This window comes from Streptomyces sp. NPDC058284, from assembly GCF_042881135.1.
In the GTDB taxonomy this organism is placed as follows: Bacteria; Actinomycetota; Actinomycetes; order Streptomycetales; family Streptomycetaceae; genus Streptomyces.
Map to the genome: position 1 here is coordinate 1 of NZ_JBHVYE010000024.1, position 55,304 is coordinate 55,304.

The following is a 55,304-nucleotide window of genomic DNA, read 5'->3' on the forward strand; positions in this document are numbered from 1 at the left end:
TACTGCAGGGGGGACCCTGTGGGAGAGTAGGACGCCGCCGAACTAATTTTGAATGGGAAACCCCCGCACCTTATGGTGCGGGGGTTTTCTGCGTTTACGGGGTCTCTGCTGACGCAGCCCGACGCAGTCCCAGAATTTCCCATTCACGACGGGCTCACCAGTCTCGTGTCGTACGCGAGAATCACCGCCTGCACTCTGTCCCTCGCTCCCGTCTTCGCGAGGATGCGGCCCACGTGCGTCTTCACCGTGGACTCCGCGAGGTGCAGACGGGTGGAGATCTCCGCGTTCGTCCAGCCCTGGCCTATGACCGTGAGGATTTCGCGTTCCCGGTCCGTGAGTGAGGCCAGACGCGGGTGATCCGCCGGGTCCGCGAGAGCGGTGCCGACCGTGGGAAGACGGTCGGCGTAGGTGTCGAGGAGGCGGCGGGTGAGGCTGGGCGCCACCACGGCGTCGCCCGAGGCGACCGCGCGGATTCCGGAGAGGAGTTCCTCGGGCAGCGCGTCCTTGATGAGGAATCCGGAGGCGCCGGCGCGCAGCCCGTCGTACGCGTACTCGTCGAGGTCGAACGTCGTGAGGATCAGGACGCGGGTGCGGTCGCCCGACGCGGTGATGCGTCGCGTGGCCTCGATGCCGTCGAGGCCCGGCATGCGGATGTCCATGAGGACCACGTCGGGGTGCAGCTCGGCAGTCATGCGGATCGCCTCGCTGCCGTTGCCCGCCTCGCCTGTCACCGTCATGTCGTCCTGGCTTTCCAGGAGCATGCGGAAGCCGAAGCGCTGCATGGGCTGGTCGTCGACGATGAGAACGGTCGTCACGGTGTCTCGCTGTCCTTCGGGAGATGGAGGTGGACCCGCCAGCCGCCCGGCGGGCCCGGGCGCGGCCCGGCCTCAAGTGTGCCGTCGTACAGGGCAGTTCGCTCGCGCATGCCGGTGAGCCCGCGCCCGGCCCCGGAACTGGAGCCTGAACCAGGGCCCGGCCCCGGGACGCCGAGTGTGCCGCCCGTGCCGCCCGTGCCGGTGTCCATGACGTCCACGGTGACGCCGCCGTCGGTGTAGGCCACGTCGACGGTCGCGGTGGCGTTCGGCCCCGCGTGCTTGAGCGTGTTGGTGAGGGCCTCCTGGATGACGCGGTAGACGGTGAGCTGGCGTCCCGCGGGAACCGCGTCGGGGTGGCCGCGCACCGTGCTGCGTACGGGGAGACCCGCGGCACGTACGCCGTTGATGAGCTGGTCGAGGTCGGTCAGGGCGGGCTGCGGGGAGCGCGCGGCGGTGACGGCGGTGACGGCGGAGGCGGAGGTGGTAGCGGTGCCGGGGGCCTGCGGGGTGTCGTCGCGCAGGACGTCCAGGAGGCGGCGGAGTTCGGAGAGGGCCTGGCGGCTGGTCGTGCCGATGGCTTCGAGGGCCTGCGCGGCGCGCTCGGGGGACCTGGCGGCGGCGTACGCACCGCCGTCCGCGAGGCTGGTGATGACGGAGAGGTTGTGGCCGATGATGTCGTGCATCTCGCGGGCGATGCGGGTGCGTTCGGCGGCCGTGGCGAGCTGGGCCTGCTGGTCGCGTTCGACTTCGAGGCGGAGGGCGCGCTCGACGAGGGCCTGGGTGTGGTCCCGGCGGGAGCGGACGGCGATGCCCGCGAGCGCGACCACCACGAAGGACCAGATCTGGGGCACGATCAGCTGGTCCCAGCTGTCCTTCGGGTAGGCGAAGGCGCAGACGACCATGGGCAGCGCCGTCATCGCGGCTGCCCTGCCGAGGGTCTTCAGGGGCAGCCGCAGCGCGATGTTGAACACGACGATGAACTGGATCAGGGCGGCCTGAAGCCAGGCGCCGGTCCAGTTGCTGGCCACGGTCGTCGCCGCCATCACCGCGAGGGCGACCAGCGGGTGGCGGCGGCGCCACAGCAGTGGAGCGGAGAGGCCGACGCTCATCAGGACGATGGGGCCCTGCGCCACGGTCGGGTCGGCCGCGGTGTTGCGCCAGCCGCCGGCGCCGTCGGTGAGGGCGGCGACGATGAAGAAGCCCGTCACCAGGACGTCCCAGACCAGCGGGCGGCGCCGGTCGAAGGCGCGCACCCGCTGGGTGGAGCGTTGGAGGTACCGGGTGAGGGGGTGGGGCTCGGTCACGGCCCCATCCTCGTCCACGCTTTCGGCCGACGGCCCGGGGCTGGACCCGGGCCGCGCTTCGTCATACGTCCCGCCGCTTGAGCAGCACGGACGCGGCGGCGATGAGCGCCGCGGCCCAGAGGGCGAGCGTGAGCAGGGCGGTGCCGGGGGCGATGGTGTCCTCCACGCGGGCCACCGAGCCGAGCGAGCTCGCCGCCTGGGCGGGGAAGTAGCTGACGGCGGTCTCCACGGGGCCGAACGGCAGCATCGCGGCGACCTCGGGAAGGATCAGCACGCATCCGACGAACGCGCCGATGGCGCCGGGCACCGAGCGCAGCAGGGCGCCGAGGCCCAGGGCGATGAGGCTGAGCAGGGTGAGGGACGCGGCGCTGGTGGTGAGGGCGGCGAGAACGCCGTCGTCGGCGAGGGAGAGCTTCTTGTCGCTGTCGGAGAGCCAGATCTGGGCGGTCAGGAACGTGCCGACGTTGGTCACCAGGCACACGGTGAAGGCGACGCCCGTGAAGACCGCGGCCTTGGACCACAGGACGGGCAGGCGGTTCGGGACGGCGGTGAGGGAGGCGCGGATCATGCCTGTCGAGTACTCGCCCGCGATGACGAGGATGCCGAGGACGGCGAGGCAGATCTGGGAGAGCTGCGTGCCGAAGAGGGTGAAGACGACGGTGTCGATCTCGGCGTCGTCCCCGTCGTAGGTGATGCCCATCGTGATGCCGATGGCGAGGACCAGGGCGGCCGCCGTGATCAGCGTGATCCACGTCGAGCGGAGCGTCCACAGCTTGTGCCACTCGGAGCGGAGGATGCCCTTGGTGCTCAGGCGGTACGCGGCCCGGGTGGGCGCGGCGGGCTTCGCGGGCGAGGTGGTGAGGGTGCTCATGCCGCTGCTCCTTCGGGTCGCGGGGCGCCCGTCGGGGCGGCGTACTCGACGGAGTCCCGGGTGAGGTCCATGAACGCCTGCTCCAAGGAGGCGTGCTGCGGGGTGAGTTCGAGGAGGGGGATGCCGTGGCCCGCGGCGGTGCGGCCGATGTGCTCGGCGTCCGTGCCGCGCACGTCGAGGACGCCGTGGGCGAGGCCGGTGACCTGCACGCCGGGGGCGGCGAGCAGGTCGGTCAGGAGTCCGGCCTCCGGGGTGACGACCTTGACGGAGCCGGTGCCCGACTCGCGTATGAAGCGTTCGACGGTGGTGTCCGCGAGGAGCTTGCCGCGGCCGATGATCACCAGGTGGTCCGCGGTCAGCGCCATCTCGCTCATGAGGTGGGAGGAGACGAGGACGGTGCGGCCCTCGGCGGCGAGGGACTTGAGGAGGTTGCGGATCCACAGGACGCCCTCGGGATCGAGGCCGTTGACCGGTTCGTCGAGGATGACCGTGGCCGGGTCGCCGAGCAGGGCGGCGGCGATGCCCAGGCGCTGGCCCATGCCGAGGGAGAAGCCCTTGACGCGCTTGCGGGCGACCTCGTGGATGCCGGCCAGTTCGAGGACCGCGTGCACACGGCTCTTCGGGATGGAGTGCGTGTGGGCGAGCGCCATCAGGTGGTGGTACGCGGAACGGCCCGGGTGGATGGAGCGGGCCTCCAGGAGGGCGCCCACCTCGTGCAGGGGCGCCGGGTGAGTGGCGTAGGCGCGGTCGCCGATGGTGGCGCGGCCACGGGTGGGGGCGTCGAGGCCGAGGAGCATGCGCATGGTGGTGGACTTGCCCGCGCCGTTGGGGCCGAGGAAGCCGGTGACGGTGCCGGGGAGGACCTCGAAGCTGAGGTCGTCGACGGCCTTCTTCGCGGGCTTGCCGCCGTAGTGTTTGGTCAGTCCGTATGCCCTGATCATGTCTACGATGCTGGCGTTCGCGGTGGCGCGGATCGTCGGACCGGGGGCGGGTACGGGCGGACGCGGGTAGTACCCGGGTACGACGGCGACCCCGATATCGCGATGCGGATCGCGATGCGGATCGCGATGCGGATATCGCGTTGCGCGGGCGCGGGCCGTCGCTGAGGATCTCGCCATGGATCATCAGTACGCCGTACGTCCCGTCCGTCCCGACGAATGGCCGCGGGCCAGGGAGCTCCGCCTCGCCGCGCTGCGGGACCCCGCGGCGCCGGTCGCCTTCCTGGAGACGTACGAGGACGCCGCCGCGAGGCCGGACTCCTTCTGGCGCGAGCGGGTGTCGGGGACGTCGGGGCGGCTGCGGAGCCGGCAGTTCGTGGCGGAGGGGGAGCACGGGGTGTGGGCGGGTTCGGTGACCGTCCTGGTCGAGGAGGCCGGGACGGAGGACTTCTTCGGCGGGGAGATCGCACAGCGGCAGGGGCATCTCGTGGCGGTCTACGTGCGTCCGGAACACCGGGGCAGCGGGGGCGCGACGGCCGCGCTGTTCGAGGCGGCTGTCGGGTGGGCGTGGTCCCTGGAGGGCCTTGAGCGGGTGCGGTTGTTCGTTCATGAGGCCAATCCGCGGGCGCAGGCCTTCTACCGCCGGTTCGGGTTCGTACGCAGCGGGGTGACGGTGCCCGTGCCGGAGGATCCCTCCGCGCGGGAGTACGAGTTGGTGTTGAGGCGGCCTGAGCGGCAGTGAGGGGAGGGGCGGGGCGGGATGGTCGTGCCGATGGCTTCGAGGCCTGCCCGGCAGGGCGCCGGGACGCGCCGTCCGGGGACGAGCCCGGACGGCGCGTCCACGACGGCCCTGTCTCACAACCTGGTTGCCTGCCTCACAACCTGGTTGCCTGTCTCACGACCTGGTCGCCTGTCTCACGACCTAGTTGTAAGGGTGTGCCGTGCGGGCCGTGCGCAGGGCGTTCGCCCACCAGGCCAGCTGGTCCAGCATCACCTTGGCGGCGCCCGCCGCGCCGTCCTCGTCGTACGCCCGGCCGCCCTCGCCGAAGTGGTTCCAGGCGTTGTGGAAGCTGACGACCTCGCGGACCGTGACGCAGTGCAGCTCGGCGAAGACCAGGCGGAGCTGTTCGACGGCGCGCAGGCCCCCGCCGTGGCCGCCGTAGGAGACGAACGCGACCGGCTTGGCCTCCCACTCGGTGCGGTGCAGGTCGATGAAGTGCTTGAGGGCGCCGGGGAAGCTGTGGTTGTACTCCGGGGTGATGACCACGTACGCGTCGGCGGCGTCGATCCGCTCGGCGAGCGCGGTGAGGGCCGGTGTGCGATCGGTGCCCCAGTCCGGGTGGGCGGAGGGCAGCTCCAGGCCGGCGACGTCGATGACGTCCAGGGTGTAGCCGGTGTGCCGCTCGGCGAGGGTGGTGAACCAGTCGGCGACGGTGGGGCCGAAGCGGCCGTCGCGGGTGGAACCGATGATGACGGCGAGGCGGAGGGGGGTGGAGTTCGGGGTGGTGGACATGGTGATGCTCTCCTCAAAGGTGTGTGACGGAAGAGTAGTTCGGGGGTGGATCAGTGCGTCTGTGCTGCGGGCGCGGGCGCGGGTGCGGGTGCGGGCGCGGGCGCGGGTGCGGGTGCCTTTGCGGGGCCGGGTCCGAATTCGGCTGCGGGTGTCGGCGTAGGCACGGGTGACGGGGCCGGGGATTCCGCCGTACGTCCTCCCGTACGCACCCGCAGCAACCGGTGGACCACGAGTGCGAGCCCGCCGATGACGCCCGCCACCACCCAGAGGGTGATCCGCCACGCCTCGGTGAACTGATCGGCGTGGCCGCCCGCGCCGGCCGTGATGCGGCCCGCGAGCTCCGCCGAGCCGACCTGGGATTCCACCAGGGCGAGCAGCAGCGCGCCGAAGAGGGTGAGCACGACGGCGCCGGTGCCGCCGCGGACCGTGTTGAGGAAGCCCGATGCCATGCCGATCTGCGCCGGTTCGACCATGCCGAGCGCCTGGGCGTCGATGATGCCGAGGGACAGGCCCTGCCCGGCGCCGACGGTGAGCAGGGGCCCGGCGAGCGCGGCCGTGGAGATGCCCGGGTGCAGGGTAGTCAGCCAGATGTTGCCCGCGGCGATCAGGAGCAGTGAGAGGACGAGCAGGCCGCGGGCGGGGACGCCGCGGTTGACGAGGCGGGCGCCGAGCGGGGGCAGGGCGAGGACGGGCACGGTCATCAGGAGCAGGATCAGGCCTGCCGCACGGGCCGAGGTGCCGCTGGTGCCCTGGAGGTAGGTGGGCAGGAAGACGAGGACGCCGGTGGTGCCCGCGCCGAGCCCGAAGGCGCCGAGCGACCAGCCGAGGAAGGCGGGGTTGCGGGCCAGGGTGAGGTCGAGGATGGGCCGGCCGCCGGTGGTGGCGAGGCGCTTCTCCACGCGTACGAAGGCGGTGAGCAGCGCCGCGCCCACGGCCAGCGGCAGGAGTGTGGCCGCCGATGCCCAGCCGGACTTGGAGCCCTGCGTGACGGCGAACAGGGTCAGGGAGAGCCCGCCGATGAAGGTGGCGGCACCGGCCTTGTCGACGCGCGGCGGGGCGTCGGCGCGGGACTCGGCGAGGAAGCGAGTGCCGGTGAGGACGAGGGCTCCGGCGGCGGCGAAGACGAGGAACGTGGCGCGCCAGCCGAGGCCGTCCACCATCCATCCCGCGAAGGTGGGGCCGGTGGCGAGGCCGACGCCCGCCGTGGTGCCGAGGGCGGCGAACACCTTGGTCCGGGCGGCTCCGGTGAAGGTGGCGGCGAGCAGGGAGCCGCCGCTCGCCATGACGCCCGCGGCGCCCACGCCGGAGAGCAGGCGGGCGGCGTCCAGGAGCAGGATGTGGTGGGCGAAGGCGGAGCCCAGGGTGCCGGCCGAGTAGAGCGCGGCGCCCGCGGTGAGGACGCGGCGGCGGCCGAAGATGTCGCCGAGCGAGCCCGCGACGAGCATGAAGGAGGAGGCGGCGAGGAAGTAGCCGACGACCACCCACTGGAGGGCCGCGCCCGACGCGTCGAGGTCGGAGCCGATGCGGGGCAGGGCCACGGTGGTGCCGGACATCGCCATCGGCAGCGTGAGCATGCCGAGGAGGACGACGAGGAGGGTCAGGGCGGGGTGGCTCCTGCGGATGCCGGGCCGCGGGGCCTGTGGAGCGGTCTCGGTAGGCATGCGAGTAAAGTACAACGAGCGTTGTAACAATTACAACGGTCATTGTAATTTTTTCTGGGAGAGGTGAGATGGCGAGCAGGACCGAACAGGGCGGGGGCGAGCAGAAGCCCCTGCGCAAAGGGATGTTGGAGAAGCGCCGGGCCATCACGAGCGGCGCCCGCACCGTCTTCGGACGCGAGGGGTACACGCGGGCGAGCATCGATGCCATCGCGGCCGAGGCCGGCGTCTCCACGCGCACCATCTACAACCACTTCGGCGACAAGGAAGGCCTCTTCCGCGCCGTGCTGCTGGAGAGCGCGGCGTCGGTGACCGAGGCCGCGGAAGCCCTCTTCGAACGGCATCTGCGCAAGGTCCGCGACGTCGACGAGGACCTCCTCGACCTCGCCCGCGACTGGGTCGGGCAGGGCGCGGCGCACCCCGGGCACTTCTCCGTCGTACGCCAGATCATTCCGGAGGCCGGGCGGCTGCCCGCGGAGGTCATTGAGGAATGGCAGCGGATCGGGCCACGGGCGTCCCAGGAGGCGCTGGCGCGCTGGCTCCTGGAGCTGGGGCGGCAGGGCCTGCTCGCCGTCGACGAGGCGAACGCGCGCAAGGCGGCGCGGCACTTCGCGTTCCTGGTGGGCGGCAGCGTGACGGCCGAGTCGTACTTCGGGGCGCTGCGGCTGGAGGAGGAGGCGGTCGAAGAGCTGGTGCGGGACGGGGTGGGGATCTTCCTGCGGGTGTACGGGGTGCGAGGGGACCATACGTAAACGGGGCACCGTGCGTAAGCGGGGCACCGTGCGTAGGCGGGGCACCGTGCGTAGGCGGGGGACCGTGCGTAGGCGGGGCACGGTGCGTAAGCGGGGGACCGTGCGTAAGCGGGACTTCGCGTACGCGGTCCGGGGTCCCCGGCCGGGTCCGGAAGATCGGCCCTAGCCGGTCGGTAGTTCCGCGTCCGGCCAGCGGGCCCTGCCCTGTTCCCGTGAGCGGAGCAGGGCCAGGGTCGGCAGGCCGCGCTTCGCCCCTTCGGCGAGCAGCTCCGGCAGTTGCGGCAGCGGCGCCACGGCGGCGACGTCGTCGAGGACCAGCGTCATTGGTGGGTCGAGCCGACCGGAGGATGACCGTTCGGCCATGCGCCGGCCGTGCTCGACCACGCTGGAGGCGAGTGCCGTGAGGAGGGGCATGGCACCCGGGCCCTGGTGGGACTTGGGATCCTCGATCGCCTCACCCACCACAAAAAGCGTGCCCCCTTCATGCACAAAGGAATCCAGAGTGAGCGCATCAGTTCGGTTAGGTGTGCAGGATTCGCGTACGTGGACCGTGAAGAGCGCGGAGAGGGCGCGGGCCGTCAACTCCTGGGCGATGTCGCGCCGTTCCGGATACGCGGTGAGGGCGGCCTCCAGCTCACCCGCGGCGCCGGACGACGCCTTGGGGTGCGTACGGAGGATGCGTACCGCCTCTTGCACCTGGGTGCCCTGCGACCAGCGGTGCACGGCCTTCATGGGCTTGTCGCCCACCGCGGCCGCGTGCAGGAAACTGCGCATCAGGATCCGGGCCGTGTCCGCCACGGCGGCGTCCAGCTTCGCGGCCGGCCTTATCGGCGCGAGGAGCGCGACGGCACGCTGATCCGCCGTCTCCTTGTCCCGGCAACCGGCGGTGGGCGACCAGTGCAGGCGGGCCGGGGTGTCGCACAGGTGCGCCGGGTCGTAGAGCAGGACGGGGCCGAGCTTGGCCCTGGCGTCCTTCGTCTCGGCCCACAGAGTGGGGTCGGAGGTGAGGACGAGGGCCGCGCCCTCGGCGTCGCGGATGGCTTCGACGGCGTGGGGGCGTCTGGTCGCCGGGCTGCCGAGGAGCAGGGGGCCTCCCGGCGGGGGTGACGGGAAGGGGGTGCTGTTCTCCGCGCCTCCGGCGCGGGGGCCTCCGGCCGGGCGGGCCGGGGACGGGGCCCCGTTCTCCGCGCCTCCGGCGCGGTTCTCCCACCCGCCGACCCTTTCCACCTGCGACTCCATGCCTCCGGCATGGGTGGCTTGGGCGGGGACCTCAGTGTTCTCCGCACCTCCGGCACGGACGGGCCGGGCGGGGACTTCGGTCGGCTCCGTGCCTCCGGCACGAGGCTCCTGGGCCGGAACGGGGGTGTTCTCCGTGCCTCCGGCACGGGGTCTGTACATGTCACCCGACGCCCCTGCCCCCGCCACCGCTCCCGCCCCCGCTGCCGCTGCCGCCTCCCGGCGGACCCTCCGCACCGCGCGCCACCGCGCCACCGTGCCCATCACGAAGACGGTCAGCACGATCAGGATCATCAGCTGGCCGATGAACAGGCCCCAGAAGAGGCCGTATCCGGAGAGCTGGTCCGGTGGGGTCCGGGGCCAGGCGCCCGCCAGGTCATGGGGCTGTCCGGCCAGGTGGCGTACGGCCGGCGGCGTATGGCCGAAGGAGACGTTCTCCGGCCAGGAGCCGTGCGCGAAGCGGCCCGCGAGGTTCGTGGCCGTCCAGACGAGCACGGTCGCCCCGAGGAGGAACGCGAGGAAGCCGACCAACAGTCCGTCCGGGACTCCCCGTTGAGGGCCGCCCCGTTGAGTACCGCCCCGATCGTGGGAGTGGGGACCCCGCCCGCGCGGGGGCCCACCCCGTTCCCAGTCATCCCGCATGCTGCTCCATGTACGCCGCTGCCCGCTCCGCCGCCTCCAGCTCGGCCGCCCGCATCGCGTCGTCGGCCGGTACGTCGTCGGGGAGGTCCGCCGACGACTCGGTCATGGCGCGGTCGGTGAAGACCAGCGGGCGTTCCGTCTCCGTGATCAGGTGTTTGACCACCTGGACGTTGCCGTTCACGTCCCACACCGCGATGCCCGGGGTGAGCGTGGGAATGATCTCCACGGCCCACCTCGGGAGGCCGAGCACCCGGCCCGTCGCCCGCGCCTCGTCGGCCTTCTGGGCGTAGATGGTCCGGGTGGACGCCATCTTCAGGATCGCCGCCGCCTCCTTGGCCGCCGCTCCGTCCACCACGTCGCTGAGGTGGTGGACCACCGCCACGAACGACAGGCCGAGCCGTCGGCCGAACTTCAGCAGCCGCTGGAAGAGCTGCGCCACGAAGGGGGAGTTGATGATGTGCCAGGCCTCTTCCACCAGGAAGATGCGCTTCTTGCGGTCCGGCCGGATCCACGTGTGCTCCAGCCAGACGCCCACGATCGCCATCAGGATCGGCATCGCGATGGAGTTCCGGTCGATGTGGGACAGGTCGAAGACGATGAGCGGGGCGTCGAGGTCGATGCCGACCGTCGTCGGGCCGTCGAACATGCCCCGCAGGTCGCCGTCGACGAGGCGGTCGATGACCAGTGCCACGTCAAGGCCCCACGCCCGGACGTCGTCTATGGCCACGTTCATCGCCTCGGCCGACTCCGGCTCGGGGTGGCGCAGCTGCTCGACGATGTCGGTCAGGACGGGCTGGCGCTCCACGATGGTCTCGTTCACGTACGCGTGCGCGACCTTGAGGGCGAAGCCGGAGCGCTCGTCCAGGCCGTGGCCCATCGCGACCTCGATGATCGTGCGCAGCAGCGCCAGCTGGCCCGTCGTCGTGATCGCCGGGTCCAGCGGGTTGAGGCGGATGCCCATGTCCAGGGCCGCCGTCGGGTCGAGGCGGATGGGAGTTATCCCCAGCTCCTGGGCGATGAGGTTCCATTCGCCGACGCCGTCCTCGCCCTGGGCGTCGAGGACGACGACCTGGCGGTCCTTGAAGCGCAGCTGGCGCAGGACGTACGTCTTCTCCAGAGCCGACTTGCCGTTGCCGGACTCGCCGAGCACCAGCCAGTGCGGCGCGGGCAACTGCTGCCCGTACAACTGGAACGGGTCGTAGATGTACCCCTTGCCGGAGTACACCTCACGCCCGATGATCACACCCGAGTCGCCGAGGCCCGGCGCGGCCGTCGGGAGGTAGACCGCCTGGGCCTGCCCCGTCGACGTACGTACCGGGAGCCTGGTCGTCTCGATCTTCCCGAAGAGGAAAGCGGTGAAGGCGTCCGTGAGGACGGTCAGCGGATCCCGCATCTGGGCAGCCTGCCTCTACGTCTAGCGTCGGATGCCGGTCGCGAACGGCAGCGTGTTGACGAAGGCCCTGTGGTGCTCGCGGTCGCACCACTCCAGCTTCAGATACGACTTGCCGGCGGAGGCGCGGATGGTGCGCTTGTCGCGCGCGAGCGCCTCCGGGGAACGGGACGAGACGGTGATGTAGCCGACCAGGTTGACGCCGGCCGCGCCGCTCGCCAGATCCTCGCCGCGCTGGTCGAGGCGGGAGTGCGAGGCGACGTCGCGGGGGTCGATCGTGCGGTTCATCTTGGCCTGCCGACTGGCCTCGGCCTCGTCGTTCGTCTTCTCGGTCAGCATCCGCTCGATGGCGACCTCCGTGGGTTCGAGGTCCATCGTCACGGCGACCGTCCTGATGACGTCCGGGGTGTGGACGAGCAGGGGAGCGAGGAAGTTGACGCCGACGGGGGTCATCGGCCACTCCTTCACCCAGGCCGTGGCGTGGCACCAGGGGGCGCGGGTGGAGGACTCGCGGGTCTTGGCCTGGAGGTAGGTGGGCTCCATGGCGTCGAGCTCGGCCGGCCAGGCGTTGCGCTTCGTCATCGCCTGGATGTGGTCGATGGGGTGGTCGGGGTCGTACATGGAGTGGACCAGGGAGGCGAGGCGGCCCTGGCCGAGCGGCTGCCGTACGCGGATGTCCGCCTCCTGCAGCCGCGAGCAGATGTCGGTCAGCTCGCGCGCCATGACGACGGCGAGACCGGCGTCCTTGTCGAGCTTCCTGCCGCCCTGCGGGCGGGCCGCGCGGGCCATCGCCTGCGCCTCGGCGGCCAGGTCGCGGGAGTAGTGCATGCAGGCGACGAGGTAGGCGCGGTGCTGCTCGCTGCTGGTCGACACCATCGACTGCAACTGTTCGTAGGACTGCTGGAGCCACGGAAGCGCCCGCGTGTCCCCCCGTACGCTGACGTCCTTGGCGTGCGCGTCGGGGTCGGCGGGCAGCGTACGGGCGAGCATCTGCAGACGGGTGACGAAGCCGTCGCCGTTCGCGACGTGCTTGAGGAGCGTGCCGAAGCGGTCGACGAGGGCCTCCTGGTCCTCGCTGTCGCGCAGCCCGACGCCAGGACCCTCGATCTCGATGGCGGCGGTGACGGTGCGCCGGTCCGCGTGCAGCAGGACGGCGATCTCGTCAGGACCGAAGGGCGCGGCCAGCCAGTTGATCCGGCCGATCCCGGGCGGCGGCCCGACCTCGACCTCCCTGCCGTCGAGCCGGATGCCGGCCTCGGCGACGGCCGAGCGGTAGCCGGTGCCGCGCTTCAGGGTCCGCTTGTAGCTGCGGTTGATCTCGAACCACTTGTAGAAGGTGCGGCCCTTGTACGGGACGTAGACGGCCGCGATGGCGAGCATCGGCAGGCCGGACAGCAGGACGATGCGCAGGGAGAGGACGGGAACGAGGAGCCCGCACATCATGCCGAGGAACGCCCCCACGATGATCAGGGCGATCTCCCCGGTCTCGCGGTTCTTGCCGACGATCGCGTTCGGCCGCGCGCGGCCGATCAGATATGTGCGGCGGGGCGCGACCGGTTGGGACACGTGGGACTGGGTCGTCAACGCCCTTCACCTCCCGTGCGGTTGGTACTGCTGGTGCGGGAACCGCCGCGGTTGCCCGCGTGCGGTGTGTCCGTCGCGCTGCTCTTGCGCGGCGGGGGTGCGGCGGAGGGGACGGATCCGCCGCCGTTCGAGGGGCCGCCGCCTCCGGAGGGACGGCCGCTGTGGGCGGCGACGCCGCCGCTCGCGGGGTTGGCCGGGCGTGCCTGGCCGCCGCTGCCCTGGTTACCGCCGCCGCCGCCGCTGCCGTTGCCGCGGGCGCTGTGGGTCTTGATGCCCTGCGAGACGAGGGAGGCGGGGGAGCTGATCACGGCGGCGGCCTTGTTCTCGGCGCCGCGCATGATGCGGTTGTCGCGGGAGCCCGCGATCTCGTCGCCGAAGCCGGGGACGAAGCGGTAGATCATGGCGCTCGCGAAGATGGCGAGCAGGATGATCGACAGCCCGGAGACGACCGCCGAGAAGGAGTCGGGCCCGTCGTCGGCGGAGAGCGCCCCGGCGAGACCGAGCACGATCACGATGATCGGTTTGACCAGGATCACCGCGATCATGATGCCCGCCCAGCGGCGGACGTGCGACCACAGGTTCTTGTCGACGAGGCCCGCGTACACGACGGTGCCGAGGAGCGCTCCTACGTAGAGGAGCGCCGCCCTGATCACCAGCTCCAACCAGAGGATGCCGGCGGCGAGGATCGACACGAGCGAGACGACGATCAGCATGATCGGCCCACCGCCTATGTCGTCGCCCTTCTTGAGCGCGCCGGAGAACGTCCCGAAGAACGTGTCCGTCTGACCGCCCGTCGCCTTCGCGATGACGTCCGTGACGCCGTCGGCCGCCGAGACGACGGTGTAGAGGATGAGGGGGGTGAAGGCGGAGGCGAGGACGGTGAGCCAGAGGAAGCCGATGGCCTCGGACAGCGCGGTGGTGAGCGGCACGCCGCGGACCGCCCGCTTGGCGACCGCGAGCAGCCACAGGAGCAGCGTCAGGATGGTCGACGCGGCGAAGACGACGGCGTACTGCTGGAGGAACTTGGGGTTCGTGAAGTCGACGTTCGCGGTCTCCTTCACGGCCTCGGAGAGCTTGTCGACGGTCCAGGACGCGGCGTCGGCACAGCCCTTGGCCAGGGAGCTGAGGGGGTCCAGGGAGTCGGGGAGGGGTGGGGAGGCGGGGTATTTGCCGTCGCCGCTGCCGCTGCCGCCGTCTTGCCCCTTTTGGCAGTACTTCTTGGCAGGACCGATCAGGAGATCACAGGGGTCGTTCGACGGCTTCGGATCCGGTGCCGCGGCGGCACGGGTCGCCAGAAGGATCAGCGCGGCTTGGACCGAGGCGGCAACAGCGGTGAGCTTGAGTACGCGGCGTGGGCTACCGGGCATACGTGAAGCCTCCGTACTCCTCGATGGCCTTGCTGATGTCGTCGGATGACGACGCTCGCTCATCCCCCGGGACAGGGGTGGGGCCGCTCTCCTGGGAGTCCGCGGTGATCTTCCAGTCGTTGCCAGACCACCGAAGGTCGAAGGTCCAGGTCTGCCAGGTCGAGCTCACGGGGTTGGTGGAGCGCTGCCCCGACATGCCGAGTAGCCCCATGTACCAGACAGAGACCTTGGCGTCGTCGTTGCTGTACTTCAGGACCTTGGTGCCGACAGGCACGGTCCGCGAGACGAACGTGCTGCCCTGCGGGGGGTCACCCTTCGGGTCGAGGCCGAGCCGCTCGAGGAACTTGGTCGAATAGGCGTCGTCCATGGGCTTCCTGAGCTTGGTGGCCGCATCGGAGGTGTAGATGGCGTCGACGATGCCGTGGCGGCTGTCCGCCTTGAACATGCCTGTGCCGCCAAGCGCCACCGCGTAGTTGGACGCCGCGCTTTGCGCCCCCTGCTGGGTCCTGGCGAACCCCGACGGGATCCCCGCGTTCTTGCCCCCCACCGGCTTCTCCCCGGAGGGCGCCGTGGAGGCCGCCTCCGGCTTCTTGCCGTCCCCGCCCCCCGAAGAGGAATCGTCCCCTCCACGGTTGGCGAAGGCGATCGCCGCGATGAGCAGGACCACGACGCCGACGACCGTGACCAGGCTGCGCGAGGACGTCCGCCCGCCGGAGCGGGAGGATCTGCGCGGGCCGCCGTAGACGTCGTCGCTCCCGCCGTCTCCCTCGGGAAGCCGCGTCCGGGTCTCCCCGGAGCCGCCGAGGAAGAGGCCGTCCTTCCGGTCGTCGTCGGGACTCATGCCGCGTACGCCCCCTCAACCTCTCGCTGGGCCGCCGCGCGGGACACGTACGACGGTGGCCGTGCTGGTTTCCGCGCAGGCGCGGTGTGGTGACTCGACATCAGGGAGTTGCAACCTCAGCCGGTGGGCACGACGGATGGGTGGGGGAGTGGGGACAGGGAGAAGGGGACGTCGGTGGGGGGAGGGGAGGGGAGGCGGAGGCGAGCGGGGGACCGCCGGCCTGCGCCGGGCCGTACTAGACCGCCATGCCGTAGACGATCGTGAAGAGCGTGCCGAGCGAACCGATGATGAAGACGCCGGTCAGGCCCGCGATGATCAGTCCCTTGCCCTGCTCCGCGCTGAAGGTGTCGCGCAGCGCCGTCGCACCGATGCGCTGCTTCGCGGCGCCCCAGATCGCGATGCCCAGACAGAGGAGGATCGCGATGGCCATCACGACCTCGATCATCACGCGTGCCTCGTTGCCCAGGCTCCCGAAGGGACCCCAGTCGGGGGCGATCCCGCCGATGATGGTGGTGATGTCGCCCTTTTCGGCTGCCATAAGCATGTGTAACTCACCGCCCCTAGTGGGTTGTTCTGTCACCTCTGCCTACCTCAGTACAGAGGACAGCTCATTCTCGCCGACAAACCGGCCTGCGCATGCCGCCTTGGCGCCATTCGTTGGCTGACTTCGTGCGCTTCCTCGCACATGACGCCCGGTTACTCTGTGTATCACGCGGTACGACGCCGGGCAATGACGGCCCGGCGTGCCTCTGACCAGGTGTTAAGTGACCCGAGCCCCGCTGGACCCACGGGTTGCGCGGGAACGGTCACCGAAGCGGCAGGCAGAGCTGGACTTTGCGCCGTCGGCTCGTGCGCGTGCGATGGCTGACTTGTGGAGGGCGCCGGGGGCCGCGGACGCCTCCGGTCACCGTCGCTCAATTCACTCACCCTCGGCCTTGGTTGAGTGCGCGCCCGTCCATCGGGCGTGGCGGGTGCTCGAACGGTGCCTGAACGCAGGAAACCCCTGTGACCAGCACCTTCGCTGATCGCAGGGGTCTGCTTGGCTACCTCAGCCCGCGGGGGAATCGCTGGCCTTGACGACCGGGCCGATGGCCAGCTCGGTGCCGCCACCGTCCTCGCTCACCGGCAGCGTGCCGGCGGGCCAGGCGATGGTGACGGTCTTCGTCTCGTTCGGCGGCGTCACGAGAATCTTGGCGATGCGTACGCCGGAGCCGCCGGTGTTGTTGATGGCGAACGTAATATTGAAGGCGGCGGACTCGCCGTCCTTGAGGACCGAGGGGCGGGCCTGCTCGCCGTTGCGGTCCACGGAAACGGTGTCGCCGGTGGCGGCCTTCAGGTCGACGCCCGCGTAGCCGTTGATCGAGCAGTCGCGGCCGCCGCCGTTCTTGAACTGGACGGTGACGACGCCTTCCGTCTTGTCGGTGGAGTTGTCGGTGGCCGTCACCTCGAGCTCGTCGCTGCGGCACATGCCGACCTTGCCGCCGTTGTTCGAACCGGCGCCCGCGGCGGTGCCTTGGCCGTCACCGGTGCCGGTGTCGCTGCCCTTCCCGCCGGTGCTGCCACCGCTGCCGCTGCCGCCGTTGCCGGTGCTGTCCTCGGTGGAGCCGCTGGAGCCGTCGCTGCTGCTGCCGCCCCCGTTCGCCTGGCCGCTGGAGGAGCCTGCGGGGGCCGCGTCCGTGCTGCCGTCGTCACCGTTGCAGGCGGTCAGGCCCAGGGTGCTGATCAGGGCGAGGCCTGCGAGGAGCGTCTTGGTGGCGTGGGCGTGCTTCATGAGGGACCCCGTGGGTGAGTGAGCGGTGGCGTGAGCAGGTGCGCTGGGCCGTTCTGCGAGGCCGTGTCGTCCGGCCTGGTGACCAGCGAAGCGGGTGCCGCCGCGACGGGGCAAGGGGCGCCGGGTGATCAGGAACGCTGGAATGCTCGCACCGGGTCTGACCTGCGGAAACGCCTCCTCCCTGGAACGCTGTCGTGGGACGCGCGGGCGTCAGGAAAGGTCGGACCCTTCCACGAAGTGGTCGAACTCTCCGGCCTGTACGCCGAGTACGAAGGCGTCCCACTTCTTGCGGTTGGTCGTGACGACGTTGTCCGGGTCGCTGGTCTCGCGGAGGTAGACGGCGTCGTCCGCGCCGAAGGCGATCTCGATCCAGGGGCCGGGGCCCTGCTCGTCCTCGGGGGCGGCGCGGATCCAGTCGAGGTCGGCGGGGATGGGCTTGGGGCTCGGGGTCTCGGTCATGGCTGGGGTGGGCGTCCCTTCCTGTGCGTTTTCGTAGGCGGTTGCGGTTGCGTGTGCGTGTGCGGCTTCGCTTTGGCGGGGGTCTGCGCCTTGGGTGCGTCTGTGGGGCGGGGCCGCGGGGGTATGTGCGTACTCGCTATCCCTGCGCCACGCTGCACGAACAATGGCGCTATCGCGGGCGAGGTGCTCCGTGCGCACATACCCCCACGTCCCCTCAGGCCGCTTCGGCGCCTGCGCCCCGTTTGGCGTTGCGGATCAGCACTGGGAACCACCCGGCAACTCCCCGCCCAGAACGGGATTTCCATGCACCCAACCGTATCCCCGCCCTGGACCTGCACCCTCCAACTCCCCCACGATCCCAGAGCCCCTCGCATCGCCCGAGTCACCCTGCGGGCGGTCCTGGAGACGTACGGGCTCGGCGAACTCGTGCCTTCCGCCGAGTTGCCGGCGGGGGAGTTGCTGAACAACGCGCACATCGGTGGGGGGCCTACCCGGTGGGAAGCGTGGGCGCGGGGAAGTTGCTGTGGGCCGAGGTCACGCCCGGCTCCCCGTGGCGGGGGAGCGGCGGGACCGGGGACCGAGGACCCGGCAAGCCGGGGCAAGGTCAGTTCTGCTCCGCCCGCTCCGTCTGCCGTGGTCCCGCTGTCGCCGACGCGCACGCGCCCGTCAGCCAGAGGGCTGCGGCTACGGTCGCGGCCGAGGTGCTGGAGGCGGGGTGGAGTGACCAGGCCCAGGGCTCGGGGGTGTTGTCGCTGGCTACGCCGAGGAGCAGCGTGGGGCCGAACACGGCCAGGGGGAGCAGCCAGGCGAGGCCGCTGCCGAAGAGGCGGGCGCTGAGCATGGCGAGGCCCAGGTAGCCGATGACGTTGCGGGCCGCCGAGGCGAAGACCTCGCCCGTGGCGCCGGCGAGCAGTGGCAGGGCGCTCAGGCCGAGGGCCAGGGCGAGGAGGGCGAGGAGGTACAGGCTGCGGTGGCGGATCATCGGCTGGGCCGAGGTCTGTTCCAGGTCGGCCATGGGGGAGAACAGTGTGGTGGCGAGGATGACCGCGTGGGCGAGCGGGACGACTTCGGCCACCGGCACGCTGAAGTCGACCAGGTAGCGGAACTCCGGTACCGCCACGCGCTGCCCCACGAAGGCGGTCGCCGCCAGGGCGACGAGCAGCGCGGCGCTCGCGGCGCGGGGCAGGCCCCGGCAGCGTACGAAGGCGAGAGCGGCGCTCAGGCGGAGGTCGCGCGACCGGCTTGCCCGAGGGGCGGGGTTCATGGGGTTGGCCGGGGTGTTCGGTGCGGGGATTTCGGGGTTGGCCGGGGTGTTCGGTGCGGGGTTCTCGGGGGCGGCCGGGGGGCTCGGCGTGGGGCTCCCGGGGGCGGCCGGGGGGCTCGGTGCGGGGTTCTCGGGGTCGGTCGGGGTGTTCGGTGTGGGGTTCGTGGGGGTCATAGCGGCACGGTCGATTCGCTCAGTGAGACGAGGGGAGCTCGGGGACGGGCTTGCACGCGCGGATGTCGTCGGCCGCGGCCTCGATCCACTCGTCCTGTTTCGCGCGCGGCGCGTCGGTGATCCGCTCCAGGGCGCGGCCGAACTCCTCGCCGTAGTACTCGCCGGGCGCCCCGATGCGGGAGCGTACGGCCGCTTCGAAGAGGAAGGTGTCCGGATAGCCGCCCGCCTTCTTGAGGAGGTGGGGGGCGCACTCCGGTGACGTGGGCTGGGGCAGGGCGGCGGAGAACATGGCGTCCGTCAGGTCGGCCTGGTTCTCCGCGGGGGTCATCAGGGGGAGTTCGGCGGTGTGGCCCGCAGGGCGCTTGAGACCGCTGGCGTAGAAGGCGCGGTTGAGGTTGGAGAGGTCACCGAGGCCGGAGTCGACGGTGCGTACGGCGGCGCGGGCCTGCGGAAGCAGATGGCGGTCCTCCGGCCACAGGCATACCTTGGTGCGGCCGCTCGCGGCGCAGAGCGGCTGCGCGGGCTGCTCCTTGCGCACCGCCCAGTACGAGTCGGGCACCGGCGTGCGGAACGCCACGAGCGTGCCGCCCGCGACCAGCGCGACCACCGTGAGCGCCCCGAGGGCGAGCGGGCGCGGTGCGAGCGCGGCGCGGCGCCACAGCGCGGGGAGCGCGGTCAGGGCAAGGCCGAACGTCAGGCACCAGGCGGCGGCGATCAGCATGCGGGTCGTGTTCGGCTCGAACTCCGAGCTCCAGAACTCGTCTATCGCAGGGAACAGCTTGTCGAGCGGGGTGTCGGGGACGAACGCGACGAAGACGAAGAGGCCGTACCAGAAGATCCCCGCGAAGGGGGCGATCACACGGGAGGGGAGCGCCGAGCCGATGGCGACGCCGACGGCGATCTCCAGGCCCATCATTCCCGCGCCGAGCAGCAGCGGTGTCCACGCGGGCTCGTAGACATCACTGACGCCCGCGGTCCGCGAGAACGCTACGGCGATCAGGACGGCGTACGCGATCAGGGCCCACAGCCACACCGCGAGCCAGAGCAGCAGCGCCTGGGACCAGCCACCGCGTGCGGCGGTGTCGGCCCAGACCCTGGTGCGGTGGCGGAAGGCGCGGCCCGCGCCCCAGGCGGCCGCGGCGCTCATCACGGAACCCATCACGATCACCGAGAAGAGCTGGACCTGGAGGCTCGTCTGGTTCCACCAGCCGATCCAGTCGCTCTCGCCGGGGCTCTCCGCGCTGAGGTAGTAGACGCCGGCGGCTCCCATGAGCGCGGCGGCCCATTTGGCCTCGCCGCGGCGCATCTCGGTCAGCAGGACGCGCATCAGCTGGCCACCGCTTCCGTTCCGGCCAGATGCAGATATCCGGCTTCCACGGCTCCCCCGTCGACTTGCGTCTCCTCGGCGTCGGGCGGCAGGGCGCACAGTTCGGCGACCGTCCCCGTGAACCGGACCGTGCCTTCGAGGAGGACGGCGACCCGGTCGCACACATGAGCCACGTCCTCGGCGAGGTGGGTGCTCATCACCACCGCGCACCGATCGCCCAACTCCTGGATGAGGGAGCGGAATCCGACGCGCTGGGCCGGGTCGAGGCCGACCGTCGGCTCGTCGAGGAGGACCAGGGAGGGCTCGTTGACCATGGCCTGGGCGATGCCGACGCGGCGCAGCATGCCGCCGGACAGGGCGCCCATCCTGCGGTCGGCGTACTTCTCCATCTGCACCAGGCGCAGCGCCTCGCGGGCCCGCTCGCGCCGCTGCGCCGCCGGCACTTTGCGCAGCCACGCCGCGTACTCGGTGAACTCCATGACGGTGAAGCGGGGGTAGAACCCGAAGGACTGCGGGAGCACCCCGATCCGCCGTCGCAGGCGCTGCACGCGGGCCCGGCCGGGGGCCTCTTCACCGAGGAGGGTGACCGTACCGGAGTTGGGCCTGCGCGCCGTGCTCAGCAGGGACAACAGGGTGCTTTTCCCAGCGCCGTTGGGTCCGAGGAGGCCGGTGACCCCGGCGGGGAAGGTGAGGGATACGTCGTCGAGGGCGGTCGTCGAGCCGTACTGGACGGTGACGTCCGCGACCGCCGCGACCGGCTGGGAGCCGGTCGCGGCGGGGCTGTGGGGAGTGCTCACGTGATTCCTGAGTCCTGAGCCTTCAGTAGTGGATCAGTTCTGGGCGTTCACGTAACCGTAGGCCCGGCTGCCGGGGATGCCCGCCCAGGTGGCCTTGGTGTAGTACTTGCCACTCGTGCTGGTGCCCTTGTAACCGCCGCAGCCGTAGGCCTGCTTGTAGCTGCGGGAGGTGCTGGTGATCTTCGGGTCGGGGCGGAGGTTCTTGTCCTGATAGATGTACGCGCTGAACGTCCGCGTGTCGTTCACCGGGACATCGCCGCAGACCTTGGCGTGACCGCTGCTCTTGCCCTTCCAGCGGTCACCGTCCTCCTTGCTGCCCGCGGTGGCGAGAGCGAACGGCAGCCTGCTCCCGCTGATCTCCGCGGCCACCGCACCCACAGTGGGCACGCCGATGGCGACCGCCGTCAGTGCGCCCAGGACCGCGAGCTTGCGCTTCCCCGTCAAAACCTTGCGCATGAACTCTCCTAAAATCACGCCTACTTGGCCGTAACTGATTGGTCGGCGCTCACCGTAAAGGAGGAATCCGATCGTCCGCCGGTCATCTTTTCGGCTGTGCCGTTGATCACTTTCAGGTCGCCGCAGGGATGGGCTGGTGTATGGACACCCGCGGGCGTGCACCGATGCTCCCTGTCTGATCCACCCTGTTGTCGTACCGGACCTCTACACTGAGCGCCGTTGGGCTACCGGCGGGTGAGGGGTGGTTGACGGTGCGTAAGGCGTGGTTGATCGCGTCCGTCGGGACGAGCGGTGCCGCCGGCTTCGTCGCGCTGCTCGTCGTCGGGACGTACATGGCCGCGGGGAGCCTCGCGGGCGGGGCCACGGGTGAGTCCGTGGGGCTCGCCAAGGGAGCCGTGCCCGCCACCTACCAGCCCCTCGTGCAGAAGTGGGGCAATCTCTGCAAGGCGATCAACCCCGCCCTGCTCGCCGCGCAGCTCTACCAGGAGAGCGGCTTCAACCCGCGGGCCAAGAGCCCGGCCCAGGCGCTCGGCATAGCGCAGTTCATCCCCGGTACGTGGGCGACGCACGGCCTCGACGGCGACGGCGATGGCGACCGCGACATCTGGGACCCCCAGGACGCCATCCCGTCCGCGGCGTCGTACGACTGCAAGCTCGCCGGATACGTGAAGGACGCCCCCGGCGACCCGACCAGGAACATGCTCGCCGCGTACAACGCGGGCGCCTACGCCGTCATCAAGTACGGCGGTGTACCGCCCTACAGCGAGACCCAGAACTACGTGAAGACCATCACGAACCTGTCCAAGAGCTTCGCCCGGCCCGTCGGCCGGGTCGCGCCCTCCCGGCAGGCGGCCGGGGCCATCTACTACGCACAGAAGAAGCTCGGCACCGAGTACCTGTGGGGTGGTAACGGCACCGCCGAGCAGAACGGCCGCTTCGACTGCTCGGGGCTCACCCTCGCCGCCTACCGCACCGTCGGCATCACCCTGCCGCGCGTCGCCAACGACCAGTACAACGCGGGCCCGCACCCCAAGAGGGACGAACTGCTCCCCGGCGACCTGGTGTTCTTCTCCGACGACCTCACCAATTCCCGCGCCATCCGGCACGTCGGCATCTACGTCGGCGGCGGATACATGATCGACGCGCCGCGGCCCGGCGCCGTGATCCGCTTCGACCCGGTCGACACGCCCGACTACTTCGGCGCGACGCGGGTCACGGAGGACGGCGCCAAGGCCTTGCCGGACAAGCCGTCGGAGGTTTGACGACGCGCGCGGCCGGGGATGCCTGGAGCTTCGCCACACGGATGTGCGGACGGATATGCGGAGCCGGACGCACGGTGTGACGTGGCTTGAACTCTCGGTTAGAACACTCCCCTGAGCTGCGGCGACGAGTCTCTCTTCGGTAACGTCTCAGTGATCTTTCAGTGGAGAGTGGAACGGAGAACAGGGGATAGGGGTTCCCTTGACTGGACCGACCACGGGGGTTGATGGACGGGCGCACAGAAACGTGCGCCCATGGGCTAGGAGACAAGGGGCCGCAGCGCCATGGCTGGACTCGATGAATCCGGGTCGAACCCCGATGTCAGCCTGCTCTACGACATCAACGGCCTGGCGAAGGACTCCCCGTCCTGGCTCGACAGCGCCATGGCGTTCGTCGGGGAGTACGGCCTGCTGCTCGCCCTCGTGCTCCTCGTGGTGTGGTGCTGGTGGGGCCAGCGCAGGCGCGCCACCCTCGACGACGCCGCCTCCTCGGTCGCCGCCGTCGTCTGGACGCCGCTCGCCGCCGGCCTCGCCGTACTGGTCAACATCCCCATCCGCAGCTTCGTGGAACGACCGCGTCCATTCCGCGACCACCGCGGCCTGGAACTCCTCGCCGACGGCAAGAACGACTACTCCTTCGTCAGCGACCACGCGACGCTCGCCATGGCCGTCGGCGCCGGACTCTTCGTCGCCAACCGGAAGTTCGGCCTCGTAGGCCTCGGCCTCGCCGTCCTCGAAGGCTTCTGCCGCGTCTTCATGGGCGTGCACTACCCGACGGACGTCGTCGGCGGCTTCGCGCTCGGCACCGCCGTCGTCCTGCTCCTCTCGCCGCTCGCCATGGCGCTGCTCACGCCCCTCGCCAAGGCGATCGGGCGGACCCGGTACGCGGGCCGGCTGGTGTGGGACCGGAAGGCCGGGCCGGTCACGGCGTCGCTGAGCGGTACGGCGGCGGCGTCACGGTCGGCGTCGCGGCCGTCATCGCCCTCGCCGTCAGGAGCCGCGGCGGATCCGGACGAGCGGGATCTCGCGGCGTAGCGGTTCCCGCTGCGCAGGCGGGGCTTCGCAGACAGGCTCGCAGCCCGTCGGTACCGGTGTACCGGTACGTACGCCGCCCCCCCCCGCGTTCCTACAGCGCCTGCGGGAAGTCGAAGAACCGCGCCGGGTCGTACTGCTTCTTCAGCTTCTTCAGGCGTGGCGCCGCGTCCCCGTAGTACGCCTCGCGCCAGTTCGTCAGCGTCGCGTCGGTGTAGTTCTGGTACGCCGCCCCGGACGCGTACCGCCCCATCGCCCCGTGCGCCTTTTTCAGCCATGCCTGCGCGGGCTTGCCGGACGTGCCCGCGCGCCACGACGCGATGTACTGCGCCAGCATGCGCGAGCGCCGGTGCACGAAGGCCGTCGCGGTCGGGTCGACGCGGTTGATGGCGCCGCCGAGCGCGGTGAGTGCGATGCTGCCCGCGCTCGCGCCCGTCACGTTCTCGATCTGCGACAGCAGCGCGCGGATGCCCGCCGCCGAGAGCGAACGGTCGAAGAAGTCCGAACTGGCCGCGTACGTCTCCCGGTTGAGCGCGCCCTGCCCGCTGCGTCCCGGGATCGCCCCGGACAGGTGGCACTGGGCGTCGGTGGGGAACGACGAGCAGCCCGCGTACACCTCCATCGCCTCCTCGTACGTACGCCGCTTCAAGGAGACGCTGCGGGCGGGCGCGCCGATCTTGTCGGCGAGGCGGTCGACGGCGTTCTGCAGCTCGCCGTACGTGCCGAGGGAGAAGCAGGCGACGGAGACGGTCGGGGTGCCGCCCGGGGTGTTCGCCAGGTGGAGGGAGGACCAGATCTCGTCCGGCTGGTCGGGCCCCCACGCCTGCCACGCCTTGACGACCGCCGCTGCCTTCGACCAGGGCCAGGTCATGTACGCGGAGACGCCCTGGGGCGCGGCATGCGTACGGTACGTCAGCTCGGTGACGACGCCGAAGTTGCCGTTGCCCGCGCCGCGCAGCGCCCAGAAGAGGTCCTTGTTCTCGGACTTGGAGGCGGTGAGCTGCTTGCCGTCCGCCGTGATCAGCGTGGCGGAGGTGAGGCTGTCGCAGGTCAGGCCGTACGCCCGGGAGACCACGCCGTGGCCGCCGCCGAGGGTGAGCCCGGAGATGCCGACGGTCGGGCAGGAGCCCGCGGGGATGGTGACGCCCTTCGCAGCGAGCGAACGGTAGACGTCGATGAGCTTGGCGCCGCCGCCTATCGTGGCGGTGCTCCCGCTCGCCCGTATCCGGCTCAGCTTCGACACGTCGATGATCAGCCGGCCGGTGCCGGATGACCAGCCCGCGTAGGAGTGGCCGCCGTTGCGTATCGCGACCGGGGTGCGGTGGGCGCGGGCGTACGCGAGGGCGGTGCGGATGTCGTCCGGGTGCGCGACGTAGGCGACGGCGGTCGGCTTCAGGTCGTCGAAGCGCGTGTTGTAGAGCTGGCGCGCCGCCGCCCAATTGGCCTCGCCGGGCTGGACGAGGAGGCCGTCCAGATCGCGGGCGAGGGCCTTGAGGGTGGCGGGGGAGGAGGCGGACGCGGACGCGGAGGCGTTGGCCGTCCTGATGGGGGTGCTGCTGCCGCCGGTACCGCTGCCGGTGGCCGCGGTACCGCTTGCGCTGCGGGACGCGGTGCCGTCCGCGCCCTTGCCCGTGCAGCCCGCGACCGTCGCCGCGGCCAGCGCGGCCGCCGTCGTGCCGATGAACGTACGTCGTTCCATGACGCGCCTCCCGTTGCTTCCCGGAGAACGAGACGGTGTGCGGGGCCCGGGGGTTCCGGACGGACGGATGGAGGTTCGGGGAACGGGTGCCCGGTGGGGTCAGGGTGATTCCTCGTGTTCGGCCGCGTCCGTACGGGCCTTGCTGCGGGCCCGCCGGGCGGGGCCGCGCCAGCCGCAGGCGCAGTGGGCCGCGATGAAGCGGCCCTTCTCGACCGTTGTCGTGCGGTGGGGCGCGGGGTCCGGGGTGTCCGGGGTGACGGGAGGGACTTGCTGATCGGCCACACGGTCACCGTATCGAGCGTGGGTGAACGGCCGTTGGCGGTCGCGTTCACGAGGCGTCCGCGTGACGGGTCAACGGACAGGTCGTTATGTGAGGGACGCAAGGAACGGCCACGACAGGCGCGGGACGCTTGGGGGTAGGCAGGCGATGGTGCAGCGGCACATGCGGCGCGCGGGCGGATCGGACGCGGTGGTCGCCGCCGTGGTCTCGGTGGCGGGACTCATCGCCGTCGCCACCGGATGTTCGAACACCGGCGCCGCCGCCGACGGCAGCGGTGCCGCCGACCCCGACGACGTGGTGCGGCAGGCCGCCGATTCGCTGGTGCGGGCGGGCAGTTCGAAGGCGAACACGTCCATGGAGATGGCCAGCGGAGGCACCCGCGTCACCATCAGGGGCACCGGTGCCTACGACTACCGGCGCCAGCTCGGCCGGTTCGAGGTGGTGCTGCCGCAGGATCCCGCGGGCCAGGAGGAGCACCGGCCCATCACCGAGCTGCTGACCGCGGGCGCGCTCTTCATGAAGAACCGCGGGGCCGGGGTGCCGGCGGACAAGTGGGTGCGGATCGAGACACGTTCGCTCTCCGACGGGAACCTCGTCACCGGCGGAGCCACGGATCCCCTCGCTGCGGCGGAACTGCTGCGCGGGGCGAGGAAGGTGGGGTTCGTGGGGGAGGAGCGGGTCGGTGGGACCCAGGTGCGGCACTACCGCGGAGTCGTGGACCTGCGTGCCGCCGCTCGGGCCGCCTCCGCAGGTCAGCGCGGGGCGCTGGGTGCGGCGGCGGCGAAAGGGTTCAGCAGGGGGAGCGTGCCGTTCGACGTCTTCCTCGACGAGCGGGGGCGTGTGCGGAAGTTGCGTCAGCGGTTCGCCGTGGCCGACGCGAACGTGGCGTCGACCACGCTGCTCTTCGACTTCGGGGCGCCGGCGCGGGTACGACTTCCGGCCGAGAAGGACATCTTCGCCGGAAAGATCGCCGAGCAGTAGTCGCGTGTGGCTGGTGGAAATGGTCCGTCTGTGCCATGCGCGCCACGTACGCCGCTCCCTACCCTAGGAAGTCGGTACCGGTGGGGACGGGTAGGCGGGGACGGGTACGCGGGCCGAGACGGCGGGTGGGCAGGGCCGGTCGGTACGCGAGTCAGGAAGAGGTGATGAACGTGGCTCCGATGCGTGGCGGTACGGCGGTTCAGGACCACGTCGCCCTCGCCGAGATCGAACTGTGCGGGGAGCTCATGATCGCGGCGAGTGCGGCGGCGGAGCGGTTGAGCTTTGACCGGATCGATGAGGTGTTGCGGGTTGCCGACGCGGGGGATCCGGGTTGCTACCCGGAGGACTCCCTTTAGCGGTTCGTTGCTGCTCGGCGGTTCTCTGTCGCTCTGCGGGTCGTGGTTGCTTCGCGTTGCTCTGGGCTGCGTTGCGCTGCGCTGCGCTGCGCTGCGGGTTCGTTCTAGGCATTCCTGTCCGCCGCTGCGCGGCGATCCATCCCACCCACCCACCCGTTCACCCCGCACCGCGCGGTGAGCGAAAGGAACGGGCAGGCGTTGCCTGGTGGCGCAGGCCCGGTCGGGGGCGGGCGGTGGTGAGTCCGCAGGGCGGGGGCGCGGCGCGGGGCCCGACAGACGGGCGGGGCGCGTTGTAGCGGGGGTACAGGTCCGGTTGGGCGGGTGGGTGGGGAAGAGCCCGCGGAGCGGGCACGCTTCGCCGTTGGGGTGCAGGCTCCAGTGTGCGGGCGGAGAAGCCCGCGGAGCGGGGACGGGGTGCCGTCAGGGTGAGCCCGTGGAGTAGGGCGGGTTGCAGCGGTGGCCCGGGTCCGGCCGGGCGGGCGGGTGGGGAAAAGCCCGCGGAGCGGGCACGCTTCGCCGTTGGGGTGCAGGCTCCAGTGTGCGGGCGGAAAAGCTCGCGGAGCGGGCGCGTGGTGACGCCGTGGGGCAGGGTCCCTCGGTCACCGGCCCGTGTGGGCCGCGGCCGGGTGCGCGATGCCCGTGGTCACCCACTCCGGTGCGGCGCCCCGCCAGGAGTACGGCGACCGGGCCCCGGCCCACGCACACCCCGTACCCGCTTCCCCCGGCGGGAGCCCTACGTGCGGAGCATCCGCCCAATCGCCTTCGTCGCCTCTTCCACCTTCGCGTCGATCTCCGTGCCGCCCTTGACCGCCGCGTCGGCCACGCAGTGCCGCAGGTGCTCCTCGAGGAGTTGCAGCGCGAAGGACTGCAGCGCCTTCGTGCTCGCCGAGACCTGCGTGAGTATGTCGATGCAGTAGACGTCTTCCTCGACCATCCGCTGCAGGCCCCGCACCTGGCCCTCGATGCGGCGCAGCCGCTTGAGGTGTTCGGCCTTCTGGTGGTGGTACCCGTGCACCCCGCGGTCGTGGTCGGTGGTGGGCGCTTCGGCCGCACCCGCGCCGCCCGCACCCGCGCCGCCCGCACCCGCGTCGGGCACAGCCGCGTCGGGCACAGCCGCGTCGGCCGCCTCGGTGGTCGTCATCGCGTCCTCCTCCTGGTCTGCACTGCGAGGGTCGTCACTACGGGAGCCCCGTCGGACGTACCCGCATCTCTGCGGGTCCATATACCCCCGTAGGGTATATGGTAGCCGATTTCTCGGGGGGTGTGCTGATCACTGTGCCTGATGGGCGACACTGGGGGGCGGCCGGTTAGCCGTGGCCGGATGATGCGCCTAGCATCAGCCTGACCGCATCCAAAGCACCCCGAGGACCCCACGTGCGCTTTCGTCTGACCCCCAGGGAGACGAGCTTCTACGACATGTTCGCCGCATCCGCGGACAACATCGTCACGGGCTCGAAGCTCCTCATGGAACTGCTCGGAGCGGACTCTTCCGCACGGGCCGAGATCGCAGAGCGTATGCGGGCCGCGGAACACGCGGGAGACGACGCCACGCATGCGATCTTCCACCAGCTGAACTCCTCCTTCATCACGCCGTTCGACCGCGAGGACATCTACAACCTCGCGTCGTCCCTGGACGACATCATGGACTTCATGGAGGAGGCCGTCGACCTGGTCGTCCTCTACCAGGTCGAAGAGCTTCCCAAGGGCGTCGAGCAGCAGATCGAGGTGCTCGCGCGGGCCGCCGAACTCACGGCGGAGGCCATGCCCAACCTGCGGACCATGGCCAACCTCACCGAGTACTGGATCGAGGTCAACCGCCTGGAGAACCAGGCCGACCAGATCCACCGCAAGCTCCTCGCGCAGCTCTTCAACGGCAAGTACGACGCCATGGAGGTGCTGAAGCTCAAGCAGATCGTGGACGTCCTCGAGGAGGCCGCCGACGCCTTCGAGCACGTGGCGAACACCGTGGAGACCATCGCGGTCAAGGAGTCCTGAGGCACCGCCATGGACACCTTTGCCTTGATCGTGACCATCGGCGTCGCGCTCGGATTTACCTATACGAACGGCTTTCACGACTCCGCGAACGCCATCGCCACTTCCGTCTCCACCCGTGCGCTGACGCCCCGCGCGGCGCTCGCCATGGCCGCGGTGATGAACCTCGCCGGTGCCTTCATGGGCAGCGGGGTCGCCAAGACCGTCAGCGAGGGGATCATCGAGACCCCGCACGGCAACAAGGGGATGTGGATCCTCTTCGCGGCGCTCATCGGCGCCATCGTGTGGAACCTCATCACCTGGTACTTCGGGCTGCCCTCCTCCTCGTCGCACGCGCTGTTCGGCGGCATGGTCGGAGCGGCGCTCGCCGGCGGCATCGGGGTCATCTGGTCCGGTGTCGTCGACAAGATCGTCATCCCGATGTTCCTGTCGCCGGTGATCGGCCTCGTCGCCGGTTACCTGGTCATGTGCGCGATCATGTGGATGTTCCGCAAGTCCAACCCGCACAAGGCCAAGCGCGGCTTCCGTATCGCGCAGACGGTGTCGGCGGCCGGTATGGCGCTGGGCCACGGCCTTCAGGACGCGCAGAAGACGATGGGCATCGTGGTGATGGCGCTCGTCATCTCCGACGTGCAGAGCGCGGACGCGCCCATCCCGATCTGGGTCAAGATCGCCTGTGCGCTGATGCTCTCGCTCGGTACGTACGCGGGCGGCTGGCGCATCATGCGTACCCTCGGCCGCAAGATCATCGAGCTGGACCCGCCGCAGGGCTTCGCCGCCGAGACGACCGGCGCGGGCATCATGTTCACCACGGCGTTCATGTTCCACGCGCCGATCTCGACGACGCACGTCATCACGTCCGCGATCATGGGTGTGGGCGCGACGAAGCGGGTCAACGCGGTGCGGTGGGGCGTGGCCAAGAACATCATTCTGGGCTGGTTCATCACCATGCCTGCGGCGGCCCTGGTCGCGGCGGTCAGCTTCTGGGCCGTCGACCTCGCCTTCCTGTAGCTCTCTGCCTGCGCGGCCGTCGTGGCTGGTCGCGCAGTTCCCCGCGCCCCTGACGGGACACGGAAGGGCCCGCCCCCGGGAGCCAGGGGCGGGCCCTTCTTGTTGTCCCTGCGGTGGCACCGCCATGCAGCACCGCGGGGAGTCACACCGGGCGCCGGCCTAGCCGAAGCGGCCCGAGATGTAGTCCTCGGTCGCCTGCACCGAGGGGTTGGAGAAGATCCGCTCCGTCTCGTCGATCTCGACGAGCTTGCCGGGCTGGCCGACGGCGGCGAGGTTGAAGAAGGCGGTGCGGTCCGAGACGCGGGCCGCCTGCTGCATGTTGTGCGTCACGATGACGATCGTGAAGCGCTCCTTGAGCTCGCCGATCAGGTCCTCGATGGCGAGCGTCGAGATCGGGTCGAGGGCCGAGCAGGGCTCGTCCATGAGGAGCACGTCGGGCTCGACCGCGATCGCCCGCGCGATGCACAGCCGCTGCTGCTGACCGCCGGAGAGGCCGGAGCCCGGCTTGTTGAGGCGGTCCTTGACCTCGTTCCAGAGGTTCGCACCCTTGAGGGACTTCTCGACGACGTCGTTCAGTTCGCTCTTCTTGTACGAGCCGTTGAGCTTCAGGCCCGCCGCGACATTGTCGAAGATCGACATCGTGGGGAACGGGTTCGGGCGCTGGAAGACCATGCCGACCGTGCGGCGCACCGCCACCGGGTCCACGCCGCTGCCGTACAGGTCCTCGTCGTCCAGGAGCACCTTGCCCTCGACGCGGCCCCCGGAGGTGACCTCGTGCATGCGGTTCAGGGTGCGCAGGAACGTGGACTTGCCGCAGCCGGACGGGCCGATGAAGGCCGTCACGGAGCGGGGCTCCACGGTCATGGAGATGTCGTCGATCGCCTTGTGGGAACCGTAGTAGGCCGTCAGGCCCGAAACGTCGATTCGCTTGGCCATGGGGATCACTGCTTCTTTCAAGTCTTTGGTGCGAGAGGGGCGCTGACACGGCCTTCGTCGGCGGAGCCTGCCGACGGATGCCTAGCGGCCCGTCTTCGGGGCCTTCCAGCGGGCTACACCGCGGGCCGCCAGGTTGAGGATCATGATGAAGCCGATGAGCGTGAGGGCCGCGGCCCAGGCGCGGTCGTACGACGCGTCGTTGCCCGCCGCGTACTGCTGGTAGATGTACAGCGGCAGCGACGCCTGCGAGCCCTCGAAGGGGTTCGTGTTGATCAGGGGGTTCACCCAGACCAGGAGCAGGACCGGCGCCGTCTCACCGGCGATGCGGGCCACCGAGAGCATGATGCCGGTGGTGATGCCGCCGATCGCGGTGGGCAGGACGACCTTGAGGATGGTGCGCCACTTCGGTACGCCGAGGGCGAGCGAGGCCTCGCGCAGCTCGTTCGGGACGAGCTTGAGCATCTCCTCGGTGGAGCGCACGACCACCGGCATCATCAGGATGGCGAGCGCCATGGCGCCGGCCCAGCCGGAGAAGTCGAAGCCGAGGATCAGGATCCAGAAGCTGAGGACGAAGAGACCGGCGACGATCGAGGGAATGCCGGTCATGACGTCCACGAAGAACGTGACGACCTTGGAGAGCTTCCCGCGCCCGTACTCGACGAGGTAGACCGCGGTGAGCAGGCCGATCGGGACGGCGATCACGGAGGCCAGGAGCACCTGCTCCAGGGTGCCGATGAGCGCGTGGTAGACACCGCCGCCGACCTCGTCGTCGGAGACGACTCCCATGGAGTGGCTCAGGAAGTAGAAGTCGAAGACCTTGCTGCCGCGCTGCACGGTCTCGTAGATCAGCGAGGCCAGCGGGACGACGGCCAGCAGGAACATGACCCAGACCAGTGAGGTGGCGAGGCGGTCCTTGGCCTGCCTGGTGCCCTCGACGGTGACGGCGAGGACGTACGAACCGGCGATGAAGAGCAGGGCGGCTATCAGGCCCCACTGGACGCGGCTGTCCAGGCCGAACCCGGCGCCGACGGCGACCGCGACGGCGGCCGAGCCGAGCGCGACGGCCGCGGGGGACCAGCGCGGGAGACTGGCGGCCCGGAGCGTGCTCGGCCGCTTGACGAGGCTCGGGGACGGCCCGGCCGGGGTGGGTGTCGTGGTGCTCATGCGTTGGCCCCCGAGTACTCCTTGCGGCGCGCGATGATCAGGCGGGCCGCGCCGTTGACCAGCAGCGTGATGAGGAACAGGACCAGGCCGGAGGCGATGAGCGCGTCCTGCCCGTACTCACTGGCCTCGTTGAACTTGCTGGCGATGTTCTGTGCGAAGGTGCCGCCGCCGTAGTCGAGCACGGACGCGTTGATGAGGAAGGTCGGGGAGAGCACGGTGGCGACGGCGATCGTCTCGCCGAGCGCGCGGCCGAGGCCCAGCATCGAGGCGGAGATGATGCCGGAGCGGGCGAAGGGCAGCACCGACATGCGGATGACCTCCCAGCGCGTGGCGCCGAGGGCCAGCGCGGCCTCCTCGTGCATCTTCGGGACCTGGAGGAAGACTTCGCGGCTCACGTTGGTGATGATCGGCAGGATCATGATCGCGAGGAGGATTCCGACGGTCATCAGGGAGCGCGGGGCGCCGCCCTGGTACTCGAAGACGCCGGTCCAGCCGAGGTAGTCGTCGAGCCAGCTGTAGAGGCCGGTGAGGTTGGGGGCGACCACGAGGGCGCCCCACAGGCCGTACACGATCGAGGGCACGGCGGCCAGCAGGTCGATCACGTACGCGATGGGGCCCGCCAGCTTGCGCGGCGCGTAGTGCGAGATGAAGAGCGCGATGCCGATGGCGACGGGGACCGCGATCAGGAGGGCGATCACCGAGCTCACCACGGTGCCGAAGACCAGGACGGCGATGCCGAAGTACGGCTTGCCGCCGGTGGAGGAACCGGCCGGGTCCCATTCGAAGGTGGTGAGGAAGTTGCCCGTGTTGTCGGAGAGGGCGAGGGCCGTGCGGTAGGTGAGGAACGCGGCTATCGCGCCCATGATCACCAGGAGTGCTATCCCGGAGCCGCGGGAGAGGCCGAGGAAGATCCGGTCGCCGGGGCGGGTGGCGCCGCGGGCGGCCGCCTTGCTCACCGGGGCCGTCGGCCTGACGTCGTCGACGGGTGGAGGTGCGGTCGTGTTGCTGGGTATGTCCATGGGGTTCTCCGGTCTGCGGAGCTGCCGTGCGTGACGCAGGCGCTCCGTGGCGGCGGTGCACCGGACGGTGCGGCCGGCCCGGCCCCAGAGGGTGTCTGGCGTGGCGGGGCCGGCCGCACTCGGTTCAGCTAGCTCAGGCTCGCGACGGTGGAGCGGACCTTGGTGATGATCTCGGCCGGGATCGGCGCGTAGTCGTTCTCCTTGAGGACGTTCTGGCCGTCCTCGCTGGCGATGTAGGTCAGGAAGGACTTGGTGGCGGCGAGCGTCTCCGCCTTGTTGCCCTTCTCGCAGACGACCTCGTACGTCACCAGGGTGATCGGGTAGGCGCCCTCGGCGGTCGGCTTGTAGTTCAGGTCGAGGGCGAGGTCCTTGCCCTTGCCCTTGATCTTCGCCTCGGCGATCGCCTTGGAGGCGTTCTCGACGGTGGCCTTGACCGGCTCCTTGGCGCCCGTCTTCACGTCGACGGTCTTGACGCCCTCACCGGCGTAGGAGAGCTCGAAGTACGAGATGGCGCCCGGGGTCTGCTTGACCTGGCCCGAGACACCGGCGGAGCCGTTCGCGGACTGGCCGCCCTTGGGCTCCCACGACTTGCCCGGCTCGTAGGGCCAGGCGCTGGGGGCGGCGCCCTTCAGGTACTTGGTGAAGTTGTCCGTGGTGCCGGACTCGTCGGAGCGGTGGAAGGCCTGGATCTTGGTCTTGGGGAGCTTGGCGTCGGGGTTGAGCTTCGCGATCGCCTTGTCGTCCCAGCTCTTGATCTTGTCGTTGAAGATGTCGGCCAGGGTCTTGGCGTCCAGGGTCAGGCTGTCGACGCCGGGGACGTTGTAGCCGATGGCGATCGGGCCGCCCACCATGGGCAGGTCGATGGCCTGGCTGCCCGTGCAGACCTTCTTCGACTTCTCGATCTCCTCGGGCTTCAGCGCCGAGTCGGAACCGGCGAACGCGGTCTGGCCCTGGGTGAACGCGGTGATACCGGCGCCCGAGCCCGTCGGGTTGTAGTTCAGCTGCACGTCCTTGCAGTTGGTCGTGTAGACCTTCCGCCAGGCGTCGATCGCGTTCTTCTGCGCGGACGAGCCGGAGGCCGCGAGCCGGCCCTTGGCGTCCTCGCACTTGATGTTGGCGTTGGCGTTGGTCTCCTTGCCGCCGCCACCCTCGCTCGTGTCGTCGGAGCCGCACGCCGTGAGGGCCAGGGCGCCGGAGACGGCGAGGGCGCCGAGGGAGAGGGCGCGGAGCCGGTTCTTGCGCTGAAGCTTCACTTCGGGTCTTCCTTCCGGGAGCCGCCGACCCTTTGCTGGCGGCGTGCGATGACTTGCGTCGTGTTGTAAGGCCGAAATTAGGCAGGGCAAGTGAAGCGGCCGATGGGCACGAGTGAACGGCGGGTGAACCTCGGCGGTCGGCCTGGTTAGGTGTTTCGCTACGAAAAGTAGTGGCTCGCGTGCGCCGAGTGAGGGAGGTAAGTTGCTTTACGGGTGCAGCACGGCGAGCAGCTCGCTGACCAGGTCCGCGTCGCGCGGGCGGGTCAGCTGCCGGCGGGCCGCCTCCGGGGAGAGCCACCGCAGGTGCGAGACCTCGGAGTTGGGCACGAAGGTGCCGCCGACCGCCTCCGCGGCCCAGTAGCGCACCTCCTTGGGGTTCCCCTGGGCGTCCCGGTAACGGGCCGTGGACAGCTCCGTGCCGAGCTCGCACCGCATGCCGGTCTCTTCAAGGACTTCCCGTACGGCCGCGTCGGCGGCCGATTCCGCACGTTTGAGCTTGCCCTTGGGGTGGGACCAGTCGGACCACTTGGGGCGGTGGACCAGGGCGATCTCGATGCCGCCGCCACCGTCGTCGGCGGGCGCCGGGCGCCACAGGACGCAGCCCGCCGCCAGCACGGTCCGTTCCCGCGCGTCGTACGTCACTGGGCCCGCACCTCCTCGCGCAGCCACGCCTGCTGGAAGGCGAAACGTGCCGCCTCCACATCGTGGCGCTGATCGGCGTGGAGCACACCCAGGGCGTAAGCGGTGGCCGGGGCGATGCGCGGGGTGCGGGCCGCGTGCGCCGCCGCGGCCGCCGCTGAGGCCGCCTCGCGGTGGACGTTCAGGGCGTGTCCGGCGTCCGCGAGGCGGGGCTCCGGGGACGCGTGGCCGAGGACGACCTCCTGGGCGTACCGGTGCAGGCGCAGCAGCGAGCGGACCTTCAGCCAGGGGGCGTCCTGCGCGTCGGGGGCCGCGTCGGCCGCGAGGCCGTGGACGAGCGCGCCCGCGTTGTAGGGGTGGCCCGCCTGGCCGAGGGGGAGCACGGCGACCGCTTCGGCGAGGTTCGCCCCGGCCGCGGCGGCCAGGCGCTCCAGGTCGTCCGTGGCGCCGCTGAACGGGACCTCGCTGGCCAGCACGGCCACGTGGTCCGCGACGGCGTGGAAGCGGGAGGAGCCGAGGGCCTGGAGGGCGGTGGAGTGGGCCCGCGTCCGGGCGAGGGTCAGCTGCCGTTCGAGGAGAGCCGCGGCCTTGGCCGCGCCCACCGCGAGGCCGCGCGGGGCGGCGCTCTCGTCACGCGACCCCGGCACCGCATTCTGCGGCTGCGACGGCGACTGGGGCTGCGCCCAGCCGTTCCTCCCCCAGTGCCCCGCCGGCCGGGACGGACTTCCGGCGGAACGCCTGCCCGCGGGGGTGCCGGGGCCTGCGGACACGGCGGCGACGGCCGCCGCACGCGGTGCGGTCGCGGGCAGCGGCGCCTCCGGCACCCCCGACAGCCGGTGCAGCGCCTCAAGGAGGCGCTCGAGGCGCGTCGCGTAGGCGTGTTCCTGGGCCAACGTGCCCGAGAGCCAGGCCAGTTCGGGGCGGAGCGAGGCGGACCACTCCGCGTCCAGGAGCGGCCGGAACGTGTGCAGCGTGCCGCCGATGCGGCGGGCCGCGCGCCGCAGCGAGCGGGCCGCCTCCAGGGCCTCCTCGGCACCCTGCGCGTCCGTCGAGGCCTCGCGGTGCAGCCGCAGCGAGCGGAGGAAGTCCGTCGCCCGGTCCTGGAGGTAGGCCGTCAGGGCATCGCCCGCGGGCCCCTGTCCCGGCCCCGGCCGCGTATCGGTGTCCGTCGTCATCTCACGGTGTTGCTGTGCCACGCCGGCGCCTCCGGGCGTCTATGAGCATCTCCTGTACGTTCCGCAGGGGCTGGCCTTCCGGGTCCGCCGCGTGGCGGGTCCAGTTGCCGTCCGCGCCCAGGTGCCAGGAGGCGGTGGTGTCCGACATGCCGGTCTCCAGGAGCCGGCTGAGGGCCGTCCGGTGCGCCGGGTCCTGGACCCTGACCAGCGCCTCGATACGGCGGTCGAGATTGCGGTGCATCATGTCGGCGCTGCCGATCCACACCTCCGGTTCGCCGCCGTTGCCGAAGGCGAAGACGCGGGAGTGCTCGAGGAAGCGGCCGAGGACGGAGCGTACGCGGATGTTCTCCGAGAGCCCCTCGACGCCGGGGCGCACCGCGCAGATGCCGCGCACCCACACGTCCACCTCCACGCCCGCCTGCGACGCGCGGTACAGCGCGTCCACGATGGCCTCGTCGACCATCGAGTTGACCTTGATGCGGACGTGGGCGGGGCGGCCCGCCCTGTGGTGCTGGATCTCCTTCTCGATGCGGGAGACGAGACCGTCGCGCAGGGACTTGGGGGCTACGAGCAGCCGGCGGTAGGTCTCGCGGCGCGAGTAGCCGGAGAGCCGGTTGAAGAGGTCGGAGAGGTCCGCGCCGACCTCCGCGTTGGAGGTGAGCAGGCCCAGGTCCTCGTAGAGGCGGGCGGTCTTGGGGTGGTAGTTGCCGGTGCCCACGTGCGAGTAGCGGATGAGGGTCTCGCCCTCCTGGCGCACGACGAGGGAGAGCTTGCAGTGGGTCTTCAGGCCGACGATGCCGTAGACCACGTGGCAGCCGGCCTCCTCCAGCTTGCGGGCCCACTTGATGTTGGCCTGCTCGTCGAAGCGCGCCTTGATCTCGACGAGGACGAGGACCTGCTTGCCGGACTCGGCGGCGTCGATGAGCGCGTCGACTATCGGGGAGTCGCCCGAGGTGCGGTACAGCGTCTGCTTGATGGCGAGCACGTCCGGGTCGGACGCGGCCTGCTCAAGGAACGCCTGCACGGACGTCGAGAACGAGTCGTACGGGTGATGCAGGAGTACGTCGCGTTCGCGAAGGGCGGCGAAGATGTCGGGCGCGGACGCCGACTCGACCTCGGCGAGGTCGCGGTGGGTGCCCGCCACGAACTTGGGGTACTTCAGCTCGGGCCGGTCCAGCTTGGCGATGCTGAAGAGGCCGGTGAGGTCGAGTGGGCCGGGCAGCGGGTACACCTCGGCCTCGCTGATCTTCAGCTCGCGCACCAGCAGGCTGAGCACGTTCGGGGCGATGGACTCCTCGACCTCCAGACGCACCGGCGGCCCGAAGCGGCGCCGCATGAGCTCCTTCTCCAGGGCCTGGAGCAGGTTCTCCGCGTCGTCCTCCTCGACCTCGAGATCCTCGTTCCTGGTGAGCCGGAACATGTGGTGCTCCTGGATCTCCATGCCGGGGAAGAGCTCCTGGAGGTGCGCGGGCGCGGCGATGACGTCCTCTATGGGGACGTAGCGCTGCGGGGACGCCTCAAGGAACCGCGAGAGCAGCGGAGGAACCTTCACGCGAGCGAAGTGCTGGTGTCCGGAGACCGGGTTGCGGACCACCACGGCGAGGTTCAGGGAGAGCCCCGAGATGTACGGGAAGGGGTGCGCGGGGTCCACGGCCAGCGGGGTCAGGACGGGGAAGATCTGCTGCCGGAAGAGCGTGAAGAGCCGGGACTGCTCCTTCTCGGTCAGCTCGTGCCAGCGCACCAGGTGGATGCCCTCGTCGGCGAGGCCGGGCGCGACGTCGTCCTGGTAGCAGGCGGCGTGCCGGGCCATGAGCTCGCGGGAGCGGTTCCAGATGAGTTCGAGGACCTCGCGGGGCTGGAGCCCCGAGGCCGATCGGGTGGCGACGCCGGTCGCGATGCGGCGCTTGAGCCCCGCGACGCGGACCATGAAGAACTCGTCGAGGTTCGAGGCGAAGATCGCCAGGAAGTTCGCCCGTTCGAGCAGCGGGGTCTGCGGGTCCTCGGCGAGTTCGAGCACCCGCTCGTTGAAGGCGAGCCAGCTGCGCTCCCGGTCCAGGAAACGGCCCTGCGGCAGCTCGGCGCCGTCGTGCCCGACCGCGGCGTCCTCGTCGTACGCGTCGAGGTCGGCGTCGATGTCGGGGTCGAGGTCGGAGACGGTGGCGGCGATGGTGGCCGGGCGGTGCGCGGCGATGGAACCCACGGAAGGCTGGGCGTGCTGGACAAGTCCCTGCGTGTTCTGCTGGCTCATACGGCCATTCTTCCGCCCGGGCACGACGATGGGCGCGTCGGAGAGCGCGGGAGCGAGGTGGAGCTTCCCGTTTGCCTGGGAAGCGCTCCCGTTCTCCGGGGACGGGTCGGGCTCGGCGGGCTGCATTGAGCGAGCGTCGCAAGCCTGTCTGAATGAGCGGTTACGGCGACATGACGTGCGGGACATCGGCCGAAGGCCCCCGGGCGTCCACGGCGCGGGGGCCTTCGGTGACCGTACGGTTCAGGCCGCGCGGCGGCGCAGGAGGCGGAATGCCGCGTAGGTGACGGCGGCGGCCAGGGCCAGCAGGATGCCGGTCTCCACGAGCTGGAGGGGCCAGAAGTGCGACGAGGGGTGGAAGTCGGAGTACCAGCCGGTGACTTGGTGTTCGTCGTAGCACCTTTCCGGGTCCGGGCTCCAGCACAGCGAGTCCGGGAGCCGTTCTCCGTCGACTCTGAGCATGCCGTGTTCCAGTGGGAGCCCGAAGTTGGGCGTGGTGGCCCCGGAATACGTGCGGGCCCAGGTCGCCGTCTCGCTGGCCCACAGGTGGGGGCGGGCCAGCGGCAGCAGGACGATCACGCCCAAGGTGACGGCCGTGGCGACCGCCATCGCGGGCAGCACGCGGCGCACCAGGAGCCCGGTGAGGGCGCCGATGGCGAGGCCGAGCAGGGCGTACCCGATGCCGACCGTGCCCAGGGAGCCGTACATGGCCCGCTCGTACCAGGCCCCCCGGACGTACTCCAGCTCGGGACCGGTGGACCACGCCCAGCGCTGGACCGCGGTGAACAGGACCACTCCGCTCACCATGAGCCCGGCACACACGGCAAGCCGGGCGCCGAGCCAGCGGGCCGGGGTGACCGACTGCGTCCACGCCCATTTGTACGTGCCCGACTCCAGGTCCCGCGCGACGATCGGGCCCGCCACGAACGCCCCGATCAGGCAGGGCAGGCCGAGCATGGCCATGCCCGCGTAGTCGAGGTTCCTGCCGAACTGGAGCTCGGCGTCGAGGTAGCCGCGAACCGGGCCGCCGCAGTCCGGCGTGGTCTTGCTGATGACGCAGTCCGTCGCCGCGAAGACGTCGGCCGCGTGGCCCACCCACAGCCGGTCGGCGGCCAGTGCGGCGGCGCCGAGCGCGAACAGGCCGAACAGGATCCACAGGGCCGTGCGGTGCTGGCGCAGCACCGCGCGGTACGGGCCCGGGAGGGCGAAGGCGGCACGGCGGCCCTGCCGCTCGGCGGGCACGGTCGTCGTCGCGGTCACGCGGACACCCCCAGATCCCGCGCACCGTGCTCCCGGGGCGTGCTGCCGGGGGAGAGGAGCGGCGGCGCCTGTGGTGCGCGCAGGTGGGCCAGCAACAGTTCCTCCAGGGAAGGTTCTTCGACGTCCCACCCGTCGGGGACCGGGCCCTCGGTGCGGATCAGCGCGGTCAGGCCGCGCCCCGCGGCGCGGGACTCGACGACGGTGTGCGGGTGGAGAAGGTCGGCCGGGCCGCGGCCCGTGACCAGGCGGTGCGCGCCGATCAGGTCGTCGATGCCACCGGCGAGCCGGATGCCGCCGTCGGACACGAGGAGCAAGTAGTCGCAGGCGTCCGCCAGTTCGCTCACGATGTGCGAGGACATGACCACCGTCGTACCGTGCTCGGCGGCCTCCGCCATCAGGGTGCCCATGAGCTGGTGCCTGGCGAGCGGGTCGAGGTCGGCCATCGGCTCGTCGAGGAGCAGGAGTTCGGCGCGCTTGCCGAGGGCGAGGGCGAGGGCGACGCGGGTGCGCTGGCCGCCGGAGAGGGTACGGACGCGGGTGGTGCGGTCGAGACCGCCGACACTCACGATGCGTTCGGCGGCCTCCATGTCCCAGATGTGGGCGTTCAGTTCGGCGCCGAGCCACAGGGTGTCCGCGATGGTCAGCTGCGGATGGAGCGGCTTGTCCTGGGCGACGTACGCGATGCGCTCCCGCGCCTTCGCGGGGCCCGTGCCCAGGACGCTGATCGTGCCCTCGGTGGGGCGGTCGAGGCCCGCCGCGAGGGTGAGCAGGGTCGACTTGCCCGCGCCGTTCGGGCCGACGAGCGCGCAGACGCGGCCGGCGGGCAGGCGGAACGTGCAGTCCCGCAGGGCGTATCGGCCCCGCCCGAAGCGTTTGGTCAGTGCGGTCGCCGCTATGGCGGTGTCGGTCATGCGGGGTCCCCCTCGTGTTCCTGAACTCGGCTCTGCCGTTCGCCGAACTGCTCTTCCAGTACGGCCGTGAACAGCGCCGCCACGTCGTCCCTCTCCAGACCCGCCCGGTGCGCCCGCGCGGCCCACTCGGCGAGCTCCCCCCGCAGCGGCGAGTCGGCCGGTGCGCTGCCCAATGTCCGGCGCACGAAGGTGCCGAGGCCGCGCCGCGCCTCGACCAGGCCCTCCCGCTCCAGCTCGCGGTAGGCCTTCAGCACGGTGTTCGGGTTGATGGCGGTGGCCTCGACCACCTCGCGGGCCGTGGGCAGCTTGTCGCCGGGCTCCAGCAGGCCGAGGCGCAGGGCCTGCCGGGTCTGCTGGACGATCTGGAGATAGGTGGCGACGCCGCTGCGCCGGTCGATCCGGTACTCGACCACTGCCTTCCACCACCCTTTCACTAATTGAGTAGTGAAAGGGTGGTGGAAAAGAGGGGCGGCGTCAAGTGACGCCGCCCCTCGACTGACCGGTTACGTGACTAGTTAGGTGACCGGTTACGCGAGTGAATCCGCCGGTCAGGACTCCGTGCGGTACATCAGATCCGTCTCGTGCGTGACGAAGCCGAGCCGTTCGTAGACATTCACGGCGGCCTTGTTGTCCGCGTCGACGTAGAGCATCGCGGTCGGCAGGCCGGCCCGCGCGAGGTGGCGCAGCCCCGTCGTGGTCAGCGCCTTGCCGAGGCCGCCGCCCTGCGCGCCGGGCCGCACGCCGACCACGTACACCTCGCCGAGACGTTCCTGCTCGTGGACCTTGGTCCAGTGGAAGCCGATCAGTTCGCCGTCGCTCTCGCGCTCGGCGAGGAAGAAGCCCGCCGGGTCGAACCACGGCTCGGCCTTGCGGTCGTCCAGGTCGCGCTGGGTGAGGGAGCCCTGCTCGGGGTGGTGCGCGAAGGCCTCGGCGTTCACCGCGAGCCAGGCCGCGTCGTCCTGCCCCGGCACGAAGGCACGAATGGTCACGCCCTCGGGGAGGACCGGGTCGGGCAGGTCGAGGTCGGTCAACGGGCGCCGCATCTGCCGCAGTTCGCGGAAGAGCGCGAGGCCGAGGACCTGCGCCAGGTGCCGGGCGGCGGAGTGCCCGCCGTGCGCCCAGACGCGCAGGCGCCGCCCCGACTCGGCGAGCAGTGCCGCGCCGAGCGCCCTGCCGTGCCCGTGTCCGCGCCGCCCGGGGTGCACGACGAGCTCGGCGGCGGGCGCCTCCACCGGGTCGGTGTCCTCCAGCTGCGCGTATCCGACGAGGTCGTCGCCCACGCCGAGCAGCAGATGCCGGACGCCGTCGCGTGCGCCGCCCCTGAGCTGCAGCCGCCCCTGCTCGGAGACCGCCTGCTGGCCGTCCGTGCGGGCGGCCTCGGCGAGCAGGCCGAGCACGGCGTCGGCCTGCGCGGGGGAGAGCGCGTCGAGGGTGTCGATCTTCCGGAGGGGCGCGGGTGCCTCGGCGGGCCGGTCGTCAGTCATGAGTCGAGCGTACGGGTTGCGGCGGGGCGCCCCCGGGCGGAACCATGCCGGAAGCCCGCCACCGGTCATCCCCGTCACCCCCCGGAACGACGTCCTCCCGCCGGTCCGTGCCCCGACACCAGGATGTAACCGGCAACCCTCTGTTCCGCTACGCGCGTTGACTCTAGGCTGCCGACGGTCCCATTCTTCTCACACCATCCCGGGGGAACACGTGTCCGCCATAGCGAAACACCGAAGGCCCAGGCGCCGTGCCACCCACGTCCTCGCCGTGGCGGCAGGGCTCGCCACGGTCGGCGCGATGGCGGCAGCGCTGCCCGCCGGGGCCGGGCAGGACCACGGGGACGGCGGAAGGGGCGGCAAGAGCCGCACGGTCGACGTGCAGTTGCTGTCCTTCAACGACTTCCACGGCAATCTGCAGCCGCCCGCGGGCTCCTCCGGGCAGGTCACGGAGAAGCAGGCCGACGGGACCGAGAAGAAGATCGACGCGGGCGGCGCCGAGTACCTCGCCACGTCGCTGCGGACCGCGCGCAAGGGCCATCCCTACAGCGTCACCGCCGCCGCGGGCGACCTCATCGGGGCCAGCCCGCTGCTCTCCGGGCTCTTCCACGACGAGCCGACCGTCGAGGCGATGAACAAGCTCGACCTGGACGTCACCAGCGTCGGCAACCACGAGTTCGACGAGGGCGCCGCCGAACTGGCCCGCATGCAGAACGGTGGCTGCCACCCCAAGGACGGCTGCTTCGAGAAGGACAAGCACGGCAAGGGCAAGAAGTTCGAGGGCGCCGACTACCCCTACCTCGCCGCGAACGTCACGAGCGAGAGGACGGGCAAGCCGGTCCTCAAGCCGTACTGGGTGTGGAAGCACAAGGGCGTGAAGGTCGGCTTCATCGGCGTCACCCTCGAAGGCACCCCGGACATCGTCTCCGCCGACGGCGTCAAGGGGCTGAAGTTCCACGACGAGATCGAGACCGTCAACAAGTACGCGAAGATCCTCGACAAGCAGGGCGTGAAGTCCATCGTCACCCTCATCCACGAGGGCGGCGTGCCGAAGAGCCAGACGTACAACTACGACTGCGACTCCCCGGGCGCGGGCGACGGCATCTCGGGCCCGATCACCACCATCGCCAAGGGCATCACGCCCAAGGTCGACGCCCTCGTCACCGGCCACACGCACAACGCGTACGTCTGTACGATCCCGGACCCGGCCGGCAACCCGCGCATGGTGACCTCCGCGTCGTCCTTCGGGAAGCTCTACACGGACACGACGCTCACGTACGACCGCAGGACCAAGGACATCGTCCGCACCAGCGTGAAGTCGGCGAACCACGTCGTCAGCCGGGAGCAGGCCAAGGCCCCCGACATGACCTCGCTCATCGGGCGCTGGGACAAGCTCGCCGCGCCCGTCGCCAACAGGCCCGTCGGCTACATCTCGGCGGACATCCCCGGCCGCGGCGCGGGCGTCCCCGAGTCCCCGCTCGGCGACCTCATCTCCGACGCGCAGCTCGCGCACGCCAAGTCCCTCGACCCCGAGGCCGATCTCGCGCTGATGAACCCGGGCGGCATCCGCTCCGACATCGTCTTCAAGGCGAGCGGCGCCGAGGGTGACGGCGTCGTCACCTACGGCGAGGCGTTCACCGTGCAGCCGTTCAGCAACACCGTCAATCTGGTCGACCTGACCGGCGCGCAACTCGTCGCCGGCCTGAAGCAGCAGGTCAGCGGCAGCAACGAGGCCTCGCCGAAGATCCTTCAGGTCTCCGAAGGGCTGACGTACACGCTGGACATGACCAAGTCGGGCGCGGACCGGGTCGTCGCCGACTCGATCAGGCTGAACGGCAAGGCGATCGACCCGGCGGCCACCTACCGCGTCGCGATGAACTCCTTCCTCGCGGGCGGCGGCGACGGTTTCGCCGAGCTCGGCAAGGGCACGAAGCCGCTCGTCGGCAGCGACGACCTGAAGGCGTTGAGCGACTACATGAGCGCCAACTCCTCGGCGGACAAGCCGATCGCACCGCCGAAGGCCGACCGGATCACGGTCGTCAAGTAGGCGCGGGGCAGGCCGGTGGTAACGGACGTCACGCCGGTTTCCGGCCGGTGGCCCGGAAGTGACGTGAGCTTGAAAACAGCGCGTTAACGGGAACCGGCCGATACCGGGTGTTACCGGGTGTAAGGCTTGGGGTGGGGTGTGAACGTATGGTGAGATCACTTGATGCGTTCCCCCCACCGCATGGCCCCGCGTCCCTCGGATGCCCCGCTCGACGACCGTAACGATCAGCCGGACGACACCGCCGAACTGCCCGCCGCCAAGTACGCCAACCCGTACGACGAGCTGGCCGCGCTCGCGCCGAACCCGCTGGAGGAGTTCCTCCACGACGAGAAGGACGCGAAGGACGCCGAGACCCCCTGGACGCCGCCCAACCACCGCCGCGGCAGCCGGCGCGCCCGTGGCCGCGGTCGGCGCCGCACCCGGTTCGCTGGCCTGCCGCTCGCCGCGAAGGCCCTGGTCGCCGTCCTCGTCGCCACCGCGTTCCTCGCACTCGGCGACCGCTGGGCCCTCCTCTACGCCGAGCACGAGGCCGCGGAGAAGCTCAAGGACCAGATGCACCTGAGCGCGGCACCCGAGGTCGACATCGAGGGGTTTCCCTTCCTCACCCAGGTACTCGACAAGCGCGTGGACAAGGTCAAGGTCACCGTCCCGGACGTCGCCGCCGACCGGATCTCCCTCGCCAAGGTCTCCGCGACCGCCACGGACGTGACCATCGAAGGCGACGGGCCGACCTCGATCACGGGCGTCCGCATCGGCGAGATGAAGGGCGAGGTCCTGCTCTCCTTCGACGACCTCAACCGCGAACTGGGCGCCTCCCAGGTCACGTTCACCGGCCGCGGCCACGACGAGGTGCTCGCCCGCGGCACGCTGCCCGTCGCGGGCCACGACCTGAAGGTCCGCGCCGACGCCCGCATCCAGCGCAACGGCGACCGCGGCGTCTCCACCGACATCGGCGGCATGCGCCTGCAACTCGGCGACCTCGCGACCTACCGTCCTGGCACGCGCGAGACGGAGGGCCTGCACCTGTCGAAGGAGTCCGCCGACCGCGTGGCCGAGGAGACGTCGAAGGCGAAGGCGCTGCTCTCCGTCCCGGCGATCGTCAAGCGCCTCGGCGTCCCGGACGACGTGGTGCGCGGGGCCCTGAAGAGCGACGCCAAACTCAACGAACTCACCGGATCACCGAAGTTCGTGAACGACGTGATGGGCCTCAACCTCATCGACGTCGCGATGGGCCACCCCGAGCTCCTCAAGAAGCTCGGCCTCGACCCCGCCCTCCTCAAGGGCCTCGCGGGCCTCACCCGCCCCGTCCTCGCCGACCGCCTCACCCTCGCCTTCCAGCTGCCGAAACTGCCGGGCACCGGCACGATGGCGCTCCAGGACGTGAAGGTGGAGAAGGAGGGCATCCGGGTGCGGATAGCGGGGGCCGGGATCGGGATCGGCGACTAGAGCCTGTCTAAGACAGGCCCTAGTCGCCCCGGCGGGCCGTGGCGCCGGTCGCGGGATTCAGGAGGCCGTCGCCTCCGAAGGGGGCGGAGTCGGCGCCCCCGGCAGCCGCACCGAAGCCTCCGTGCCGCCCCCGTCCGCCGCCCGCAGCGCCACCTCGCCGCCGCACTGCTGCACCGTGCGCGCCACGATGGACAGGCCGAGGCCCGAGCCCGGCAGGGAGCGTGCGCCCGGTGAGCGCCAGAACCGGTCGAAGACGTGCGGCAGTTCGTCCGCGGAAATGCCCGGCCCGTGGTCACGCACCCGCAGATGGCCGCGGTCGAGGGTGACCTCCACCGTGCCGCGGGGCGGGCTGAACTTCACCGCGTTGTCCAGGACGTTGACGACGGCCCGCTCCAGGGCGGGCGGTTCCGCGCGTACGTACCAGGGCGCGAGCTCCGCCGTGATCGTCAGCTCGGGGCCGCGCAGCCGGGCCCGCTCGATGGCCGTCCTGGTGATCTCGTGCAGGGCGACCACCTGCACCTTGCCGCCACTGGCCGCGGCGTCGGGCCGGGAGAGCTCCTGGAGGTCGCCGATGAGCGCCGCCAGTTCACTCATCTGCGCGGTGACCGAGGTGAGCAGCGCCTTGCGGTCGTCGGGCGGGATGGCCCGGCCCGTCTCCTCGCTGCGGGCGAGGAGTTCGATGTTGGTGCGCAGCGAGGTGAGCGGGGTGCGGAGTTCGTGGCCCGCGTCGGCGATCAGCTGCTGCTGGAGGTCGCGCGAGGAGGCGAGCGCGGCGGCCATGGAGTTGAAGGACTCCGACAGGCGGGCGATCTCGTCGTCGCCCTCGACGGGGATCCGGAGGGTCAAGTCCTCGGTGCGGGCGACGTGTTCCACGGCTGCGGTGAGCTGGTCGACCGGGCGCAGGCCGGTGCGGGCCACCCAGAGGCCCGCGGCGCCCGCGCCCACGACGCCGATCCCGGCCACGAAGAGGAGGATCAGGGCGAGGTCGTCGAGGGTGTCGTCCACCTCGCTGAGGGGGCGGGCCACGGAGACGGCGAGCGAGAGCTGGGGGTACTCCTCCAGCGGGTAGGTGTAGACGCGGTACTTCTCGCCGTTGGACGCGGTGGCGTTGTGATAGTTCGCGGACTCCTCACGCTCGGCCACCGCGGTGTCCTCGCTGCCGACAGCGATCTCCTGGCGGCCCAGGACCACGCAGCTCGTGCCGTTCTTGGCCACGACCTGGATGGTCTGCTTGAACAGGTCGGGATTGTCGCGGCCGGGAATCTCACGCAGGCACTTCGCGTTGCCCGCCACCGCGTCGATGTCGATCCGTTGCGTCACCTCGCCGGGCTGGGGCCGGTTGCTGCTCAGCGCGCTGTCCAGCGAGTCCATCAGCGCGTTGCGCACCACGAACCAGCACGTCACCGCGGCCGCCGCGACCGCGAGGGTCACCGCTGCGGTGACAAGCAGCGCGAGCCGCGAGCGCAATGGCAGCCCGCGGAACCCCCGCACCAGCCCGTTCACTCCCCGCCCCGCAGCACGTACCCCACGCCCCGCACCGTGTGCACCAGGCGCGGTTCGCCGCCCGCCTCCGTCTTGCGCCGCAGGTACATGACGTACACGTCGAGGGAGTTGGACGACGGCTCGAAGTCGAAGCCCCACACCGCCTTGAGGATCTGCTCACGGGTGAGGACCTGGCGCGGATGCGCGAGGAACATCTCCAGGAGGGTGAACTCGGTGCGGGTCAGCTCCACGGTCCGCTCGCCCCGCGTGACCTCGCGCGTCGCCAGGTCCATCCGCAGATCGGCGAAGGCGAGGATGTCGCCGTCGGCGGCCTGCCCGGCCGGGGCGTACGAACTGCGGCGCAGCAGCGCCCGGATGCGGGCGAAGAGCTCGTCCAGCTCGAAGGGCTTGACCAGGTAGTCATCGGCGCCCGCGTCGAGACCGGTGACGCGGTCGCCGACCGTGTCGCGCGCGGTCAGCATCAGGATCGGCGTCGTCGACCCGGTGGCGCGGAGCCTGCGCGCGGCGGTGAGGCCGTCCATGCGGGGCATCTGGATGTCGAGTACGACCAGGTCGGGGCGGTACGCGGCGGCCTTGTCGAGCGCGTCCGCGCCGTCGACGGCGACCTCCGTGCCGTACCCCTCGAAGGCGAGGCTGCGCCGCAGCGCCTCGCGCACGGCGGGTTCGTCGTCCACGATCAGGATGCGCTGCTGCTCGCGGTCACCGGTGCGGTCGCCTTCGGCGGGGCTCATGGGCTTCGGACTTCCTCGGGTACGGGACGGACTGGGCCGGTATCAGCCTCGCACGCGGGCCAGGGACGTGCGGCGCGCGGCCGGGCGTACGACTGCGGGAGATCAGGTCGTCGAGCCGGACCGCAGCTTGCCGAGGTCGTCCTTGACCGTGTCGACCGGGATGGCGAAGCCGAGGCCGACACTGCCGGACGCGGTCTCGGCGCTGCTCTGCCCCTGCGACGAACTGGGCGTGTACATCGCGGAGTTGATGCCGATGATGTTGCCGTTCATGTCGATGAGGGCGCCGCCGGAGTTGCCGGGGTTGAGCGACGCGTCGGTCTGGAGCGCCTTGTACGTGGTCTTCGACGAGCCGGTGTCGCCGTTGAACTGCCGCCCGTCGAACTCGAAGGGCCAGCCGTCCCGCGGGTTCTGCTGCGGCTCCTGGCCGTCGCCCGTGGCCACCGTGACGTCGCGGTCGAGCGCGGAGACGATGCCGCTGGTGACGGTGCCGGTCAGGCCCTCGGGCGAGCCGATGGCGACGACCTCGTCGCCGACCTTGACGTTGTCGGAGTTGCCGAGGGTCGCGGGCTTCAGGCCCGCGGCGTTCTTCAGCTGGATGAGCGCGAGGTCCTTCTTGCTGTCGGTGCCGACCACGTCGGCCGCGTACGTCTTGCCGTCGCTCGTCCGCACCTTGATCGACGAGGCGCCTGCGATGACGTGGTTGTTGGTGACGATCTCGCCGTCGCTCTTGGTGATCACGCCGGAGCCGGTCGACTTGCCCTGCGCGGTCGACGCGCTGATCTCGACGATGCTGGGACTGACCGCCTCGGCGACCCCGGCGACGGTGCCCTTCTTGCTCGTCGGCACGACGTTCGTACTGGTGGCGGAGGAGCCGCCGTCCTTGTCGGTGAGCGTCTGCACGGCGTACGCGGTGCCACCGCCCACCGCGGCCGCCGCGATGGCGACGGCGGTGAGCAGGGCCGCGGGACCCTTGACGCGACGGCGCCGCGGGGCGGGCGCCTGCGGGGCCTCCGGCGCGTGAGCGGGCGGGGGCGGGTACGCGCCGTGCGGGTGCGCGCCCTGCGTACCGCCGTGGTGCACAGGCGCTGCCGACTGCTGCTGGGGGTACTCGCCGCTGTGGCGGAAGCTCTCGGTCATGACTATGAGGCTGTCGGGCGTTCATGAGAGCTGCCTGAGTACGTCCTGAGAAGCCCGGCAGAAGTGCGTATGCCCGATATAAAGGCGCGTGCCGTCCCGCGCGGCCCGGTGTTACGCGCAGCCGCTGTTACGCGCAGCCGCAGGACTGCCGTACGACCAGCCGGGACGGGAACAGCTTCAGGCGCTCCCGCCGTGACCCGGCGACCCGCAGGCCGTCGTCAAGGACGAGATCCACCGCGGCGCGGGCCATCGCGGGCCGGTCCGACGCCACCGTCGTCAGCGGCGGATCCGTCAGGCCCGCCTCCTTGACGTCGTCGAATCCCGCGACGGCCAGCTCGCCCGGCACGTCGAGGCGCAGCTCCCGCGCCGCCCGCAGGATGCCGATGGCCTGGTCGTCCGTGGAGCAGAAGATCGCGGTGGGCCGGTCGGGGCGGGCGAGGAGCTCCAGGCCGACCTGGTAGGCGTCGTAGCGGTTGTACGGGGCGTCGAAGAGGCGGCCCTCGACCGACCGTCCGGCCTCCCGCATCGCGCGCCGCCAGCCCTCGACGTGATCGGAGACGGGGTCTCCGACGGTCGGGGTCTCCGCCGTGCCGCCGACACACGCCACGTACTCGTGGCCGTGCTCGAGGAGGTGGCGGGTGGCGAGCTGCGCGCCGCCGACGTCGTCGGTGACGACCGCGACGTCGTCGATGGCCTCGGGCCGCTCGTGCAGCAGGACCACCCGGGCGTCCCACGCGTCGATCTCGGCGGCGGCCTGGTCGGTCAGGCCGTGGCTGACGAGGATGAGTCCGGAGACCCGCATGCCGAGGAAGGCGCGGAGGTAGTGCGTCTCGCGCTCCTCCACGTAGTCGGAGTTGCCGACCAGGACCATCTTTCCGCGCTCGGACGCCGCCTGTTCGACGGCGTGCGTCATCTCCGCGAAGAAGGGCTGACGCGCGTCCGGCACGATCATGCCTATGAGGTCCGTACGCCGGGACGCCATGGCCTGGGCGACCCGGTCGGGCCGGTAGCCCAGCTCCTTGATCGCTGCGAGTACCCGCTCGCGCGTGGCCGGGGCGACCGGCCTGGGTCCGTTGTTGATGACATAGCTGACGACCGCGGTCGAAGTACCCGCAAGTCTTGCCACGTCATCCCGAGTCACCTTGGCCACGCGCGGAGTCTACGCGGATGGAACTACCGCTGGGCAGGGCGTACGGCAGCTTCCTTCGCAGCGGGGTCCTCGGCGGCCTCAGCGGCCTGCGCGGCCGTCGCCGCCGGCCTGCCGCCGCCCCGCCCGGACCGCGCCCCCGCCGCCTTGGCCTTCTCCTCCTCGGCCGCCCGTTCGACCTTCTCCGGTACGACGAACCGGTAGCCGACATTGCGGACGGTGCCGATCAGCGACTCGTGCTCGACGCCGAGCTTCGCCCGGAGGCGTCGCACGTGTACGTCGACCGTGCGCGTACCGCCGAAGTAGTCGTAGCCCCACACCTCCTGGAGCAGCTGGGCGCGGGTGAAGACCCGCCCAGGGTGCTGCGCCAGGTACTTGAGCAGCTCGAACTCCTTGAAGGTCAGGTCGAGCACCCGGCCCTTCAGCTTCGCGCTGTACGTCGCCTCGTCCACGGAGAGGTCGCCGTTGCGGATCTCCATGGGGGAGTCGTCGGTGGTGATCTGCTGGCGGCCCATCGCGAGCCGCAGCCGCGCCTCGACCTCGGCGGGGCCCGCCGTATCGAGGAGCACGTCGTCGATGCCCCACTCCGCGGTGACGGCCGCGAGACCGCCCTCCGTCACGACGAGGACCAGCGGACAGCCGGGTCCCGTGGAGCGAAGGAGCTGGCAGAGGCTGCGCACCTGCGGCAGATCGCGGCGGCCGTCGACGAGGATGACGTCGGCGCCGGGGGTGTCGACGAGTGCGGGCCCCTCCGCGGGGGCGACGCGCACACTGTGCAGGAGCAGGCCGAGAGCGGGGAGCACCTCCGTCGACGGCTGGAGGGCATTGGTCAGGAGCAGCAGAGAGCTCACCGCCGACCACCTGCCCGGGTCGTCTGACTGTCGTGCACGTTTCGCTCGCCCATAACGTCTGGTTCCTCCTCGGTCCCTGCGAGGACGTTTACGGCACTGCTTCGTACTGAGCTTTCGCTGTCAAGCTTCGTACCCTTTGCGGGCCCGCGCCCGGAGCCCGGAAAGCACGAAAGGACCCGGGGGCTGCGCTGCCCGGATCCTCTGCCAAGGAGAATAGCCCACATGAGTTCCGGTCCGGCAGGTCAAGCGGCGCGATCTTCTGTGCCTCCGCTCACTCACGGTCAGCGTGGCGTTCCCCGCCGCGCAACGCTCCGTACACATGACGGCGTGGCCATCGAGGCCGCCTACGACCCCGGACCCGACCCCTCGGAAGAGACCGCGATCGTCGTCGCGCACGGCTTCACCGGGGATCTCTCGCGCCCCCACGTACGCCGCATCGCGGCCGTCCTCGCCCAGCGTGCGGCCGTGATCACCTTCTCCTTCCGGGGCCACGGCGGCTCCGGCGGGCACTCCACGGTCGGCGACCGCGAGGTGCTCGACCTGGCGGCGGCCGTCGGCTGGGCGCGCTCGCTCGGCCACGCGCGCGTGGTGACCGTGGGTTTCTCGATGGGCGGCTCGGTCGTGCTGCGGCACGCCGCGTTGCACAGGGGGCGCACGGAAGCGCGCACCGATGCGGTGGTCGCGGTGAGTGCCCCCGCACGTTGGTACTACCGGGGGACGGCGCCGATGCGGCGGCTGCACTGGGTCGTCACGCGGCCCGCGGGACGCGCGGTCGGCCGCTTCGGCCTGCGGACGAGAATCCACCCGCACGAGTGGGACCCCGTCCCCCTCTCGCCCGTCGAATCCGTCCCGCTCATCGCCCCGACGCCGCTGCTCGTCGTGCACGGCGACCGGGACCCGTACTTTCCGGTCGACCATCCGCGCATGCTCGCGGCGGCTGCCGATGGCGGGGCGGAGCTGTGGCTGGAAGAGGGCATGGGCCACGCGGAGCACGCGGCCACGGATGAGCTCGTCGGGCGGATCGCCTCGTGGGCCACGGCATCATGGACGTCGGCAACCGCCGACTGAAAGGGGAGTCGCATGGTGAACGGCACCATTCGTTACTGGGCCGCTGCCAAGGCGGCCGCGGGCATCGCCGAGGAGCCGTACGCGGCCGGGACACTCGCCGAAGCGCTGGAGACCGCCCGCGAGCGGCACCCCGGCGAACTGGTCCGGGTCCTGCAGCGCTGCTCCTTTCTGGTCGACGGCAACCCCGTCGGCACCCGCGGGCATGAGACCGTACGGCTGGCCGAGGGCGGCACGGTCGAGGTGCTCCCGCCGTTCGCAGGAGGATGAGCACCATGTCCGATCAGCCCTATGAGGGGTACGAGGGGTATGAGGGATACGAGCCGTACGCGCGGCAGCCGTATCCGGAGCAGCAGCCCTACCCGGAGCACCAGGGGTACCCGGAGCAGCAGGCGTACCCCCAGCAACAGCAGCAGCCGTACTACGGCGAGCAGCACCAGCAGCACCAGCAGTACGCGCAGCAGCAGCAACAGCAGTACGCGCAGCAGCAACAGCAGCAGCAGCCGTACTACGACGAGCAGCACCAGCAGTACGCGCAGCATCAGCACCAGCACCAGCCCCAGCCGTACGCGCAGCAGCACCAGCAGTACCCCCAGCAGCCTCAGCAGCCTCAGCCCCAAGAGCCCTACACCCAGCAGTGGGAGGGGCAGACCTGGGAGACGCAGGTGCAGCCGCCGGCCGCCGCCGTGGACATGACGGAGACCGCGTACCTGCCGCCGCAGACCCCGAACCACCAGGCGCCGCCCGCCGCTCACGCTCCCGCACCCGTCGTCCCGGAGCCCGCCGGTCCCGACCCCGGCACCGGCGCCGACGACCCCTCCTACGGCCCCTCCACCACCACCGGCAACCCTCGCGTCACCGACGCCCAGCGGGCCCGCGCCGAAGGGCGGTCGCCGATCATAGAGCCGGGGATGCAGCCCGCCGCGCTGACCGCCCTGCTCGGGCTCCTGCTCGCCGCGGGAGCCGCCGTCGGGCAGTACGCACTGCTCGTGCCGCTGATCCTGCTGCAGGCCGTGACCGCCGCCGGATGGTTCCGGCTCAACGGCATGTGGCCGGCCCGCCAGGGCATCGCGCTCGCCTTCCTCGGCGGGGTCGTCGCGGACGGCGCGCTGCTGGTCACCGGCGAGGAGAACGGTCCTGCCGCGATCCTCGGCACGCTCGGCGTGTGGGTGCTGCTCGTGCTGGTGCTTCAGCTGCGCAGCCGCGCGGGCGCCGACGAGCGGATGTACGGGCTGATGGCGACCGTGGTGTCGGCCGCGCTCGCCATCGTCGCGGCCGGCCACCTCGCGGCCGCCTCCGACGCCGTCACCGTGGGCGGCATCGCGGTCGCCGCCGCGATCCTCGCCCGCGCGCTGCCGCTGCCCACCCCCGCCTCCGTGGTCGTCGCGCTGCTCGTGGCGGCCGGTGCCGGGATCGCCGTGGGCGGCGCGACCGACTACGGGAGCAAGGGGGCGCTGCTCGGCCTCGGTGCCGGGGTCTGCGCGCTTGTCGGGCACCGGGCGGCCAGTTACGACTACCCGTCGCGCTTCGTGCACATGACGGCGGGCGTCGCGCTGCCGCTCGCGGCCGCCGCCCCGGCCGTCTACGTGCTCGGCCGCGCCATCGGCTGAGCCCCGGCCGGCCCGCCGGCGCATCGTCACAGCTGATCGACAGGTCCCCCGCCGAACTCTTCGGCCGGGGACCTGTCCTTTAGGCTCGCCGGAACGACAGTCGACGCGGGGGACAAGGTGGGGGAAGACCGGACATGAGCAAGCGAGCCGTACGCATACTTCTGATCGTCGTCGTGGTCCTCGGAGGGCTCTTCGTGGCGGCCGACCGGCTTGCCGTGAACTTCGCCGAGAGCGAGGCGGCGGACAAGATGCGCACCAGCGAGGGGCTGAGCGAGACGCCCGACGTCTCCATCAAGGGCTTCCCCTTCCTCACCCAGGTGATGGGCGGTGAGCTCGACGACGTGGAGGTCGGCATCAAGGACTACGACGCCAAGTCGGGCTCCGACTCCATCCGCATCGCCGATCTGACCGCCCACATGAAGGGCGTGGAGTTCTCCGGCGACTACAGCTCCGCCACCGCCGCGACCGCGTCGGGCACGGCGCGCGTCTCCTACGACGAGCTCCTGAAGGCCAGCAAGGCCGAGCCCGTCGAGCTGCCGCTCGGCGCCACCGGCAAGGTCGTCGGTCTCTCCGACGGCGGCAACGGCAAGATCAAGGTCGAGGTCGAGGTCAGCAAGGGCGGCGCGAAGCTGCCGAAGCCGGTCCACGTGCTCAGCTCGGTCCGCGTCGAGGGCGACGACATCAAGGTGCACGCCGACGAGATCCCGAAGAACCTGGACGTCCTCGGCGTCTCCATCCCGCTCCCCGAGGGCATGGTCCGCAACGTCACCGACTTCGACCAGAAGATCGACGACCTGCCGGCCGGCGTCAAGCTGGAGAAGGTCGAGGCGGCACCGGACGGCGTGGACATGTCGGTGACCGGCACGAACGTGCGGCTGGCGGGCTGACGGCAGACCCCGCCGACCCGACCGCGTCCGAGGTACGAGACGAAGGCGTCCGGCGGTCGGATGTACGTGGGCGGACGCCGGGCCCCGGGCCCTCCCAGGGGGCTTCGACGTTCAACGAATCCCACATGCTGGGTTCACCTGTCTCACTATGCGGAGCGCCGGTGACACGGCGGCCCCTCCGTCCCTACGATCGGACGCATGCACCGACAGGCGGACCTCACGAAGCGGCGGGCAGTGGACCTGTGCCGCGTCGCCGCCATGCTCTGTCGCACCTTCTAGCGAGGGCCTCACCCCCTCGTTTCACCAGGCCTGTCCGACGCCCATCCGGCAGGCCGCCCCCGCGCCGCTCGGTCAGCCACCAGTGCCTCCCCGCACCACCGGTCCGTACCGGCCGCCCCCCTGTGCATCGCACCACGCCGCACCGCCGTACCTGCCCCGGAGGAGAAAAGCATGAGCCGCAGCGACGTCCTGGTAGACGCCGACTGGGTCGAGGCCCACATCGAGGACCCCAAGGTCGTCATCGTCGAGGTCGACGAGGACACCTCCGCGTACGACAAGAACCACATCAAGAACGCGATCCGCATCGACTGGACCAAGGACCTCCAGGACCCGGTCCGCCGTGACTTCATCGACCAGGAGGGCTTCGAGAAGCTCCTCTCGGCGAAGGGCATCGCGAACGACTCCACCGTCGTCCTCTACGGCGGCAACAACAACTGGTTCGCGTCGTACGCCTTCTGGTACTTCAAGCTCTACGGCCACCAGGACGTGAAGCTCCTCGACGGCGGCCGCAAGAAGTGGGAGCTCGACTCCCGCGACCTCGTCGACGGCGACCAGGTGCCGCAGCGCCCGGCCACCTCGTACAAGGCCAAGCCCCAGGACACCTCGATCCGTGCCTTCCGCGACGACGTCGTGGCGGCCATCGGCAACCAGAACCTGGTCGACGTGCGCTCGCCCGACGAGTTCAGCGGCAAGCTGCTCGCCCCGGCCCACCTCCCGCAGGAGCAGTCGCAGCGCCCCGGCCACGTGCC

Annotated in this window: 53 protein-coding genes (1 of these 53 running past the window's edge); 16 read left to right on the plus strand and 37 right to left on the minus strand. The window is 70.9% G+C overall.

The genetic code is table 11. From position 1 onward, the window contains the following. Positions 1-143: 143 nt before the first annotated feature. The 4 genes from ACFVYR_RS28010 to ACFVYR_RS28025 all read right to left on the minus strand — a co-directional run bounded on the left by ACFVYR_RS28010 (position 144) and on the right by ACFVYR_RS28025 (position 3,931). The gene (locus ACFVYR_RS28010) at positions 144-815 is read right to left on the minus strand and encodes a response regulator (RefSeq protein WP_384263900.1); all 672 of its coding nucleotides are present in this window, start codon (positions 813-815) and stop codon (positions 144-146) included. Beyond that, complete coding sequence (locus tag ACFVYR_RS28015; protein ID WP_384263897.1) at positions 812-2,119, minus strand: sensor histidine kinase; 1,308 nt, start codon at positions 2,117-2,119, stop codon at positions 812-814. Before ACFVYR_RS28015 ends, ACFVYR_RS28010 begins: the two co-directional genes overlap by 4 nt. Positions 2,120-2,180: 61 nt before the next feature. Then, positions 2,181-2,990, minus strand: a complete 810-nt coding sequence (locus tag ACFVYR_RS28020) for an ABC transporter permease (protein WP_384263895.1) — start codon at positions 2,988-2,990, stop codon at positions 2,181-2,183. Further along, positions 2,987-3,931 (minus strand): ATP-binding cassette domain-containing protein, encoded by a 945-nt coding sequence (locus ACFVYR_RS28025; protein ID WP_384263892.1) that lies wholly within the window; start codon positions 3,929-3,931, stop codon positions 2,987-2,989. Before ACFVYR_RS28025 ends, ACFVYR_RS28020 begins: the two co-directional genes overlap by 4 nt. A 175-nt stretch (positions 3,932-4,106) precedes the next feature. Between ACFVYR_RS28025 and ACFVYR_RS28030 the strand changes: the two genes are divergently transcribed. Further along, entirely contained in the window at positions 4,107-4,670 is a 564-nt protein-coding gene (locus tag ACFVYR_RS28030; protein ID WP_384263891.1) for a GNAT family N-acetyltransferase, read from the plus strand. Between the two features lie 180 nt (positions 4,671-4,850). Here the strand turns inward: ACFVYR_RS28030 and ACFVYR_RS28035 are convergent, their stop codons facing one another. Next, positions 4,851-5,441: an NADPH-dependent FMN reductase gene (locus ACFVYR_RS28035; RefSeq protein WP_384261421.1), complete on the minus strand. Its 591-nt coding sequence runs from the start codon at positions 5,439-5,441 to the stop codon at positions 4,851-4,853. A gap of 50 nt (positions 5,442-5,491) precedes the next feature. Then, positions 5,492-7,102, minus strand: a complete 1,611-nt coding sequence (locus tag ACFVYR_RS28040) for an MFS transporter (RefSeq protein WP_384261424.1) — start codon at positions 7,100-7,102, stop codon at positions 5,492-5,494. A 68-nt stretch (positions 7,103-7,170) separates the two neighbouring features. Between ACFVYR_RS28040 and ACFVYR_RS28045 the strand changes: the two genes are divergently transcribed. Beyond that, positions 7,171-7,851 carry a TetR/AcrR family transcriptional regulator gene (locus ACFVYR_RS28045; RefSeq protein WP_384261427.1) on the plus strand — a complete coding sequence of 227 codons (681 nt, stop codon included), beginning with the start codon at positions 7,171-7,173 and terminating at the stop codon, positions 7,849-7,851. 162 nt (positions 7,852-8,013) lie between these two features. On the opposite strand, the gene ACFVYR_RS28050 is transcribed toward ACFVYR_RS28045, so the two are convergent. The 12 genes from ACFVYR_RS28050 to ACFVYR_RS28105 form a co-directional block, all read right to left on the minus strand. Next, positions 8,014-9,729 carry a type IV secretory system conjugative DNA transfer family protein gene (locus tag ACFVYR_RS28050; protein WP_384261430.1) on the minus strand — a complete coding sequence of 572 codons (1,716 nt, stop codon included), beginning with the start codon at positions 9,727-9,729 and terminating at the stop codon, positions 8,014-8,016. After that, complete coding sequence (locus ACFVYR_RS28055) at positions 9,719-11,122, minus strand: ATP-binding protein (protein ID WP_384261433.1); 1,404 nt, start codon at positions 11,120-11,122, stop codon at positions 9,719-9,721. The genes ACFVYR_RS28050 and ACFVYR_RS28055 overlap by 11 nt, the downstream gene beginning before the upstream one ends. 21 nt (positions 11,123-11,143) lie before the next feature. After that, on the minus strand, positions 11,144-12,703 hold the full coding sequence (locus tag ACFVYR_RS28060) for an SCO6880 family protein (RefSeq protein WP_384261435.1): 1,560 nt from the start codon (positions 12,701-12,703) through the stop codon (positions 11,144-11,146). After that, positions 12,700-14,070 carry a hypothetical protein gene (locus tag ACFVYR_RS28065; RefSeq protein ID WP_384261438.1) on the minus strand — a complete coding sequence of 457 codons (1,371 nt, stop codon included), beginning with the start codon at positions 14,068-14,070 and terminating at the stop codon, positions 12,700-12,702. The genes ACFVYR_RS28060 and ACFVYR_RS28065 overlap by 4 nt, the downstream gene beginning before the upstream one ends. Next, positions 14,060-14,911: a hypothetical protein gene (locus ACFVYR_RS28070; protein ID WP_384261441.1), complete on the minus strand. Its 852-nt coding sequence runs from the start codon at positions 14,909-14,911 to the stop codon at positions 14,060-14,062. Before ACFVYR_RS28070 ends, ACFVYR_RS28065 begins: the two co-directional genes overlap by 11 nt. Positions 14,912-15,146: 235 nt before the next feature. Continuing rightward, a complete protein-coding gene (locus ACFVYR_RS28075) occupies positions 15,147-15,455 on the minus strand; it encodes a hypothetical protein (RefSeq protein ID WP_055570172.1) in 309 nt (102 codons plus the stop codon). A 504-nt stretch (positions 15,456-15,959) separates the two neighbouring features. Then, a complete protein-coding gene (locus tag ACFVYR_RS28080) occupies positions 15,960-16,682 on the minus strand; it encodes a DUF4232 domain-containing protein (protein ID WP_384261444.1) in 723 nt (240 codons plus the stop codon). Positions 16,683-16,892: 210 nt separating this feature from the next. Then, positions 16,893-17,141, minus strand: a complete 249-nt coding sequence (locus ACFVYR_RS28085) for a DUF397 domain-containing protein (protein WP_384261447.1) — start codon at positions 17,139-17,141, stop codon at positions 16,893-16,895. Between the two features lie 604 nt (positions 17,142-17,745). Next, complete coding sequence (locus ACFVYR_RS28090) at positions 17,746-18,579, minus strand: hypothetical protein (RefSeq protein ID WP_384261448.1); 834 nt, start codon at positions 18,577-18,579, stop codon at positions 17,746-17,748. Positions 18,580-18,598: 19 nt separating this feature from the next. Then, positions 18,599-19,906: a hypothetical protein gene (locus ACFVYR_RS28095; protein WP_384261451.1), complete on the minus strand. Its 1,308-nt coding sequence runs from the start codon at positions 19,904-19,906 to the stop codon at positions 18,599-18,601. Further along, the gene (locus tag ACFVYR_RS28100) at positions 19,906-20,703 is read right to left on the minus strand and encodes an ATP-binding cassette domain-containing protein (protein WP_384261453.1); all 798 of its coding nucleotides are present in this window, start codon (positions 20,701-20,703) and stop codon (positions 19,906-19,908) included. Before ACFVYR_RS28100 ends, ACFVYR_RS28095 begins: the two co-directional genes overlap by 1 nt. A gap of 33 nt (positions 20,704-20,736) precedes the next feature. Further along, positions 20,737-21,159, minus strand: a complete 423-nt coding sequence (locus tag ACFVYR_RS28105; RefSeq protein WP_384261455.1) for a hypothetical protein — start codon at positions 21,157-21,159, stop codon at positions 20,737-20,739. Positions 21,160-21,410: 251 nt separating this feature from the next. On the opposite strand from ACFVYR_RS28105, the gene ACFVYR_RS28110 reads away from it, so the two are divergent. Together ACFVYR_RS28110 and ACFVYR_RS28115 are read left to right on the plus strand one after the other, a co-directional pair. After that, complete coding sequence (locus ACFVYR_RS28110; protein ID WP_384261458.1) at positions 21,411-22,421, plus strand: NlpC/P60 family protein; 1,011 nt, start codon at positions 21,411-21,413, stop codon at positions 22,419-22,421. 282 nt (positions 22,422-22,703) lie between these two features. Next, positions 22,704-23,453, plus strand: coding sequence for a phosphatase PAP2 family protein (locus tag ACFVYR_RS28115; RefSeq protein ID WP_384261460.1), 750 nt, complete (start codon positions 22,704-22,706; stop codon positions 23,451-23,453). A gap of 91 nt (positions 23,454-23,544) precedes the next feature. On the opposite strand, the gene ACFVYR_RS28120 is transcribed toward ACFVYR_RS28115, so the two are convergent. Both ACFVYR_RS28120 and ACFVYR_RS28125 read right to left on the minus strand, forming a co-directional pair. Then, positions 23,545-25,149 (minus strand): FAD-binding oxidoreductase, encoded by a 1,605-nt coding sequence (locus ACFVYR_RS28120; RefSeq protein WP_384261462.1) that lies wholly within the window; start codon positions 25,147-25,149, stop codon positions 23,545-23,547. 99 nt (positions 25,150-25,248) lie between these two features. Beyond that, entirely contained in the window at positions 25,249-25,431 is a 183-nt protein-coding gene (locus ACFVYR_RS28125) for a hypothetical protein (protein WP_384261465.1), read from the minus strand. Between the two features lie 145 nt (positions 25,432-25,576). Between ACFVYR_RS28125 and ACFVYR_RS28130 the strand changes: the two genes are divergently transcribed. Continuing rightward, a complete protein-coding gene (locus tag ACFVYR_RS28130) occupies positions 25,577-26,410 on the plus strand; it encodes a hypothetical protein (RefSeq protein ID WP_384261467.1) in 834 nt (277 codons plus the stop codon). 164 nt (positions 26,411-26,574) lie between these two features. Further along, positions 26,575-26,766 carry a hypothetical protein gene (locus ACFVYR_RS28135; protein WP_384261470.1) on the plus strand — a complete coding sequence of 64 codons (192 nt, stop codon included), beginning with the start codon at positions 26,575-26,577 and terminating at the stop codon, positions 26,764-26,766. Between the two features lie 733 nt (positions 26,767-27,499). Here ACFVYR_RS28135 and ACFVYR_RS28140 read toward each other — a convergent pair. Beyond that, positions 27,500-27,907: a metal-sensitive transcriptional regulator gene (locus ACFVYR_RS28140; RefSeq protein ID WP_384261472.1), complete on the minus strand. Its 408-nt coding sequence runs from the start codon at positions 27,905-27,907 to the stop codon at positions 27,500-27,502. A 233-nt stretch (positions 27,908-28,140) separates the two neighbouring features. On the opposite strand from ACFVYR_RS28140, the gene ACFVYR_RS28145 reads away from it, so the two are divergent. Further along, the gene (locus ACFVYR_RS28145) at positions 28,141-28,761 is read left to right on the plus strand and encodes a DUF47 domain-containing protein (protein ID WP_268772062.1); all 621 of its coding nucleotides are present in this window, start codon (positions 28,141-28,143) and stop codon (positions 28,759-28,761) included. 9 nt (positions 28,762-28,770) lie between these two features. Further along, entirely contained in the window at positions 28,771-29,769 is a 999-nt protein-coding gene (locus ACFVYR_RS28150) for an anion permease (RefSeq protein ID WP_384261475.1), read from the plus strand. A gap of 159 nt (positions 29,770-29,928) precedes the next feature. Here the strand turns inward: ACFVYR_RS28150 and pstB are convergent, their stop codons facing one another. From pstB to mshD, 11 genes are all read right to left on the minus strand, one after another. Then, on the minus strand, positions 29,929-30,705 hold the full coding sequence (pstB, locus tag ACFVYR_RS28155) for a phosphate ABC transporter ATP-binding protein PstB (protein ID WP_384261477.1): 777 nt from the start codon (positions 30,703-30,705) through the stop codon (positions 29,929-29,931). Between the two features lie 81 nt (positions 30,706-30,786). Beyond that, positions 30,787-31,869: a phosphate ABC transporter permease PstA gene (gene pstA / locus ACFVYR_RS28160; protein WP_384261480.1), complete on the minus strand. Its 1,083-nt coding sequence runs from the start codon at positions 31,867-31,869 to the stop codon at positions 30,787-30,789. Further along, positions 31,866-32,888, minus strand: coding sequence for a phosphate ABC transporter permease subunit PstC (gene pstC / locus ACFVYR_RS28165; RefSeq protein WP_384261482.1), 1,023 nt, complete (start codon positions 32,886-32,888; stop codon positions 31,866-31,868). Before pstC ends, pstA begins: the two co-directional genes overlap by 4 nt. Positions 32,889-33,016: 128 nt before the next feature. Further along, on the minus strand, positions 33,017-34,141 hold the full coding sequence (gene pstS, locus ACFVYR_RS28170) for a phosphate ABC transporter substrate-binding protein PstS (protein ID WP_384261484.1): 1,125 nt from the start codon (positions 34,139-34,141) through the stop codon (positions 33,017-33,019). Positions 34,142-34,348: 207 nt separating this feature from the next. Continuing rightward, positions 34,349-34,783 (minus strand): NUDIX hydrolase, encoded by a 435-nt coding sequence (locus ACFVYR_RS28175; protein WP_384261487.1) that lies wholly within the window; start codon positions 34,781-34,783, stop codon positions 34,349-34,351. Then, a complete protein-coding gene (locus ACFVYR_RS28180; protein WP_384261489.1) occupies positions 34,780-35,976 on the minus strand; it encodes a CHAD domain-containing protein in 1,197 nt (398 codons plus the stop codon). The genes ACFVYR_RS28175 and ACFVYR_RS28180 overlap by 4 nt, the downstream gene beginning before the upstream one ends. Further along, positions 35,957-38,329 carry an RNA degradosome polyphosphate kinase gene (locus ACFVYR_RS28185; RefSeq protein ID WP_384261492.1) on the minus strand — a complete coding sequence of 791 codons (2,373 nt, stop codon included), beginning with the start codon at positions 38,327-38,329 and terminating at the stop codon, positions 35,957-35,959. The genes ACFVYR_RS28180 and ACFVYR_RS28185 overlap by 20 nt, the downstream gene beginning before the upstream one ends. A 114-nt stretch (positions 38,330-38,443) precedes the next feature. Beyond that, positions 38,444-39,460 (minus strand): hypothetical protein, encoded by a 1,017-nt coding sequence (locus ACFVYR_RS28190; RefSeq protein WP_384261494.1) that lies wholly within the window; start codon positions 39,458-39,460, stop codon positions 38,444-38,446. Continuing rightward, on the minus strand, positions 39,457-40,371 hold the full coding sequence (locus ACFVYR_RS28195; RefSeq protein ID WP_384261496.1) for an ABC transporter ATP-binding protein: 915 nt from the start codon (positions 40,369-40,371) through the stop codon (positions 39,457-39,459). Before ACFVYR_RS28195 ends, ACFVYR_RS28190 begins: the two co-directional genes overlap by 4 nt. Further along, positions 40,368-40,784, minus strand: a complete 417-nt coding sequence (locus ACFVYR_RS28200; protein ID WP_384261499.1) for a GntR family transcriptional regulator — start codon at positions 40,782-40,784, stop codon at positions 40,368-40,370. The genes ACFVYR_RS28195 and ACFVYR_RS28200 overlap by 4 nt, the downstream gene beginning before the upstream one ends. 135 nt (positions 40,785-40,919) lie before the next feature. Next, positions 40,920-41,855 (minus strand): mycothiol synthase, encoded by a 936-nt coding sequence (mshD, locus tag ACFVYR_RS28205; RefSeq protein WP_384261501.1) that lies wholly within the window; start codon positions 41,853-41,855, stop codon positions 40,920-40,922. A 211-nt stretch (positions 41,856-42,066) separates the two neighbouring features. Here mshD and ACFVYR_RS28210 point away from each other — a divergent pair, with 211 nt between their 5' ends. Both ACFVYR_RS28210 and ACFVYR_RS28215 read left to right on the plus strand, forming a co-directional pair. Beyond that, entirely contained in the window at positions 42,067-43,899 is a 1,833-nt protein-coding gene (locus tag ACFVYR_RS28210) for a bifunctional metallophosphatase/5'-nucleotidase (RefSeq protein ID WP_384261503.1), read from the plus strand. A gap of 162 nt (positions 43,900-44,061) precedes the next feature. Then, a complete protein-coding gene (locus ACFVYR_RS28215; RefSeq protein WP_384261505.1) occupies positions 44,062-45,345 on the plus strand; it encodes a DUF2993 domain-containing protein in 1,284 nt (427 codons plus the stop codon). Positions 45,346-45,402: 57 nt separating this feature from the next. On the opposite strand, the gene ACFVYR_RS28220 is transcribed toward ACFVYR_RS28215, so the two are convergent. The 5 genes from ACFVYR_RS28220 to ACFVYR_RS28240 all read right to left on the minus strand — a co-directional run bounded on the left by ACFVYR_RS28220 (position 45,403) and on the right by ACFVYR_RS28240 (position 50,714). Further along, positions 45,403-46,848 (minus strand): sensor histidine kinase, encoded by a 1,446-nt coding sequence (locus ACFVYR_RS28220; protein ID WP_384261508.1) that lies wholly within the window; start codon positions 46,846-46,848, stop codon positions 45,403-45,405. Beyond that, positions 46,845-47,579, minus strand: coding sequence for a response regulator transcription factor (locus ACFVYR_RS28225; RefSeq protein WP_384261510.1), 735 nt, complete (start codon positions 47,577-47,579; stop codon positions 46,845-46,847). The genes ACFVYR_RS28220 and ACFVYR_RS28225 overlap by 4 nt, the downstream gene beginning before the upstream one ends. 102 nt (positions 47,580-47,681) lie before the next feature. Then, the gene (locus ACFVYR_RS28230; protein ID WP_384261512.1) at positions 47,682-48,716 is read right to left on the minus strand and encodes a S1C family serine protease; all 1,035 of its coding nucleotides are present in this window, start codon (positions 48,714-48,716) and stop codon (positions 47,682-47,684) included. A 127-nt stretch (positions 48,717-48,843) separates the two neighbouring features. Next, positions 48,844-49,866, minus strand: a complete 1,023-nt coding sequence (locus ACFVYR_RS28235) for a LacI family DNA-binding transcriptional regulator (protein ID WP_384261515.1) — start codon at positions 49,864-49,866, stop codon at positions 48,844-48,846. A 23-nt stretch (positions 49,867-49,889) separates the two neighbouring features. Continuing rightward, entirely contained in the window at positions 49,890-50,714 is an 825-nt protein-coding gene (locus ACFVYR_RS28240) for a response regulator transcription factor (RefSeq protein WP_384261517.1), read from the minus strand. 222 nt (positions 50,715-50,936) lie between these two features. On the opposite strand from ACFVYR_RS28240, the gene ACFVYR_RS28245 reads away from it, so the two are divergent. From ACFVYR_RS28245 to ACFVYR_RS28270, 6 genes are all read left to right on the plus strand, one after another. Beyond that, positions 50,937-51,782 carry an alpha/beta hydrolase gene (locus ACFVYR_RS28245; protein WP_384261520.1) on the plus strand — a complete coding sequence of 282 codons (846 nt, stop codon included), beginning with the start codon at positions 50,937-50,939 and terminating at the stop codon, positions 51,780-51,782. Between the two features lie 12 nt (positions 51,783-51,794). Continuing rightward, positions 51,795-52,049: a MoaD/ThiS family protein gene (locus tag ACFVYR_RS28250; protein ID WP_384261522.1), complete on the plus strand. Its 255-nt coding sequence runs from the start codon at positions 51,795-51,797 to the stop codon at positions 52,047-52,049. Positions 52,050-52,054: 5 nt separating this feature from the next. Further along, positions 52,055-53,389, plus strand: a complete 1,335-nt coding sequence (locus ACFVYR_RS28255; protein ID WP_384261524.1) for a hypothetical protein — start codon at positions 52,055-52,057, stop codon at positions 53,387-53,389. A gap of 134 nt (positions 53,390-53,523) precedes the next feature. Further along, positions 53,524-54,276, plus strand: a complete 753-nt coding sequence (locus ACFVYR_RS28260) for a DUF2993 domain-containing protein (protein ID WP_384261526.1) — start codon at positions 53,524-53,526, stop codon at positions 54,274-54,276. A gap of 198 nt (positions 54,277-54,474) precedes the next feature. Then, the gene (locus ACFVYR_RS28265) at positions 54,475-54,555 is read left to right on the plus strand and encodes a putative leader peptide (protein WP_350893136.1); all 81 of its coding nucleotides are present in this window, start codon (positions 54,475-54,477) and stop codon (positions 54,553-54,555) included. Positions 54,556-54,726: 171 nt separating this feature from the next. Then, positions 54,727-55,304 carry the 5' portion of a sulfurtransferase gene (locus ACFVYR_RS28270; RefSeq protein ID WP_384261528.1) on the plus strand. It continues 268 nt past the right edge of the window, so 578 of the gene's 846 nt are visible here — the first part of the coding sequence; it begins with the start codon at positions 54,727-54,729; the stop codon falls past the right edge of the window.

What these genes read in the sequence shown, in the direction of transcription:
- ACFVYR_RS28085 (WP_384261447.1), bottom strand. Translation starts at nt 17,141, where the DNA reads ATGACCGAGACCCCGAGCCCCAAGCCCATCCCCGCCGACCTCGACTGG.
- ACFVYR_RS28140 (WP_384261472.1), bottom strand. Translation starts at nt 27,907, where the DNA reads ATGACGACCACCGAGGCGGCCGACGCGGCTGTGCCCGACGCGGCTGTG.
- ACFVYR_RS28065 (WP_384261438.1), bottom strand. Translation starts at nt 14,070, where the DNA reads ATGCCCGGTAGCCCACGCCGCGTACTCAAGCTCACCGCTGTTGCCGCC.
- ACFVYR_RS28135 (WP_384261470.1), top strand. Translation starts at nt 26,575, where the DNA reads ATGAACGTGGCTCCGATGCGTGGCGGTACGGCGGTTCAGGACCACGTC.
- mshD (WP_384261501.1), bottom strand. Translation starts at nt 41,855, where the DNA reads ATGACTGACGACCGGCCCGCCGAGGCACCCGCGCCCCTCCGGAAGATC.
- ACFVYR_RS28255 (WP_384261524.1), top strand. Translation starts at nt 52,055, where the DNA reads ATGTCCGATCAGCCCTATGAGGGGTACGAGGGGTATGAGGGATACGAG.
- ACFVYR_RS28150 (WP_384261475.1), top strand. Translation starts at nt 28,771, where the DNA reads ATGGACACCTTTGCCTTGATCGTGACCATCGGCGTCGCGCTCGGATTT.
- ACFVYR_RS28070 (WP_384261441.1), bottom strand. Translation starts at nt 14,911, where the DNA reads ATGAGTCCCGACGACGACCGGAAGGACGGCCTCTTCCTCGGCGGCTCC.
- ACFVYR_RS28055 (WP_384261433.1), bottom strand. Translation starts at nt 11,122, where the DNA reads ATGCGGGATCCGCTGACCGTCCTCACGGACGCCTTCACCGCTTTCCTC.
- ACFVYR_RS28020 (WP_384263895.1), bottom strand. Translation starts at nt 2,990, where the DNA reads ATGAGCACCCTCACCACCTCGCCCGCGAAGCCCGCCGCGCCCACCCGG.
- pstA (WP_384261480.1), bottom strand. Translation starts at nt 31,869, where the DNA reads ATGAGCACCACGACACCCACCCCGGCCGGGCCGTCCCCGAGCCTCGTC.
- ACFVYR_RS28075 (WP_055570172.1), bottom strand. Translation starts at nt 15,455, where the DNA reads ATGCTTATGGCAGCCGAAAAGGGCGACATCACCACCATCATCGGCGGG.
- ACFVYR_RS28215 (WP_384261505.1), top strand. Translation starts at nt 44,062, where the DNA reads ATGCGTTCCCCCCACCGCATGGCCCCGCGTCCCTCGGATGCCCCGCTC.
- ACFVYR_RS28050 (WP_384261430.1), bottom strand. Translation starts at nt 9,729, where the DNA reads ATGCGGGATGACTGGGAACGGGGTGGGCCCCCGCGCGGGCGGGGTCCC.
- ACFVYR_RS28025 (WP_384263892.1), bottom strand. Translation starts at nt 3,931, where the DNA reads ATGATCAGGGCATACGGACTGACCAAACACTACGGCGGCAAGCCCGCG.
- ACFVYR_RS28105 (WP_384261455.1), bottom strand. Translation starts at nt 21,159, where the DNA reads ATGCGCAAGGTTTTGACGGGGAAGCGCAAGCTCGCGGTCCTGGGCGCA.
- pstC (WP_384261482.1), bottom strand. Translation starts at nt 32,888, where the DNA reads ATGGACATACCCAGCAACACGACCGCACCTCCACCCGTCGACGACGTC.
- ACFVYR_RS28090 (WP_384261448.1), bottom strand. Translation starts at nt 18,579, where the DNA reads ATGACCCCCACGAACCCCACACCGAACACCCCGACCGACCCCGAGAAC.
- ACFVYR_RS28045 (WP_384261427.1), top strand. Translation starts at nt 7,171, where the DNA reads ATGGCGAGCAGGACCGAACAGGGCGGGGGCGAGCAGAAGCCCCTGCGC.
- ACFVYR_RS28185 (WP_384261492.1), bottom strand. Translation starts at nt 38,329, where the DNA reads ATGCAGCCCGCCGAGCCCGACCCGTCCCCGGAGAACGGGAGCGCTTCC.
- ACFVYR_RS28120 (WP_384261462.1), bottom strand. Translation starts at nt 25,149, where the DNA reads ATGGAACGACGTACGTTCATCGGCACGACGGCGGCCGCGCTGGCCGCG.
- ACFVYR_RS28030 (WP_384263891.1), top strand. Translation starts at nt 4,107, where the DNA reads ATGGATCATCAGTACGCCGTACGTCCCGTCCGTCCCGACGAATGGCCG.
- ACFVYR_RS28130 (WP_384261467.1), top strand. Translation starts at nt 25,577, where the DNA reads ATGGTGCAGCGGCACATGCGGCGCGCGGGCGGATCGGACGCGGTGGTC.
- pstB (WP_384261477.1), bottom strand. Translation starts at nt 30,705, where the DNA reads ATGGCCAAGCGAATCGACGTTTCGGGCCTGACGGCCTACTACGGTTCC.
- ACFVYR_RS28245 (WP_384261520.1), top strand. Translation starts at nt 50,937, where the DNA reads ATGAGTTCCGGTCCGGCAGGTCAAGCGGCGCGATCTTCTGTGCCTCCG.
- ACFVYR_RS28265 (WP_350893136.1), top strand. Translation starts at nt 54,475, where the DNA reads ATGCACCGACAGGCGGACCTCACGAAGCGGCGGGCAGTGGACCTGTGC.
- ACFVYR_RS28035 (WP_384261421.1), bottom strand. Translation starts at nt 5,441, where the DNA reads ATGTCCACCACCCCGAACTCCACCCCCCTCCGCCTCGCCGTCATCATC.
- ACFVYR_RS28250 (WP_384261522.1), top strand. Translation starts at nt 51,795, where the DNA reads ATGGTGAACGGCACCATTCGTTACTGGGCCGCTGCCAAGGCGGCCGCG.
- ACFVYR_RS28225 (WP_384261510.1), bottom strand. Translation starts at nt 47,579, where the DNA reads ATGAGCCCCGCCGAAGGCGACCGCACCGGTGACCGCGAGCAGCAGCGC.
- ACFVYR_RS28095 (WP_384261451.1), bottom strand. Translation starts at nt 19,906, where the DNA reads ATGCGCGTCCTGCTGACCGAGATGCGCCGCGGCGAGGCCAAATGGGCC.
- ACFVYR_RS28080 (WP_384261444.1), bottom strand. Translation starts at nt 16,682, where the DNA reads ATGAAGCACGCCCACGCCACCAAGACGCTCCTCGCAGGCCTCGCCCTG.
- ACFVYR_RS28260 (WP_384261526.1), top strand. Translation starts at nt 53,524, where the DNA reads ATGAGCAAGCGAGCCGTACGCATACTTCTGATCGTCGTCGTGGTCCTC.
- ACFVYR_RS28040 (WP_384261424.1), bottom strand. Translation starts at nt 7,102, where the DNA reads ATGCCTACCGAGACCGCTCCACAGGCCCCGCGGCCCGGCATCCGCAGG.
- ACFVYR_RS28115 (WP_384261460.1), top strand. Translation starts at nt 22,704, where the DNA reads ATGGCTGGACTCGATGAATCCGGGTCGAACCCCGATGTCAGCCTGCTC.
- ACFVYR_RS28195 (WP_384261496.1), bottom strand. Translation starts at nt 40,371, where the DNA reads ATGACCGACACCGCCATAGCGGCGACCGCACTGACCAAACGCTTCGGG.
- ACFVYR_RS28230 (WP_384261512.1), bottom strand. Translation starts at nt 48,716, where the DNA reads ATGACCGAGAGCTTCCGCCACAGCGGCGAGTACCCCCAGCAGCAGTCG.